The following is a 55715-nucleotide window of genomic DNA, read 5'->3' on the forward strand; positions in this document are numbered from 1 at the left end:
GCCGCCAGGCCCTCCACAGCTGGCAGCACCACTACAACTGGCACCGCCCCCACCGCGGCATCGGCCGCGTCGCTCCAGCCTCTCGACTACCGGGGCCTCGACACAACGTCTTGACAGCTCACATCTAGGCGTCTGCCGCCGCAGATTCCTAGGGCGGCATCCGCTCGAACGCCGGCAGCGCGGCGTCCATGGCGTCCCATGGCAGCGCCCGCACGCCGTAGGTGAGCGCCTGAGGCACAAAGCGGCCCGGCTCGTCCAGGCTGGCCGCCGGCACCGCGATCAGCTCCGGCATCGCGGCAAAGCGCAGGTAGACCGGCGTCCCGCAGACCGGGCAGAAGGCGTGGATCTTCAGGTTGCCGCTGTCGGCGGCCACCTCCCAGTGGGTGGCCTCGCCGCGGATCGCCATCTCGGCGCGCGCGGGAAACGTCAGCCAGGAGCCGTGCCCGGTGCCGCTTCGGCGCTGGCAGTCGCGGCACTGGCAATGGTTCTGGAACACGGGCGCGTGGCGCGTTGCGTAGCGGACCGCGCCGCAGGCGCATCCGCCGGTGTAGGTGCCGGTGTCGGTCTCGGTCATCGAGGACTCCTCGTTTCGGTCCGCTGCTTCAGGAAGCCGTCTTCGGCTTGGCGAAGACGTCCATGCCCTGCCCCGTTTCGAGCAGCGACTTCAGGCTCGACAGGACGATCGGCCAGCCTTGCCGGATGCCCTTGTCCATGCCGCTGCCGGCCTCGAGTTCGTCGTGCGTGACGGTCAGCCTCACCATGCCGTCGTACTCGGCGATGTCGAAGCTCACGCGGCTGTAGGCGCTGACGTCGGCGGCCTGCGAGGCGTTCGCCCACGTGATGACCAGGCGCGTCGGCGGCATGACCTCGACCACCTTGCCGACCAGCTGGACCGTGCGCTGCGCGTCGTCGCGCACGTGCTGCCAGGCCGATCCGGGCCGCCAGTCGGAGACGTTCTCGTGGCCCCAGTAGCGCCGCGCGATTTCGGGCCTGGTGATGGCCTCGAACACCTTCTCGGGCGTCGAGCGGATGTAGGTCACGTAGACGAAGCGGGTCTTGTCTTGGCTCACGGTCACTCTCCTTCGAGTTCTCTCTTCAGCTCGTGCAACAGGCTCAGGCGCCGGCGTTCGAACTTGCGCACCCAGCGCTCGTAGACCTCGTGCAGCGGCACCGGATTGATGAAGTGCAGCTTTTCCCGGCCGCGCCAGACCGTGCTCACCAGATGGGCCTCCTCGAGGATCCCGATGTGCTGCGTGGCCGATTGGCGCGCCATGTCCAGGTGCTCGCAGAGCTGGCCCAGCGTCTGTCCGTTGCGCTCGACCAGCAGGTCGAGCAGCTTTCTGCGTGTCGGGTCGCCCAGCGCCTTGAAAACCTTGTCAGCGTCCATCCGTTGCGTTCGTGCGTGAGCGGATGATATGCAGGCAAATACCTGCATGTCAAACGGCATGACGATCCGCACCGCGCGCGGCGCGCGGACGTCGGCTTCAGTCGGATCCGACGCTGCCCGTCACCGGCAAGACGATGCCGGTGATGTAGCCGGCGCACACCGGCGCGGCGAGGAACACGTAGGCCGGCGAGAGCTCCTCGGGCTGCGCGGCGCGCTTCATGTCGGTGCTGCGGCCGAACTGCGCAACCTTCTCGGCGCTCGCGTCGGCCGGGTTGAGCGGCGTCCACACCGGTCCCGGCGCGACCGCATTGACGCGGATGCCGCGTTCGATCAGGTTGCTGGCGAGCGACTTCGTGAACGCGTGGATCGCGCCCTTGGTCGCCGCGTAGTCGAGCAGGTGCTTGCTGCCGCGCAGGCCGGTGACCGAGCCGGTGTTGATGATCGAGGCGCCCGGATTCATATGCTTGACCGCGGCGCGCGCCATGCGGAAGTAGCCGCCGAGGTTGGTGTTCACGGTCTCCATCAGGCGCTCGTCGTCGATCTCCTCGATCTCCTCGGCGTGCTCCTGGAACGCCGCGTTGTTGACCAGGATGTCGAGCCGCCCGAAGCGCTCGAGCGTGCGCGCCACCGCCTCGCGGCACCAGGCGTCGTCCTTGACGTCGCCCTTGAGCAGCAGGCACTGCCGGCCCTCGGCCTCGATGCAGCGCTGCGTCTCGGCCGCGTCTTCGTCGGCGCTCAGGTAGGCGACCGCGACATCGGCGCCCTCGCGCGCGAACAGCACCGCAACCGCGCGACCGATGCCCGAATCGGCGCCGGTGATCAGCGCGGCCATGCCCTCGAGCTTGCCGCTGCCGCGGTAGTCCGGCGCGAGGTACTGCGGCTTGAGCTGTAGCTCGGCCTCGCTGCCTGGCTTGAGCTGGTGCTGCGCCGGCAGGCGCTGCGGATGTTCCCGCGCGCCGGCCTGCACCGCCGGCGCGTCGCCCGATGACTTCTTGTCGACCTTCGCCTTGTCGTCGCCAGCGGCCTTGCGCGCATCGCGCTGGTCCTGCTTGGCCTGGATGCGGCGCTGCGTGCGCAGCGTCTCGTTGACGTCGTGTGCCATGGAGGGAGTCTCCTCAGCCGCGCGGCGCCGGCCGCAGCGCCGCGCGTTCGGTTTCGTGGCCCGAAGGCGTCTTCGCGTCGAGACCACGGTCGGGCGACTCGCCGACCTGCGGCAAGTCGGTGGCATGGCGGATCAGTTCCTCGACGATCAGATGGCCGTAGAACTGCGCGCGCTCGGCGCCGTGCTCGCGCGCCTCGTCGGCGATCGCCTGCGCGTCGTCGCGGTCCTCGGCGCGCACGACCAGCCAGTGGTAGCCCAGCTCGGCGAGCTCCTGCTGCGCCTTCACGAGGTTGAGCTCCTGGCCGATCGCCGCCAGCGGACTCGCGCGCTCGAGGTCGGCGCGGATGCGCGCGAGCATCTGCCGGTCGCTGAGCTGGCGCAGCTGGTCGCCGTGCGTGCGCTCGAGCGCGCGGCGCGCGGCCTCGGCCTGCTCGGCGCTCGGAAACGAGACCACGACGTGGCCCACCGGCTTGAAGACGCCGAAGCTGTGCTGATCGTTCATCGGGGACGCTCCTCGCATTCGTGCTTTGCCATTGGCGGAAACACCCCCAGCAATCGGGGTACCCGAAGGCCGTTTCGCCGCGAGCGGCCGCCCACGGGCACACACGTTGCCCGGTGCCGTGGCGGCGCTTGCCGGTCAATCCTCTTTATTCCTTGCACAGGAGATCTCAATGAGCAAACGGATCAGCCCCATCACCGCGGCCATCGGGACGGCATGCGTCATCGCCCTTGGCGGCGTGGTGCTCGCGCAGTCGGGTGGCGACACCGGCGGCTCGTCGACGCAGCAACCGCAGCCGACCTACCAGCCACCGCCGTCAACCGACAGCACGACGACACCGCCTTCGACCACCACCATGCCGGCCAGCCCGAGCACCGACATGCCGAGCAGCACCGCTCCGGCACCGACCTACCCGTCCACGACATCGCCCAGCACGACCACCGATCCGTCCACCAGCGGTCCGGCGAGCGGCACGCCGGGCACCATGAGCGACGACCCCTCGGCCGCGCCCGCCACGCGCCCTGCGCGCAGCGACCGCAACTGAAGCAAGCCGAGGTTCACGCGCAGGCCGGCATCCGCCGCCTGCGCGTTTTCATGCGCGACTTTCCAGGGGAAACGGGCACGCTCGGTGCGCGCCGCGTATCAGTGCAGGTTCTGCGCCTCGACGCGCAGGTCGTTGTAGACGAGCCGCACGCCGTCGATGCTGCCGGCCACCCGCGCCGCGCGCTCGCGCGCCCAGGGCGTCGGAACCTCGCCGCGCAGCACGACGCGGCCGTTCACCGAGTCGGCTTCCACCGCCTGCAGCTCGCGGTCGCGCCCCAGCGCGGTCTTCACGTCGACCGTGACCGAGGCGTCGGCGACCTCGTTGCGCAAGTCGGCATTCGGCGGCAGCACCGCGGGTGCCGGCAGCGCGACGCTCGACGCCGGCCGCTCGGCACCGAGCGCAGCGGCGCTTTGGTGCTGGGCCTGATTCTGTGGAGTGGTCGGCGAGAGCTCGTACGCCCGCAGCGCACCGGGGCGCTCGGCCGGCCCGCAGGCGGCCAGCGTGCACAAGGCTCCCAGGGTCAGGAGGTAACGCATGCCAAGACGCGGCAAGGTACGTTCCTGCCGCTCCTCAGGCGACGTAGCTCACCACCGCCGGCAACGCGAAATCGTGGCCGACGAGCGCGCGAGCGAAGAAGTAGTTGCGGCGCTCCTGGGGCTTGAGTTCGTCGATGCAGACCTGGCCGCGCTGGTCGCAAGGAAAGCTCAGTCCGCGGTGTTCGTCGAACAGCGAGCAGAAACGCAGCTCATAGCGGCAAGGCCGCGTACAGCCGGCTTCGTCCTGGGGCGGGCGTTCGATGCAGATGTCGTTCATGGTGTTCTCCCGCGGGCCGCGATGAAACGGCGCTGCCCTTGCCTGAAAGCTAGGGCGCGCGCCGCGGGCGCAGGACCAGACAAGTCCGGCGCGTGCTGTAGGACGGCGCCGATAGCCCGCACGCAGGGCAACCACTTCGCGCCGCAGCGGCCTCGCGTGCGCAAGAATGAGGCTCGCGCGCGGCGGCGTGCCGGCGCCGGGAGCCCGGCTTGCCATGTCGTGTGGGCAGCACGCCTGAAGGGAGGTGGCGGCAGGTGGCGTTGCATTCCGGTACTCCTTCTGCCGGCCGCGATTCCGATGACCGGGACGACGCGATCCGGCGCCGCGCCGAGGCGCGCGTGGCCGCGATGCGCTCGCAGGTGCGCGCGGGCGACGAGCGCGCGCGCCTGGACGAGCTGATGCGGGAGCTGGCCGCGCACCAGATCGAACTCGAGATCCAGAACGAGCGGCTGCGGGAGACGCAGATCGCGCTGGAGGCCTCGCGCGACCGCTACGTCGACCTGTACGAGCAGGCGCCCGTCGGCTACGTGACGACCGATACCCACGCCGTCATCGTCGAATGCAACCGGCTGGCCGATGCGATGCTGGGCGACCGCTCGGGCGCCGGTCTGGTGAACCGCCCCCTGGCCGACTTCCTCGAACCCGACGAGCATGGTCACTTCCTGCAGGCGCTCAGCACACTGCTGCATGACGGGGGCCAGCAGTCGATCGAAGTGCAGGTGCGGCGGCATCCGCCCGAGTCGACGCGCTGGCTGACGCTGCGCATGTCGCTGGCCGACGGCCACGCCGGTTCGCCGCCGCAGTGCCACATCGCCATGCTCGACATCACGCGCCGCGTGGAGATGCAGGAAAGCGCCGCGCGGCTGGCAGCGATCGTCGCATCGTCGGAGGACGCGATCATCAGCCGCGACCTTGCCGGGCGCATCACCTCGTGGAACGCCGCGGCGACGCGGCTGTTCGGCTACCTCGCCGACGAGATGATCGGCAAGACCATGGACGCGATGGTGCCGCTCGAGCGGCGCGGCGAGGAAGCCGAGCTGCTGCGCCGGCTGCGCAACGGCGAGAGCGTCAGCCACCTCGAGTCCGAGCGCCTGGGGCGCGACGGCATGCCGGCGCCGATCTCGATCAGCCTGTCGCCGATCCGCGAGCAGCGCGGCGTGACCGGCTCGGCGCTGATCGCACGCGACATCAGCGAGCGACGCCGCGCCGACCGCGCGCTGCACAAACGCTTGCGCCAGCTCGACGCGTTGTCGTATGCCGGGCAGGCGCTGATCATGGGCGAGCGAGACATCGGCCGGCTGCGCAATGCCCTGTTCGAACGCGTGCGCCTGGCGATCGGCTGCGAGATCCGCCTCGACTACGCCTTCGGCGAGGACGACCGGCTCGCCTTGCTGTCCTCGCACGGCCTGAGCGGCGAGCAGGAGGCGGCCATGGCCAACGCCCGCCTCGACGACTCGCTGTGCGGCAGCGTCGCCACGCAGCGCAGCCAGCTGGTCGTCCAACGGCTGCAAAGCAGCGAGATGCCGCAGGCGCGCCGGCTCAAGGCGATGGGCGTGTGCAGCTACGCGGGCTTTCCGCTGATCGCGCAGGACCGCTGCTTCGGCGTCGCGGCGTTCGCCTCGACGACGCGCGAGCACCTGCACGAGGACGACATCCAGGTGGTGCAGGCGGTGTGCGATCAGGTCTCGGCGATGCTCGAGCGCGAGCGCCTGATGGACGAGCTGCACGCGAGCGAGCTCTCGCTCAAGCGCGCCGACCGCGCCAAGGACGACTTCATCGCGACGCTGGCGCACGAGCTGCGCAATCCGCTGGCGCCGATCCGCAACGCGGCCAGCATCATGCGCCACAGCGACGGCGGCAACCTGCAGCAGCTCGCCTGGTGCCGCGACGTGATCGACCGCCAGCTCGCGCAGATGACGCAGCTGCTCGAGGACCTGCTCGACGTGAGCCGGCTGACGCGCAACATGATCGAGCTGCGGCGCGACCGCATGCCGCTGATGTCGGCGATCGAGCAGGCGCTGGAGACCGCCCAGCCGCTGCTCGACGAGCGCGGGCACCGCCTCGCGCTCGACCTTCCCGAGGAGCCCGTGTTCATCTACGGCGACCTGACGCGCCTGACCCAGGTGTTCGCCAACCTGCTCAACAACGCGGCCAAGTACACCGACCCGGGCGGCGTCATCACGCTGTCGGTGCGGCGGCACGAGGAGCAGGTGCGCATCAGCGTGCAGGACAGCGGCATCGGCATCGAGCCGCACCAGCTTCCCAAGGTGTTCGACATGTTCGCGCAGCTCGCACCGGCGCGCGCGCGTTCGGGCGGCGGACTGGGCATCGGCCTGGCGCTGGCGCGCGGCCTGGTGGAGATGCACGGCGGCAGCATGGAGGCCTACAGCGACGGCATCGGGCGCGGCAGCGAGTTCGTCGTGCGCCTGCCGATCGCGGCCGTCGCGCGGCCGCGTGCGGCCCAGGCACCGCAGCCGGACACCGGCGCCGACGCGCCGCCGCGCCGGCTGGTGGTGGCCGACGACAACATCGACGCGGCACAGACCCTGTCGATGGTGCTGAGCCTGTACGGCCACGAGGTGCGCACCGTGTTCGGCGGCAACGAGGCGTTCGAGCTGATCCGCGACTGGCAGCCCGACATCGCGGTGGTCGACATCGGCATGAAGGACCTCGACGGCTACGCGCTGTGCCGCAAGGTGCGCCAGCTCGGCACCGGGCGCCAGCCGGTGATGATCGCCTGCACCGGCTGGGGCCAGGAGGAAGACCTGCGCCGCGGCCGCGAGGCCGGCTTCGACTTCCACCTCGTCAAGCCGCTCGAACCCGAGACGCTGGTGCGGCTGGTCGCCAGCGCGCGCAGGCCGCCGCGCGGCGCCCCCGATTCCAGCGGTACGGGAACGGCGCTTGCCGCGCCCGAGGGTGACTGACACAGACTCCTTGTCGCCCGAGAGCAGAACGCGCCGACGATGCGTCGTCGCGACCGCCGCGAGCGCCCTGCTGCTGCTGCCGATGCACCCGGCCGCCGCGCGCGACCGGTCCGACACCCCCGGCTGGCTCGAGATGGTCAAGGGCCATCACGAGGCGATCTCGCGCAGCTTCGATGCGCTGCTCGACGACAGCGACGTCTCGCGCCTGCGCCGCGACTCGCTGCTGCGCACGCTGGCCTTCCAGATGACGGCCCACGCGGTCGCCGAGGAGAACGCGCTCTACCCCGCGCTGGCGGTCCACGGGCTGCTGCCCGAGGCCGACCGGCTCTACATGGACCACGCGCACTTCAAGGTGCAGCTCGCGATGATGCAGGCCGCCGAGGCCGGGCAGCGCAGCACCGCCGAGTGGCTGGTCGCGGTGCGCAAGCTGCGCGACGTCGCGCTGACGCACGCGCGCAAGGACGAGGAGGAAACGCTGTTCCCGCGCCTGGCGCTGCTGCTCGACGACCGCGACAACCAGTCGCTCGCGCTGACCTACGAGCGCGAGTACGGCCAGGTCAGGGGTGTCGCGAGCCAGATTTCCTGACCTGCGCGGCAGCCAGCAGCAGCGGCCGCGACCCCGTCGGCGCCGGCTCGCCCGCGCGCGCTGCGAGCGACGCGAACATGCCTTGCAGGCTGCCCTGCTCCGGCAGGATGTAGACCACGCCGCGAGCCCGTCCGAACTGCGGCTGGATCACGCGCTCGAAGAACGCCACCGGCACGTTGATGCAGCCGTACGAGATGCGGTTGTCGGCCACGCTGCGCGTGGCCAGGCGCTGCAGCCGGCGCTCGGCCGGGTTGGTGGCGCGCACGCGGTGCATCGAGATCGCGGCGTCGTAGTCGACCCAGAAGATGTCTTCGCCGCGCGCGTTGCGGCCCGGCTCGATCGCAAAGCGGCCGGCCGGCGTCGTGCGCTCCCAGCGCCTGATCTGGTTGATCGGGCGGGTGCCGATGCCAGGCACGGAACGGTCACCGCGCGCGGCGCCGAGCAGGATCGGTGTGCTGCCGCGCAGCGTGCCGCGGCCGTCGAACACCCACAGCCGCGCCTGGCGCTTGTCGATCACGGCGAAGGGCGCGCCGGCGCTGTCGTCGACCGCGCGCACCCAGCTCACCAGGCGCTGCGCCTCGCTGCTCAGCGCAGCGGTCTGGGCCAAGGCTGCGGCCGGCATCGCCGTGCGCAGGCGCATCGGTCCGCGCGCCGCGGCCACCGAGGCCAGCGCGAGCGCGAGGATCAGCAGCAGGCAGCTCTGGCCGGCGAGGCGGCGCAGCGAGAGCATGGCGAACAGGCGGCGCGAGGACACGCCAGCCTTCGGCAAACGCCGCGCCCGCACACAACCGCGCCGCGGCGACACCGGGCACCCGGATTGCCGCGCGCCGCGGCCATGCTTCACAGCCGTTTCGTCGATGTCGCGGTCGCCACCCGGGCCGTCGACCTCGCGCTGCCCGCCATCGAACGCGCACTGCAGGACCCCAGCATCAGCGGCATGGGCGTCTTGCACCTGGTGGTGCTCGATCCGGCGGTGCGGCCGGCGCCCGAACGCGACGTGCGCATGCCGGTGATCTACGAGCGATCGATCGGCGATCGCGAGCGCTGGGACGTCGACTACGCCGCGTTCGCGCGCGACAAGGCCGCCCTGAGCTGGCGCCACGGCATGGACAGCCGCCGGCTGCAGATGCTCGAGCCGCACCGCCTCGCGCAAGGCGAGTCGCGGCTGTGGGGCGGCGTGTGCCTGGACGGCATCGTCGTGGCGGCCAGCGGCGCGCTGCCGATCTGGGACGAGGCCTTCGCGCTGCAGGTGGCGGGCTACGTGCGCTCGCTCGCCTACATCCGCGCGCAGCCGCCGGCGGGTTGATGCCGCCCGCGACCGCCAGCCGACGCGAGCCGGCGATGTTTCGCATCGACGATCTTCCTGCGCGTCCGCCGCGGCCGTCGGCGCCGCAGGTCAGCGTCGTCGTGCCGACCTGCCGCCGCGTCGACTTGCTGCACCGCTGCCTGGAAGCGCTGCGGCGGCAGCTGCTGCCCGCCGCCGAGTTCGAAGTGCTGGTCGTCGACGACGGCCGCGACGACGCGACGCGCGCCGCCGTCGCGGCCTTCGCGCGGCGCTGTCCCGAGCTGACCCTGCGCTACCTGCGACCCGCCCGGCGCCGCGGCCCGGCCGCCGCGCGCAACCTCGGCTGGCAGCAGGCGCGCGCGCCGCTCATCGCCTTCACCGACGACGACACCATCCCCGCGCCCGACTGGCTGCTCAGCGGCGTCGCGGCGATGCGCACGCTCGCGCTGCCGGCGCTCGGCGGGCGCGTCGTCGTGCCCTTGTCCGCCGATCGGCGCATGAGCGACCACGAGCGCATGACCTGGGGGCTGCAGCACACCGAGTTCGTGACCGCCAACGCCTTCGTGCGGCGCGACGCGCTGCAGGCGGTGGGCGGCTTCGACGAACGCTTCGAGCGGCCCTGGCGCGAGGACAGCGACCTGCAGTTCCGCATCGAGCGCGAGCTCGGGCCGGTGGGCCGCTGCGAGCAGGCGATCGTCTCGCATCCGGTGCGGCCCGAGCGATTTGGCGTCTCGCTGCGCCAGCAGAAGAACGCGCTGTACGACGCGCTGCTCTACAGCAAGCATCCGCTCGAGTACCGCCGGCGCATCCGCCGCACGCCGCCGTGGGCCTACTACGTGGTCGTCGGCGCGACCCTGCTGGGCATCACCTGCGCGCTCGCGGGCCTCGGCGGCCCGGCCTGGGGCCTGGGCGGCATGGCGCTCGCGCTGGTCGGGCGCTTCGCGGCGCAACGCTTGCGGCAAGGCCTGCTGACGCTTCGGCACGTGGCCGAGATGCTGTGGACCTCGGCGCTGATCCCGTTCCTCTCGGTCTACTGGCGCCTGCGCGGCGCGTGGCGGTTTCGCGTCTGGTTCTTCTGACCCGCGCGCTCAGTGGAGCACGGTGCGCGACGGCGCCTGCTCGCCTTCCTGCTTGGGGATGTCGGGTTCGCGCACCGGCACGTCGGCACCGGGCTCGGTCGGGTCTTGCACCTCGGGCGGCACGTTGGGCGGCGGCGGGACCGGATGGGTCGGCGGCATCGGCACGGTGGTCGGTTGCGGTGGCGGGATCTCGGGACCGGTGGGCGTGGGCGGGATCGAGGCCCGAAGGGGATAGGCGGGGTTCGGCGTCATGGCGTGCTCCATCGACCGGTCGGGCAAGGCATGTTCCTGCGCCGCCGGCAGGCCTGCGGGCGCGCCGTTTGCCGTGGTCAAAGTTGCCACCCTTTTGACAAATCGGCCGCAAGCCTTGCGCGGGCGGCCGGGGTGCGCCCCGGCTTTCCCCGGCGAGGCGACAGGCACGTGATATGCGTCGCCGCTCGGCTGACGCGTGGCCGACGCCCGGGGGGATTTCATGAAGGTCTATGAAGAGCAGCTGCTGGCGCCTTCGGAGGAACTGGCGGCGCTGCTGGCCGCGCTGACCGCGCTGCGGCGCGGCGACGCGACGGCGCGCCTGCCGGTCCACTGGCAGGGGCTGTCGGGCAAGGTGGCCGAAGTCTTCAACGACGTCGTCGAGATGAATGCCGCGATGGCGGCCGAACTCACGCGGCTGCGCCAGGTGGTCGGCAAGCAGGGCGAACTCAAGCAGCGCGCGGCCATCCGACATGCGCGCGGCTTCTGGGGCGAGTCGGTCGAGTGCATCAACTCGCTGATCGACGATCTCGTCCACCCGACCTGGGAAGTCGCACGCGTGATCGGCGCCGTGGCCCAAGGCGACCTGTCCAAGAGCATGGCGCTCGAGGTCGACGGCCGCGAGCTGCAAGGCGAGTTCCTGCGCACCGCGAAGACCATCAACCGCATGGTCGAGCAGCTCGGCGATTTCTCGGCCGAGGTCACGCGCGTCGCGCGCGAGGTGGGCAGCGAAGGCAAGCTCGGCGGCCAGGCCAAGGTCAAGGGCGTGGCCGGCACCTGGAAGGACCTGACCGACTCGGTGAACTCGATGGCCGGCAACCTGACCGACCAGGTGCGCAACATCGCCGACGTGACCAAGGCCGTCGCGGCCGGCGACTTGTCCAAGAAGATCACCGTCGACGGCAAGGGCGAGATCCTCGAGCTCAAGAGCACCGTCAACACCCTGGTCGACCAGCTGCGTTCGTTCGCGGCCGAGGTCACGCGCGTCGCGCGCGAGGTGGGCACCGAGGGCATCCTCGGCGGCCAGGCGCGCGTCGAAGGCGTGTCCGGCACCTGGAAGGACCTGACCGAGTCGGTCAACTTCATGGCCGGCAACCTGACCTCGCAGGTGCGCAACATCGCCGACGTGACCAAGGCCGTGGCCGCCGGCGACCTCTCCAAGAAGATCACCGTCGACGTGAAGGGCGAGGTCGCCGAGCTGAAGGACACGATCAACACCATGGTCGACCAGCTGCGCTCGTTCGCGGCCGAGGTCACGCGCGTGGCGCGCGAGGTGGGCACCGAGGGCAAGCTCGGCGGCCAGGCCGAGGTGGAGGGCGTGGCCGGCACCTGGAAGGACCTGACCGAGTCGGTCAACTTCATGGCCGGCAACCTCACCTCTCAGATGCGCAACATCGCCGACGTGACCAAGGCCGTGGCCGCCGGCGACCTCTCCAAGAAGATCACCGTCGACGTGAAGGGCGAGATCTCCGAGCTGAAGAACACGATCAACACCATGGTCGACCAGCTGCGCTCGTTCGCGGCCGAGGTCACGCGCGTGGCGCGCGAGGTGGGCACCGAAGGCAAGCTCGGCGGCCAGGCCGAGGTGCAGGGCGTGGCCGGCACCTGGAAGGACTTGACCGACTCGGTCAACTCGATGGCCGGCAACCTGACCTCGCAGGTGCGCAACATCGCCGACGTGACCAAGGCCGTGGCCGCCGGCGACCTCTCGAAGAAGATCACGGTCGACGTGAAGGGCGAGATCCTCGAGCTCAAGGCCACGATCAACACGATGGTCGACCAGCTCTCGTCGTTCGCGGCCGAGGTCACGCGCGTCGCGCGCGAGGTGGGCACCGAGGGCAAGCTCGGCGGCCAGGCCGAGGTGCGCGGCGTCGCCGGCACCTGGAAGGACCTGACCGACTCGGTCAACTCGATGGCCGGCAACCTGACCGACCAGGTGCGCAACATCGCCGACGTGACCACCGCGGTCGCCAAGGGCGACCTGTCGAAGAAGATCGACGTCGACGTGAAGGGCGAGTTCCTCACGCTGAAGAACACGATCAACACGATGGTCGACCAGCTGCGCTCGTTCGCGTCGGAGGTGACGCGCGTGGCGCGCGAGGTGGGCACCGAGGGCATCCTCGGCGGCCAGGCCGACGTGCAAGGCGTCTCGGGCACCTGGAAGGACCTCACCGAGTCGGTCAACTCGATGGCCGGCAACCTGACCTCGCAGGTGCGCAACATCGCCGACGTCACCAAGGCCGTGGCCGCCGGCGACCTCTCGCGCAAGATCTCGGTCGACACCAAGGGCGAGATCCTCGAGCTGACCAACACGATCAACACCATGGTCGACCAGCTCTCGTCGTTCGCGGCCGAGGTCACGCGCGTGGCGCGCGAGGTGGGCACCGAAGGCAAGCTCGGCGGCCAGGCCGACGTGCAGGGCGTGGCCGGCACCTGGAAGGACCTCACCGAGTCGGTCAACTCGATGGCCGGCAACCTGACCTCGCAGGTGCGCAACATCGCCGACGTGACCAAGGCCGTCGCCGCCGGCGACCTCTCCAAGAAGATCACGGTCGACGTGAAGGGCGAGCTGTCGGAGCTGAAGAACACGATCAACACCATGGTCGACCAGCTGCGCTCGTTCGCCGCCGAGGTCACGCGCGTCGCGCGCGAAGTGGGCACCGAGGGCATCCTCGGCGGCCAGGCCGACGTGAAGGGCGTCGCCGGCACCTGGAAGGACCTGACCGAGTCGGTCAACTTCATGGCCGGCAACCTGACCTCGCAGGTGCGCAACATCGCCGACGTGACCAAGGCGGTCGCGGCCGGCGACCTCTCGAAGAAGATCACCGTCGACGTGAAGGGCGAGGTCGCCGAGCTGAAGAACACCATCAACACGATGGTCGACCAGCTGCGTTCCTTCGCCGCCGAGGTCACGCGCGTGGCGCGCGAGGTGGGCACCGAGGGCAAGCTCGGCGGCCAGGCCGACGTGCAAGGCGTCTCGGGCACCTGGAAGGACCTGACCGACAACGTGAACTTCATGGCCGGCAACCTGACCTCGCAGGTGCGCAACATCGCCGACGTGACCAAGGCCGTGGCCGCCGGCGACCTCTCCAAGAAGATCACCGTCGACGTGAAGGGCGAGATCCTCGAGCTGAAGAACACCATCAACACGATGGTCGACCAGCTCTCGTCGTTCGCGGCCGAGGTCACGCGCGTTGCGCGCGAGGTGGGCACCGAGGGCCGGCTCGGCGGCCAGGCTCAGGTGCGCGGCGTCTCCGGCACCTGGAAGGACCTGACCGACAACGTGAACTCGATGGCCGGCAACCTGACCGGCCAGGTGCGCGGCATCGCCAAGGTGGTGACCGCGGTGGCCACCGGCGACCTGAAGCGCAAGCTGACCGTGGAAGCCAAGGGCGAGATCGCCGCGCTGGCCGAGACCATCAACTCGATGACCGAAACGTTGGCCACCTTTGCCGAGCAGGTCACCACGGTGGCGCGCGAGGTCGGCGTCGAAGGCAAGCTCGGCGGCCAGGCCAAGGTGCCGGGCGCGGCCGGCACCTGGAAGGGCCTGACCGAGAACGTGAACCAGCTCGCGGCCAACCTCACGACGCAGGTGCGCGCGATCGCCGAGGTGGCGACCGCGGTGACGCAAGGCGACCTGACGCGCTCGATCACCGTCGAGGCCAAGGGCGAGGTCGCGGCCCTGAAGGACACGATCAACGAGATGATCCGCAACCTGAAGGACACGACCGAGAAGAACACCGAGCAGGACTGGCTGAAGACCAACCTCGCGAAGTTCAGCCGCATGCTGCAGGGCCAGAAGGACCTGGTCACGGTGGGCCAGCTGATCCTGTCCGAGCTGGCGCCGGTGGTGGGCGTCCAGCAGGCCGAGTTCTACGTGCTCGAGACCGGCGCCCCCGGCTCGCGGCTGCGCCTGTTCGCGAGCTACGCCTCCGGCGGCCTGCAGGCGCACGGCAAGGAGGTCGAGCTGGGCCAGGGCCTGGTCGGCCAGTGCGCGATCGAGAAGCGCAAGATCCTGCTGACCAACGTGCCGAGCACGGCGTTTCGCGTCGCGACCGGCCTGGCAGAGAACGCCGCGCTCGACGTGCTGGTGCTGCCGGTGGTCTTCGAGGGCGAGGTGCGCGGCGTGCTGGAGCTGGCCTCGCTGACGCGCTTCTCGCCGTCGCACCAGGCCTTCCTCGACCAGCTGACGGAGTCGATCGGCATCGTGTTCAACACGATCGCCGCCAACATGCGCACCGAGGACCTGCTCAAGCAGTCGCAGTCGCTGGCCGAGGAGCTGCAAAGCCGCCAGCTCGAACTGCAGCAGACCAACCAGGAGCTGCAGGAGAAGGCGCGGCTGCTGGCGCACCAGAACCAGGAGGTCGAGCGCAAGAACGCCGAGGTCGAGCAGGCGCGCCAGGCGCTGGAGGAAAAGGCCGAGCAGCTCGCGCTCACCTCGAAGTACAAGTCCGAATTCCTCGCCAACATGTCGCACGAGCTGCGCACGCCGCTCAACAGCCTGCTGATCCTGTCCGACCAGCTGTGCAAGAACACCGAGGGCAACCTGCTGCCCAAGCAGGTGGAGTTCGCCAAGACCATCCACCTCTCCGGCAACGACCTGCTGGCGCTGATCAACGACATCCTCGACCTGTCGAAGATCGAGTCGGGCACCGTCGCGGTCGACGTCAGCGAGCTGCGCTTCGACGACCTGCTGCGCTCCGTGGAGCGCAGCTTCCGCCACGTGGCCGAGTCCAAGCACGTCGACTTCCTCATCGAGGCGGCGACGCCGCTGCCCAAGACCATCGTCACCGACGTCAAGCGGCTGCAGCAGATCATCAAGAACCTGCTGTCCAATGCCTTCAAGTTCACGCACCAGGGCCGCGTGAGCCTGAGCGTCTCGGTCGCCGAAAGCGGCTGGTCGCGCGACCTCGAGGACCTCAACCGCGCGCCGCAGGTGATCGCCTTCGCGGTCAGCGACACCGGCATCGGCATCTCCAGCGACAAGCAGCAGATCATCTTCGAGGCCTTCCAGCAGGCCGACGGCTCGACCTCGCGCAAGTACGGCGGCACCGGCCTGGGCCTGGCGATCAGCCGCGAGCTCTCGCGCCTGCTGGGCGGCGAGATCAGGTTGGTCAGCGCGCCGCAGCTCGGCAGCACCTTCACGCTGTACCTGCCGCAAAGCTACGGGCCCACGCGCGCGGCGCGCGCACTGCGCGCTCAGCCCGACAGCGAGCCGGCGCCGCTGGTCGAGCTGCCGGCGCCGCCGTCGGGCGGCAGGCCCATCGCGCCGGCACTGGCCGCGCCCATCGTCGTCGACGACGCGGCGCTCTCGGCGTCCGAGCCGGCCGAGGGCGCCTCCAGCGGTGGCGTCGCGTTCGCCAACGTGGCCGACGACGACCGCGAGGACATCGGGCCGGGCGACACGACGCTGCTGATCGTCGAGAACGACCTCGGCTTCGCGAAGGCGCTGCTCGAGGCCGCGCGCCGCTGCGGCTTCAAGGGCCTGGTCAGCACCAGCGGCGCGGGCGCCCTGTCGATGACGCGCGAGTACCACCCTTCGCTGATCACGCTCGACATCTTCCTGCCCGACATGACCGGCTGGCGCATCCTGGAGCGGCTCAAGTCCGACCTCGGCACGCGCCACATCCCGATCTGCGTGGTCTCGACCGACGACTCCCGCCTGCGCGCGCTGCAGTCGGGGGCGATCGGCTTCCTCGCCAAGCCGCTGCAGTCGATCGACGTCGTCGACGACGCGCTCGGCACCCTGCTGCGCTTCGTCGAGCGCGGCAGCAAGCGCCTGCTGCTGTCGATGCCGGCGACGCCGCTGCGACGCGACTACATCGCCTACCTCGAGGCCGATACCGAGATCGTGACCGCCGAATCGGCCGAAGCCGCGCTGGCCGAGCTGGCCTCGGGGTGCATCGACTGCCTGGTGGTCGACGTCGCGTCCTCGCCGCTCGGCCCGGACGACGTGCTCGAGGCGATCGAGAACCGGCCCCCGGCGCAGCAGCTGCCGGTGCTGCTCTATGTCGGCGAGGGTGAAGGCGGCAACGAGGCGCTGCACCGCTGGCACGCCGCGCAGGGCGCGTTCGCGATGCGCGAGGCGCGCTCGCTGGCGCGGCTGCTCGACTGGAGCGCGCTGTTCCTGCACCGCAGCACCGCGGCCATGTCGGCCGCCGAGCGCGAGTCGGTGGAGTCGGTGCACGACACCGACCCGGTGCTGCGCGGCAAGAAGGTGCTGATCGTCGACGACGACATGCGCAACATCTTTGCGCTCGCCACGGTGCTCGACGAACGGGGCATGATCATCGTCTCGGCCGACAACGGCCCGGCGGCGATCCGCCTGGTCGAGTCCGACCCGAGCATCGACATTGTCCTGATGGACATCATGATGCCGGAGATGGATGGCATGCAGACCACGCGCGAGATGCGCAAGCTGGTGCGCGGCAAGCAGCTGCCGATCATCGCCGTGACCGCCAAGGCGATGAAGGGCGACCGCGAGAAGTGCATCGAGGCCGGCGCCTGGGACTACCTGTCCAAGCCGGTCGACACCGGCTATCTGCTCGCGGTGCTGCGCGGCTGGCTGTCGCGATGAACGGCACGTTCGACGACGACACCGGCGCGGCGCAACGCGAGCCGCCGCGCGCGGACGCGGACGCCGCCAACGCGCCGGCGGAAGACGAGCGCAGCAGCATCCTGATCGTCGACGACCTGCCGGAGAAGCTGCTGGTCTTCGAGACCATCCTCGAGGACCTGGGCCAGAACCTGGTGTTCGCGCGCTCGGGCGCCGACGCGCTGCGCGAGGTGCTGCGGCGCGAGTTCGCGGTGATCCTGCTCGACGTCAACATGCCCGACATCGACGGCTTCGAGACCGCCTCGCTGCTGCGCCGCTACAAGAAATCGGCCCACACGCCGATCATCTTCATCACCTCGTACGCCGACGAGGTGCAGACCATCCGCGGCTACTCGCTCGGCGCGGTCGACTTCATCCTCTCGCCGGTGATCCCCGCGGTGCTGCGCTCCAAGGTCAAGGTCTTCGTCGAGCTGCACACCATGCGCCAGCGCGCGATGCGCCAGGGCGACGAGCGCGCGGCGCGCATGGCCGCCGAGGCGAGGCGCCTGGTCGCCGAGCAGAACGACAAGCGCTCGCACTTCCTCGCCGAGGCCAGCCGCATGCTCAGCGAGTCGCTCGACATCGGGCTGAGCGAGCAGCGCCTGGTCGAGCTGCTGCTCACCGGCACGGCCGATCGCGTGTTCCTCGTGCGCACCGACGACGGCGCGACGATCGAGCGGGGCCTCGCAGGCTGCGCCGGCCAGGCGCTGGTGCGTCCGCTGGAGCCATCGGCCTTCGGCGCCGCGCTGCAGGCGGTGGTGGTGGATGTCTTGCAGCGCAAGAGGCGCGTCGAACTGGGCAGCTCCGCGCGCGCGGAGCTCGACCGCCTGCTGCCCGGGGAGACGCCGGGCGCCGCCGCGGCGGTGGCGGTGCCGCTGCGCAGCGCGCGCCATGCGATCGGCGCGCTGGTCGTTGCCTCGCTCGCCGGCGAGCCCGACACGCGCGGGCAGGACTGGTCCATCCTCGAGGAGCTCGCGGCGCGCGCGGCGATCGCGTTCGAGAACGCGCAGCTCTACCACAGCCTGCAGCGTGAGAACGCCGAGCGCGTGCAGGCAGAGGCGCAGCTGCACATCGCGAACCGGCGCAAGGACGAGTTCCTTGCAATGCTGGGCCACGAGCTGCGCAACCCGCTGGCGCCGCTGCGCAATGCGCTCGAGTACATCCGCCGCGTGATGCCGGTCGACGACAAGACCGCGTGGGCCGGCGAGGTGATGGACCGCCAGCTCGAGCACATGACCCACCTGATCGAGGAGCTGCTGGACGTGGCTCGCATCAGCGAGGGCAAGATCACGCTGAGCAAGGAGTCGGTCGAGCTGCGCGAGGTGGTGCACGCCAGCGTCGAGACCGCGCAGCCCTTCATCGACCAGCACGGCCACCGCCTGACGGTGCAGGTGCCGGACACGCCGATCTGGATGCAAGGCGACTTCGGGCGCCTGGCGCAGGTGATCGGCAACCTGCTGAACAACGCCGCGAAGAACAGCGCCGACGGCAGCCCGATCGAGCTGGCGCTGTCGATCGACGGCGGCCAGGCGGTGCTGACGGTCAGCGACCACGGCGTCGGCATCGACCCGGCGCTGCTGCCGACCATCTTCGAGCTGTTCGTGCAGGGCCAGCGCTCGCTCGACCGTGCCCAGGGCGGGCTTGGCGTCGGCCTGACGCTGGTGCGCCGCATCGTCGAGCTGCACGGCGGCAGCGTCGAGGCCCACAGCGAGGGCAGCAACCGCGGCGCCGTGTTCACGGTGCGGCTGCCGGCCGTCAGCGTGGTGCAGCGCGCCGAAACCGAGGTGTCCGAGCAGGCGGCGCCGTGCCACATCGGCCAGCGCATCCTGATCGTCGACGACAACCGCGACGCCGCCGCGAGCATCGCGCAGTTCCTGCAGCTCGAAGGCCACGAGGTCAAGTTCGTCGGCGACGGCCAGCAGGCCTTGTCCTGCGTGCCGGTCTTCGCGCCGCAGGTCGTCGTGCTCGACATCGGCCTGCCCGGCCTGTCGGGCTACGACCTCGCGCGCCGCCTGCGTTCGCAGCCCCCGACAGAGCGCGCACTGCTGATCGCGCTGACCGGCTACGGCCAGCGCGAGGACCGGCTGCTGGCGATCGAGGCCGGCTTCGACCAGCACTTCGTCAAGCCGACCGACCCTTACGAACTGGCCGGCTACATCGCGCGCTGGTCGCAGGCGCGCGACGCGGCCGACGCGCGTTCGCCGCGGCCGGTGTCGCTGCGCGGCGATCTCTGAGGCACGCGCTCGGCTACAGCCAGCGCTCCGCCGCCCGGCCCACCAGCTCCATCACCCGCGGCCACAGGCCGCGCGCGCGCCAGTCCTCGGGCGTGATGCGCCTGGAGGCCTTCAGGTCGCGCTCGAACAGCGCCTCCATCTCGCTGCCGAAGTCCTTGCCGAGCACCACGACGTTGATCTCGTTGTTGGCCACGAAGCTGCGCCAGTCCATGTTGCTCGAGCCGACCGTGCCGACCACGCCGTCGACCACCGCGGTCTTGGAGTGCAGCACCGAGTTCTCCATCTCGTAGACCTCCACGCCGGCGTCGAGCAGCTGGTTGTAGTAGGAGCGTCCGGCGTGCAGGATCAGCCGGAAGTCGCTCTTGGCCGGCAGGATCAGCTGCACCTTGACGCCGCGCCGCGCGGCCTGGCACAGCGCCTCGACCATCTCCTGCCCGGGCGCGAAGTAGGCCATCGTCACCTTGATCGATTCGCGCGCGCCCTCGAACACCGCGAGCAGGCTGGCGTAGATCGCGTTGTAGCGGTCGTCGGGGCTGCTGATGATGACCTTGACGATGCGCGTGCCGGGCTGCGCCACCGCCGCCGGCGCGGCGTCGCCGATCGCGCCCTCGCAACCCTGCGAGCGCCAGGTATCGATGAACTGCTGCGCGAACGCGGCCACCGCCGGGCCGTGCAGCTCGATCTGGGTGTCGCGCCAGCCTTCCTGCAAGGCGTCGCCGGTCCTCTGGGCGCGCGGCGCCGAGCTGAACGAGCCCTTGGCATAGACCTGGCTGATGTTGATGCCGCCGGCGAACGCCGCCTCGCTGTCGACGACCAGCACCTTGCGGTGGTTGCGGTGCTCGATGCTGAAGTAGCCGGGACGCTCGGTCGGGTTGATCGGGTTGAAGGCGCAGACCTTGACGCCCTGCGCGCGCAGGCGGTCGAAGAAGGCCGTGTCGCTGCCGCGCGAACCGACGCTGTCGTAGAGCACGTGCACCGCGACGCCGGCGCGCGCCTTGTCGGCCAGCAGCGAGGCCATCTCGACCGCGATGCCGTCGTCCTCGAAGATGTAGCTCTCGAGCAGGATGCGGCGCTTGGCCGAGCGCATCTCCCGCTTCATCGCCTTGAACGTCGCCGGGCCGTCGACCAGCAGCCGGGCGGTGTTGCCGCGGTAGAGGTCGATCTCGCCGACGCGCGCCAGGGCCGCCAGGTGATGCATCAGCAGCTCGGGCTCGCCTTCGGCGGCGAGCGTGCGCAGCACGCGGCGCTCCTCGCCGGGCGCCACCGGACCGGCGGCGCCCCTGACGTTCAGCCGCGCGCCGAGGTTCGCCACCGGTGCGTCCTTCGGCGGAACCTGGACCTCCTTCAAGGCACCACAGGCCGAGAGCGAAACCAGCAGCGCCAGGCCCAGCAGCGCGGCCCTGGCCTGCCGGTACGAGGATGACACGCACATCACGCCCTTCATGCACCAACTTTGGACGCTTCGCAGCGGCAACGGTGTCAGAAGAGGCGAAGTTCGCATGTCGGAGCGACGGAAGCTCGTCTGACTGAACGATGGGCAGCTCGACGAGGCGCCGATAGCATCGATGCATGCTCGTGCGCATCGACCTGACCCATCGCCCCGATGCGGGCTTCGCCTACCGCGTGTCCGTGCCGGACCAGGAGGGCTACGAGGACGAGGGCCTGGCATCGATCGACCTCGCCATCGTCGGCGCGCTGGCCGGCCTCGAGCCCGGCACGCGCGCGGTCCAGCTCTCGTTCGACGGCGTGGTCTCGGGCACCTATCCGCTCAAGGTGCTGAGCGCCAATGTCGAGCAGCTCGCGCGCCATGCGGTGCTGACGGCGCAGGCGGTGCGGCAGGCGATGAGCTGAGTCGTCGCGGGCGGCACGATGCGTGCATGCCGGTCCGCATCCGGACTTCGGCCTGCCCCATGGGTTTCACGACGCCTCTTCGCCTCGTTCCCGCGCCGCTGACGCCGGCCGCCTTCGCGGCCTACGGCACCGTCTTGCAGGCGCCCGGCGGGGCGGGCCGCTCGATCAACGGCGGCACGGCGCGGCGCTTCGATCTGGTGGCCGACCTGCAGTTGCATTCGCACGGCGGCCACGCGACGCTGGCGATCTTCAGCGCGCAGGCGCGGCGTTTTCCGCACACGGTCGACGAGCTGGAGCGGCACGCGCTCGCAAGCCAGAGCTTCGTGCCGCTGGGGCGGCGGCGCTTCGTGCTCGTGGTGGCGCCACCCGGCCCAGCACCCGAGGCGCACCAGCTCGCGGCCTTCGTCACCAACGGCGAACAAGGCGTGACGCTGGCGCCGGGCACCTGGCATCACGCCTTGCTGGCCGTCGATGCCGGCGACTTCGTGGTGGTCGAACGCGTCGCACCGAAGGCCGATTGCGACGAGCACCGCCTGGCCCGTCCGGGCCTGGTGGAGTTCGGCTGAGGCGTCAGTCGGCCAGCCGCTCGGCCAGCGCGATCAGGCGGCGGTCGCTGCCCGCGGGCCCCAGCAGCGACAGACCCAGCGGCGCGCCTTCGCGACGCGCCAGCGGCATCGACAGCTGCGCAAAGCCGCTCAGGCCCGCCACGCACAGCAGCCGGATCGCGCGATTTCGATAGTCCTCCAGCCCGGCCTCGCCGACGGCGCGCAGCGGCGCGATGTCGGGCATGGTCGGCATCAGCAGCACGCCGTCGCTGCCCAGCAGCTCGGCGAGCCGATGCCGGAAGCGCTCCCGGAACGCGTGCGCGTCGCGCACCTGCTCGTCGCTCACGCCGCGCGACCAGGCGAAGCGCTCGGCCACGCCGGGGCCCAGCGGCGGCGCGTAGCGCTCGATCAGCGGCCCGTCGGTGAGCCAGGCCTCGCGGCCCTGCAGGTGGCGAAAGTGCCAGTACATCGCGTCGAAGGAGTCGAGCGCCACCTCGACTGGCGCGGCCGCGCCCAACAGCGCCTGCACCCGCTCGGCCGCCGGCCGCAGCGCCTGCGCCGCCGCCGGCTCGGCCAGCGCCCAGAGATCCTCGGGCCACAACAGGCGCACGCCGCGCTGCGGCGCCTCGGCCTCGCGGCCAAGCAGAACGTCGGCCACGCGCGCGAAAGTCTGCACATCGCGCGCGAACCAGCCGCAGGTGTCGAAGCTGGGCGCGAGATCGAGCGCGCCTTGCAGGCTCACGCGGCCGTGCGTGGGTCGCAGGCCGACCAGGCCGCAATGGCTGGCCGGCGCGCGCACCGAGCCGCCGGTGTCGGTGCCGAGCGCGAAGTCGCACAGGCCCGCGGCGACCGCCGAGGCCGAGCCCGACGACGAGCCGCCCGTGATGCGCAGCGGCGCGGCCGGATTGACGGGCGCGCCGAAGTGCGCGTTGTCACCGTTCATCGAGAACGCGAGTTCGTCGGTCACCGTCTTGCCGACGAAGCGCGCACCGGCGTCGAGCAGGCGCTGCACGGTGGGCGCCGTGTGCTGCTTGATGCCCGACATCGCGAGCACGATCGGGTTGCCGCCGCCGGTGGGGTAGCCGGCCACGTCGAACAAGTCCTTGACGGCGAAGCTCAGGCCCGACAGCGGGCCGCTCGGCGCACGAGGCACCGGCGCGTCCGGGTAGGGAACGAAGGCGTGGACGGGGTCGTGGGGGCCGTACAAGGAGAGCATGCTGGACTCGCGGGTTCGTCAGGACGGCATCGCGGCGGCCGCTGCGGCCGCGATATCGAGGCGCAGGCAGCGCGCCCGATGGCCGGGCGAAAGCTCGACCGGCTCGGGCTGCACGCTGCGGCACTCGGCCGCGGCGCGGCTGCAGCGCTCGGCGAAAGCACAGCCCGCGGGCAGCGCCGACAGGTCGGGGGGCGCGCCGCCGATGGTCTCGAGCCGCTGGCCGCGCACCAGCGAGCCGTGGGCGCGGCCGGCCAGCAGCGCGATCGTGTACGGATGGCGCGGCGCGCGGATCAGCTCGCGCGCGCTGCCCTCCTCGACGATGCGCCCGGCATACATCACCGCGATGCGGTCGGCCACCTCGACCGCGGCGCCGATGTCGTGGGTGACGAAGATCACCGACAGGCCGAGGTCGCGCTGCAGTTCGCGCAGCAGCAGCAGGATCTGGATCTGCACCGTGGCGTCGAGCGCGGTGGTGGGCTCGTCGGCCAGCAGCAGCTGCGGTCGGCAGGCCAGCGCCAACGCGATCATCGCGCGCTGGCGCATGCCACCCGACATCTCGTGCGGGTAGGCGGCCAGCCGGCGCTGCGCACTGGGAATGCGCACGCGCTCGAACAACTCCAGCGCGCGCTGCCGCGCATCGGCCACCGAGACCTTCTCGTGGCGACGGATCGCCTCGACGATCTGCGCGCCGACCGAGTACACCGGATCGAGCGCGAGCAGCGGCTCCTGGAAGATCATCGAGGCGAGCTTGCCGCGATAGTCGGCCAGTTGCGCGGGGGACATTGCGAGCACGTCGTGCCCGGCCACCCGCACGGTGCCCTCGATGCGCGTGCGGCGCTCGGGATGCAGGCGCAGCAGCGTGCGCAGCGTGACGCTCTTGCCCGAGCCCGACTCGCCGATCAGCGCCAGCACCTGGCCGCGCTGCACCTGCAAGCTGACGCCGTTGACGGCCTGCACCGGGCGGCGCGCGCCGGTGAACGTGACATGGAGGTCGCGCAGTTCGACGATCGGTGAAGCGTCCATCGGCGTTCTTTTCTCTACATCGCCGCGGCCGGGTGGCCGCTGCCGGGTTCGTGCATCAGGCAGGCCACCGCGTGAGCCGCACGCGGTTCGATGCCCTCGTGCATCGCACGCGGCGCCGCGAGCGCAGGCGCGCGCTGCGCGCACACCGGCGCGGCCTGCGCGCAACGCGGATGGAAGCGGCAGCCCGGCGGCGGATCGATCGGGTTCGGTGGGTCGCCCGCCAGCAGCGCCAGCTCGGTGCGATGGTCCGGGTCCATCGACGGCATCGACGACAGCAGCGCGCGCGTGTAGGGATGCAGCGGCTCGGCGTAGAGCGATTCCGACGGCCCGAGCTCGGCCACGCGGCCCAGGTACATCACCATCACGCGGTCGCTCAGATAGCGAACCACCTGCAGGTCGTGGCTGATGAAGACGTAGGTCAGTCCGAACTCCGCCTTGAGGTCGAGCAGCAGGTTGATGACCTGCGCCTCGACCGACTTGTCGAGCGCCGACACCGCCTCGTCGAGGATCACCAGCCGCGGCTGCAGCGCCAGGGCGCGCGCGATGTTGACGCGCTGGCGCTGGCCGCCCGACAGCTCGTGCGGATAGCGCTCGGCAAAGCGCTGCGGCTCGAGCCCGACGCGCGCCAGCAGCTCGCGCGCGCGCTGCACCGCCTCGCGCCGGCCCAGGCCGTGCACCTGCGGACCGAAGGCGATCGAGTCGCCGATGGTCAGGCGCGGGTTGAGCGAGGCATAGCTGTCCTGGAACACCATCTGCACCTGGCGGTGGAACTCCTTCAGCGGCAGCTCGCGGCCGCCGACGGTGCGGCCGTCGAAGACCACCTCGCCGGCGCTCGGGCGGATCAGGTGCATCAGCAGCCGCGCGGTGGTCGACTTGCCGCAGCCCGACTCGCCGACCACGCCCAGCGTCTCGCCCTTGCGCACCTCGAAGTCGACGCCGTCGACGGCGCGCACGCTGGCGCCACCGCGGCCCGCGCGGCCGAACAGGCCGCCGCCAAGCGGGTAGTGCTTGGCCAAGCCGCGGATGGTCAAGAGCGGCTGGGCCGGGCCGCCGACGTCGGCCTCGTGCAAGGCGGGAATGTTCTTCATCCCTTGTTGTCCATGGCCGAGCGCAGGCCGTCCGAGAGCACGTTGAAGGCGATCGAGGTGATGAAGATCATCGCCCCCGGCAAGGCCGCCACCCAGGGCTGCGCGTAGATCGCGGTGCGCAGCGTGTTGAGCATCAGGCCCCACTCGGGTTCGGGCGGGTTCACGCCCAGACCGAGGAACGACAGGCCTGAAGCGAGGATCATCGACACCGCGATCAGGCCGGTCGCGTAGACGAAGATCGGCCCGAGCACGTTGCCCAGCACGTGCACGCGCACGATCGTGAACGGCCCGGCGCCCGAGGCCCGCGCCGCCTCGACGTAGTCGCGCGAGCGCACCTGGGTCGTGACGCTTTCGGCCACGCGCGCGATCTGCGGGATGAACACGATGGTCAGCGACACGAGCGAGTTGACGACGCCCGCTCCGAGCGCGCCCGACAGCGCGATCGCCAGCAGCACCGACGGGAAGGCGTAGAACACGTCGATCGTGCGCATGACGGCGGTGTTGACGAGCCCACCCGCATAGCCGGCGGCGATGCCGATGGCCGAGCCGGCCAGGAACGCGCACAGCACCGGCGTGATGCCCATGTACAGCGACAGCCGCGCGCCGACGATCAGGCGCGAGAGCATGTCGCGGCCGAGTTCGTCGCTGCCCAGCGGCAGCCCCGGCGTGCCGATCGGCTTGAGCCGCTTGAGCATCGAGGCCTGGTAGGGATCGGCCGGCGCGAGCCACGGGCCGAACAGCGCCAGGCCGACCAGCAGCGCGACGACGAGGGCCGCGCCGACGGCCACCGGGTCGCTCAAGAAGCGCCGACCGACCGAGGACCAGTAGCCGCGCGAGCGCTGCACCTCCAATGGCTGGGCCGCGACAGCGGCGGCGGATGCGGCGAGGGAACTCATTCGATGCGCCTTTCAGGACCGGGCGATGCGCGGGTCGAGCAGCGTCTGCAGCACGTCGACCAGCAGGTTCAGCAGCACGAAGAACATCGCCAGCACCAGGATCGTTCCCTGCAGCAGCGGCAGGTCGCGCTGGAAGATCGCGGAGTTCAGCAGGAAGCCGGTGCCGGGCCACGAGAACACGGTTTCGATCAGGATCGAGCCGCCGAGCAGGTAGCCCAGCTGCAGGCCCATCACGGCCAGCGCGGTCGGCGCGGCGTTCTTGGCGACGTGGCGCAGGATGCCGAAGGTGGCGAGGCCGCGCGCGCGCAGCCCGACGACGAACTCCTGGTCGAGCAGCTCGGACACCAGCGCGCGCACCGTGCGCGCGATGATGCCCATCGGGATCACCGACATCGTGAGCGCCGGCAGGAGCATGTATTGCACGTGCGCCCAGTCCCAGGTCCATTCGTCGGAGCCGCCGGGCCCGGCGCCGGTCGCGGGCAGCCACATCAGCTGCGACGAGAACACGATCACCATCACCATGCCCAGCCAGTAGTGCGGCACGCTCACGCCCAGCACCGACAGCGTCGACGCGAGCCGGTCGAGCGCGGAGCGGCGCCAGTAGCCGGCCACGAAGCCGAACAGGCTGCCCAGCGCGAAGCCGATCGCGGTGGCCACCAGCGCCAGACGCAGCGTGTTGACCACCGCCTTGAACACCTCGCCGGTGACCGCGCGGCCGGTGGCGATCGACACGCCGAGGTCGCCGTGCAGCGCGCGCCACAGCCAGCTGAAGAACTGCTCGGGGTAGCTGCGGTCGAAGCCGTAGAGCTGGCGCAGCTGCGCCTGCAGCTGCGCCGAGGCATCGGGCGGCAGCACCGCCACCAGCGGATCGCCGGGCGCCAGGTGCACGAGCGCAAAGCACACGAGCGCGACCCCGAGCATGGTGGGCAGCGCATACGCGATGCGCCGGATGAGGTAGGCGAACACGGCAGCAGCGAGGTGGTGGGTTGCGCGAGGCTCAGTCGCCGCAGGGCCGCCCCAAGGCGACTGGGCCCCCTCGGGGGGCAGCGAACGAAGTGAGCGTGGGGGTCGACATCTCAGTCCATCGTCATCGTCGCGATGTCGATGAACCAGCTCCTGGGCTGCACGACGTTCTTCACCTTGGCCGACATCGCGCGCGGGCCGACGTCGTGCGCGATCCAGACGAACGGCGCGTCCTCGACGATGTGGGCATGCAGCTTGGCGAGTGCCGCGTCGCGCGTCTTGTCGTCGAAGGCGTTGCGCGCGTCGGCGACCAGCTTGTCGACCTCGGCGTTGCCGTAGTAGCCCCAGTTGTTGGACACCGGCGGGTAGGCCTTGGTGCTGACGAAGCGCACCATCGCGAAGAACGGGTCCATCGCCGCGAAGCTCACGTTCACCGCGTTGGCGCCATTGGCCGAGGGGTCCTTCGCGCCCTTGCGCCAGTTGGTGAACAGCGTGTTCCACTCGATCACGTCGAACTGCACGTCGAAGTAGCACTGCTTGAGCGACTGCTGCACGAACTCGTTCATCGGCAGCGGCTGCATCTGGCCCGAGCCCGAGGCCGAGATCTGCACCTTGACCTTGACCGGCTTGGCGGCGGAGAAGCCGGCCTGCGTCATCAGCGCCTGGGCAGCCTTGACGTCGTACTTGATGTCGAACTTGGGGTTGCCCCACCACGGATGGCCCGGCGGCACCGTGCCCTTGGGCTCGGCCATCATGCCGCCCAGCAGCTCCTTGAGGCTGCCGCGGTCGACGCACAGGTTGGCGGCCTGGCGCACGCGCTTGTCCAGCCAAGGCGAGCCTTCGGCGAACGACAGCTGCCACGGCCACACGTGCGGCTGCGCGTTCGAGTAGATCTTGAAGCCGCGCTGCTGGATCTGCGCGATCGCGTCGGGCGACGGCGCCTCGATCCAGTCGACCTGGCCGCCGAGCAGCGCGGCGGTGCGGGCGTTGGCCTCCGGCATCGGGATCATCACGACCTTGTCGATCTTGGGCGTGCGCTTGGCATCCCAGTAGGCCTTGTTGGCGGCCAGCTCCAGCCGCTCGCGCGCGACGAAGCGCGTGACCTTGAACGGGCCCGATCCCGACGGGTCGGCGGCGAAGGCGGCCCAGGCCTGCTTGGCGCGCTCGGCGGGGTCGGTCACCGCCGCCGGCACGGCCTTGAGCTTGGCCTCCCACTGCAGCGGCGACGCCATGAACAGGTTGGTCAGGTTGATCGGCAGGAATGCGTCGGGCTCGCTGGTGACGAGCTCGACCGTGAGCTCGTCGATCTTGCGGGCGCTGCGCAGCGTGGGCATGCGCGAGGCGGTCACGCCGACCTGGCTGGCGTCGAACTGGGGCGCCGCCTTGTCGAGCACCTTGTTGACGTTCCACACCACGGCGTCGGCGTTGAACGGCGAACCGTCGTGGAACTTCACGCCCGGGCGCAGCTTGAAGACCCACTTGGTCTTGTCCTTGGCATCGACCGCCCACGACGTAGCGAGACCGGGGATCAGCACGCTCGGCGCGTCGGCCTTGGAGAGGTCCCACTGCGTCAGCGCGTCGTAGATGGGGATGCCGGTGAATCGGTTGCCTTCGAAGCCCTGGTCGGGCTGGCCCAGGGTGCGCGGGATGTCGGCCGCCGTCATCGCGATGCGAAGCATCTTCTCCTGCGCAACGGCGGCGGTGCCGCCGAGCAGCGACAAGGCCATCGCAGGGACGAGCAGGCGGTTGCGCAGGCGCGAAGGCAACAACGGGTTCAGGCTCATCGGTTCACCATCCGGACAGGGGTTGAGGGTTGCGAGGGACACGGGACCCGTCATGCAAGCGCTGTGCCAGATCTCTTCTTTCGTATCGATAATCGATACTTACCGGCTCTTGTTCGATATTTATCCAGCGATAACCGCAACCGGTGGCCTGTAAATTGCTCCCAGGCCACCACCCGCCAACCCTGAACCCTCCGCCGTGAACGACCGCTCCCCTGCCCCTTCCACGCCGCAGATCGACGCACAACGCCTGTGGCAGTCGCTGATGGATCTGGCGCGCATCGGCGCCACGCCCAAGGGCGGCGTGCGCCGCATCGCATTGACTGACGAGGACCGCGCCGGCCGCGACCTGGTGGCGCGCTGGTTCCGCGACGCCGGCATGGACGTGCGCGTCGACGAGGTCGGCAACGTGTTCGCGCGCCGCGCGGGCACCGATCCCGCCGCGCGCGCAGTGGCCACCGGCAGCCACATCGACACGCAGCCCTCGGGCGGCAAGTTCGATGGCAACTTCGGCGTGCTCGCAGGCCTCGAAGTGGTGCGCACCCTGAACGATCACGGCATCCGCACGCGCGCACCGATCGAGGTCGCGTTCTGGACCAACGAGGAAGGCACGCGCTTCACGCCGGTGATGATGGGCTCGGGCGCCTTCGCCGGCGTGTTCGACGCCGAGCGCATCCGCGCCGAGCGGGATCTGGCGGGGCTGACCGTCGGCGCCGAGCTCGAGCGCATCGGCTACCGCGGCGCGCAGCGCTGCGGCGAGGTGCCCGGCGGCATGTTCGCGGCCTATTTCGAGGCCCACATCGAACAGGGGCCCGTTCTCGAGGCGCGCGGCCTGCCGATCGGCGTGGTGCGCGGCGCGCTCGGCCAGCAGTGGTACGACGTGACGGTGACCGGGATGGACGCGCATGCCGGCCCCACGCCGATGGAGCTGCGGCGCGACGCGATGCTCGGCTGCGCGCGCATGGTCGAGGCGGTCAACCGCATCGCGCTCGCCGAGGCGCCCGACGGCCGCGGCACGGTCGGCTTCGTGCAGGTCTTGCCCAATTCACGCAACGTGGTGCCGGGCGAGGTGCGCTTCTCGGTCGACCTGCGCCACCCGGCGCAGGCCGGCCTGGACCGCATGGACGCCGCGATGCGCGGCGAGTTCGCGGCGCTCGCCGCGGCGCTCGGCCTGCAGCTCGCGATCGAGCCGGTGGTCAAGTTCGACCCCTGCGCATTCGATGGGGACTGCGTCGACGCGGTGCGACGCGCGGCCGAGTCGCTCGGCCTGGCATGCATGGACATCGTCAGCGGCGCCGGGCACGACGCCGTCTACGTCGCGCGCGTCGCGCCCACCGGCATGATCTTCGTGCCCTGCAAGGACGGCATCAGCCACAACGAGATCGAGGACGCGCTGCCGGAGCACATCGCCGCCGGCGCCAACGTGCTGCTGCGCGCGATGCTCGAGATGGCTCGCTGAGTCAGTGCGCCATCGCGAGCGAGATCGCGCGCGCGCACTCGATCACCATCGGCGCGAGCCGCTTCTGCGCCTCGTCGATCGTCCAGCGGCTGGTCGGCGGCGACACGTGGACCGCGCCCACCGGCCGGCCGGCGCTGTCGACCACCGCCGCGGCCACGCCCATGTCGCCGAGGAACAGCTCCTCGCAGTTGGTCGCGTAGCCGACCTTGCGGCATTGGGCGATGCGCTTGAGGATCGCGTCCACGTCGGTCAGCGTGGCGGGCGTGCGGCGCTCGCGCGGCGCGGCCTCGAGCAAGGCGCGCGCCTGCGCGGTCGGCAGCCGGCTCAGGTAGGCGCGCCCGGAGCTCGTGCAGTACATCGGGATGCGCATGCCCACCGGCGTGAGCACCGGAATGAACTTGGTCGTCAGCAGCTGCGCGACGTAGACCATCTCGGGGCCGACCGGCTCGGTCAGGCTGACCGTCTCGCCGCTGGCATTGGCGAGCTGCGACAGGTAGGGATGCGCCGCGCGGATCAGCGGATGCGCGGCCAGGTAGTTGAAGCCGATCTCCACCACCTTGGGCAGCAGCTGGAAGCGCCGCGTCTGCGGGTGCTTGCCGATGTAGCCCAGCACCTGCAGCGTGTGCACGGTGCGCTGCACCGAACCCTTGCTCATGCCCGTGAGCGCCGCCAGCTCGACCAGCGTCATCGTGCGATGCGCGGCGTCGAAGGCACGCAGCACCTGCAGGCCCTTTTCGAGCGAAAGGTTGTACAGCGCGTCGGCCGGCACGGGCTCCGCGTCGCGGGCCCGCGCCTTCGCGGAGGTCTTGTGGTTCGCCGCCATGCTGGGCCCGCTCAGTATCGATAGCCGATTCTAGGCAATCGAATAGCGCGCCGAGACGTCGTGCAGGTTGATTCAGCCGCCCGGACGCACCGCCTGCTGCCGCAGCCACTGGGCAAAGGCCTGCAGGCTTGGGTCGGCCGCCTTGTGCTCGGGGTAGATCAGGAAGTAGCTGCGCCCGCTGGGCAGCGGCTGGCGCGCCACCGCGACGAGCAGGCCGCGCGCCAGCTCGTCTTGCACCAGAAACGGCGGCACCAGCGCGATGCCCATGCCGTGGATGGCCGCCTCGGCGAGCATCGAGAACAGCTCGAGCCGCGGACCGGCCATGTCGGCGTCGACCCGCAGTCCGCGCGCGGCGAACCACTCGCGCCAGGCATAGGGCCGCGTGCTTTGCTGCAGCAGGGTGTGGCGATGGAAATCGGCCTGCGTGAAGCTGCGGCGCGCGCCCGCCAGGCGCGGACTGCACACCGGCACGAGGCTTTCTTCCATCAGGCGCAGGCCGGTCGTGCCGGGCCAGGCCGCGACGCCGGCGTGGATGGCGGCATCGAACGGCGTCTCGTCGAACAGGAAGGGCCGCGTGCGCGCCGTGAGGTTGACCTGGATGCCGGGATGGCCGGCGTGGAACGCCGGCAGGCGCGGCAGCAGCCACTTGGTCGCGAACGTGGGCACGACGCCCAGCTCGAGCGTGCCGCTCGGGCCGCCGCGCGCCATCAGCGAGAGCGCGTCGCGCTCGACCTCGTCGAGCCGCGCGCGCACCTGGCGCGCATAGCCGACGCCGGCATCGGTGAGCGCGACGCCGCGCCGGTTGCGCTGGAAGAGCCGCACGCCGAGGTAGTCCTCCAGCGAGGCGATCTGCCGGCACACCGCGCTTTGCGTGACGGCCAGTTCCTCGGCGGCCTTGGTGTAGCTCTGGTGCCGCGCGGCCGCCTCGAAGACGACCAGGCCGGCGGTGCTGGGAATCTTGCGGCGCATGCCGTCAATTGTGCGCAATCGGCACAGGTCTGTGCGAACAAATCGTTTGTGAGGCGGACTCTGTCTCCTTAGAGTGCCGACCATCCTTTCCCTCGTTCGCCGCGCAAAGATGACTTCCGCTCACAAGAACGCCACCTTCCACTGGGACGACCCGCTGCTGCTCGACGCGCAGCTCTCGGCCGACGAACGCGCCGTGCGCGACGCCGCGCGCGCCTACTGCCAGGACCGGCTCGCGCCGCGCGTGCTGCAGGCCTTTCGCGACGAAACCACCGATGCGGCCATCTTTCGCGAGATGGGCGAGCTCGGCCTGCTGGGCCCCACCATCCCCGAGGCCTACGGCGGCGCCGGCCTCAACTACGTCAGCTACGGCCTGGTCGCGCGCGAAGTCGAGCGCATCGACTCCGGCTATCGCTCGATGATGAGCGTGCAAAGCTCGCTGGTCATGGTGCCCATCCACGAGTTCGGCACCGAGGCGCAGAAGCAGAAATACCTGCCCAAGCTCGCCCGCGGCGAATGGATCGGCTGCTTCGGCCTGACCGAGCCCAACCACGGCTCGGACCCCGGCAGCATGGCCACGCGCGCGCGCAGCGTCGCCGGCGGCTACGAGCTCACCGGCTCAAAGATGTGGATCACCAACAGCCCGATCGCCGACGTCTTCGTCGTCTGGGCCAAGGACGACGGCGGCCAGATCCGCGGCTTCATCCTCGACAAGGGCGCCAAGGGTCTTTCCGCACCGGCGATCAAGGGCAAGGTGGGCCTGCGCGCCAGCATCACCGGCGAGATCGTGATGGACCGCGTCTTCGTGCCCGAGGAGAACGCCTTCCCCGAGGTGCGCGGGCTCAAGGGCCCGTTCACGTGCCTGAACAGCGCGCGCTACGGCATCGCCTGGGGCGCTTTGGGCGCGGCCGAGGACTGCTTCCACCGCGCGCGCCAGTACGTGCTGGATCGCAACCAGTTCGGCCGCCCGCTGGCGGCCAACCAGCTGGTGCAGAAGAAGCTGGCCGACATGCTGACCGACATCACGCTGGGGCTGCAGGGCTGCCTGCGCCTGGGGCGCATGAAGGACGAGGGCACGGCGGCGGTGGAGATCACCTCGATCATGAAGCGCAACTCCTGCGGCAAGGCGCTGGAGATCGCGCGCACGGCGCGCGACATGCTGGGCGGCAACGGCATCTCCGACGAGTTCGGCGTGATCCGCCACGTGGTGAACCTGGAGGTGGTCAACACCTACGAGGGCACGCACGACATCCACGCGCTGATCCTCGGGCGCGCGATCACGGGGATCCAGGCGTTCAGTTGAGGGGCGCAACGGCCCCGCCTGCTCCCTCTCCCGCGTGCGGGAGAGGGTTGGGGTGAGGGTCAGGCCGGCACGGACCCCAGAGGCAGCACCACATGCGCGAGCGGATGCGCAATGCCTTGGTCGCCATAGCTGCCGAGCACCTGCGCGATGACGACCTGGTAACCCTTGAGCCAGCGCGCCTGCCGCTGCTTGGCGGCGAGGTGGTCGGGGTGCTTCATCAGCGCCTCGAGCGCCTCCAGGCTCTGCCAGTAGTACACGTTCGAGACGAGGCCGGTCGCCGGGTTCTCCCACGCCTCTTCGCCCAGGTAGCCCGGGATGGACTTCGCGAGCCGGGCGATGGCGGCGTCCAGCGCGTGGAACTCGTCGTCGAACTCGCGCTTGGCGAAGGTGAAGGTCGAGGTGTACATCGGTTCAGCCCGCTTCGCGCATCTGCTGCGCCACTTCGCCGTGCCCGCGCGCCGCGAGCGCGTCGGCAGCGCCGAGGCGGTCGCGCGCGTCCTTGTTCTGGCCGAGCTTGCGCTTGCCGACCAGCGAGGTCACGGCGATCTCGATGCCGACGATCTGGCCCAGCAGGCCGTCGATGTAGTCGGACGGCGCGTCCGACATCCTCCAGGGCTGCGGCTCGCCCGCCTCGTGCCGGCGCGTGAGCCGCGCGACCAGGCCGCGCACGAAGCGCTCGTCGTCACGCACGGTGAGCGTGCCGTGCGCGTGCACGACCTCGTAGTTCCATGTCGGCACCTGGCGGTGCGCCTCGTGCTTGCTGGGGTACCAGCTGGGCGAGATGTAGGCCTCGGCGCCGCGAAACACCACCATCACCTGCGTGCCCGTCGGGCAGCGCTGCCACAGCGGATTCGCGCGCGCCACATGCGCCGTCAGCACGCCGTGCGTGCCCGCGGCCGGATCGAACTCGAACGGAATGTGATCGGCGTCCAGCCCGGCGGGCCCGTTCGTGACCAGCATGCCCAGCGCGTGCGCGCGGACGATGCGCTCGAGTTCCTCGGGACGGCTTTCGGCGTACTGCGCAGGGATGTACATCGCTTTGGAAGAAGTGGGGGTTCGAAGAGGATGCGAAGGCCGCCCACTGTGGCGCCTGACCGGCACAATCGCAAGATCCAGTTTTTGAACATTTGCATGGGCCAGTCGAAAGCGCCATCCGGCGTCGGGCGCCGCATCTACGAGCTGCTGCGCGGCCAGATCGCCGACGGCACGCTGGCGCCGGGCGCGCGGGCGCCTTCCACGCGCGCGCTGGCGGCCGACCTGGGCGTCTCGCGCACCACCGTCACCGCCGCCTACGAACAGCTCGCGGCCGAGGGCTATCTCGTCACGTCGGCCGGGCGTGTCGCGCGGATCGCGAGCCCGCCGGCCGTGCCCGCACCGAGCCTCGGACCGCGCGCGGCACGGCGCGCCCGGCGCGCGCCGACGTTGTCCGGCTTCGGCCGTCGCGTCGGGCGCATGGCGCTGCCGGTGCCGGCATCGGCCGAGCCGGCGCGCATCGACTTCCTCTACGGCGCGCTGGCCTCGCGCGACTTCCCCACGCTGGCGTGGCGCCGCGCCTACCAGGCCGAGCTGCTGCGCCAGCAGCCCCGCCTGATCTACGCCGCGCCCGAAGGAGAGGCCTCGCTGCGGCGTGCCCTTCAGGGCTATCTGCGGCGCGCGCGCGGCCTGGCCTGCGATGCCGGGCAGATCCTCGTGGTGCACGGCTCTCAGCAGGCCATCGACCTGTGCGCGCGGCTGCTGCTCGATGCGCACGACGCCTTCGTGTTCGAGGACCCCGGCTACCTGATGGCGCGCCGCTGCTTCGAGGCCACCGGCGCCACGCCGCTGCCGGTGCCGGTCGACGCGCATGGGCTCGACACCGCGCGCCTGCCGCAAGACGAGCGCGCCCGCCTGGCCTACGTGACGCCCTCGCACCAGTTCCCGCTCGGCGGCGTGCTGCCGATCGGCCGGCGGCTCGAGCTGCTGCAGTGGGCGCAACGGCAGCGCGCCTGGATCCTCGAGGACGACTACGACGGCGAGTTCCGCTACGGCCAGCGCCCGATCGACGCGCTGCAGTCGATCGACGCCGACGGCCGCGTGATCTACATCGGCACCTTCTCCAAGGCGTTGTCGCCGCAGCTGCGGCTGGGCTACCTGGTGCTGCCCGAGGCGCTGGTGCCGGTGTTCCGCCACGCCAAGCGGTTGACCGACCGCCATGCGCCCGCGCTCGACCAGCGCGTGCTGGCCTCGCTGATCGACAGCGGCGCGTACGAGCGCCACGTGCGCCGCATGCGCCGCGAGCACGAGCGCCGCCGCGCGGCGCTGCTCGAGGCCGTGTCGCGCCACCTGCCGGGCGAGGCCAGCGTCATCGGCGCGGCCGCGGGGCTGCATGTCGTGCTGTGGCTGCCCTCGCTGCGCCCGCGCGACGAGGCCGCGCTGGCGGCGGCCGCGCGCGAGCGGGGCGTGGGCGTCTATCCGGTGTCGCCGCTGTTTGCCGCGCCGACGTCGCGCTCGCCGTCGTCCGCGCCGTCGTCCGCACCACCGCGGCCGGCCGGGCTGGTGCTGGGCTATGCGAGCCTGAGCGTCGAACAGATCCGCGAGGGCGTGCGGATCCTCGCCGCGCTGGTCAGCGGGCCTGCTCGCGGCTGAGCGACTCGGCCTCGAGCATCTCCACGAATCCCGCCGCCGCGGCCGACAGGCCGGCGCGTTGCCGCATCGCCAGCAGCAGCTGCCGCTGCACCTCGGCGCCCGACAGCCTCACGAGCGCCAGGCCGAGGGCCTGCACGTAGAGCTCGGCGGCCGCGCGCGGCAGCACCGCGACGCCCAGCCCGCAGGCGACCATGCGGCACATCGAGTCGAAGCTGCGCACCTGCACGCGAATGCGCAGCGTGAGCCCGACCGCCTCGGCCGCGGCGATCAGCTTGCGCGTGAGCGACGCGCTGCGCGCCAGCGCGACCTGGTCGCAGGCCAGGGCCTGCTCGACCGGCGCCGTCGCCAGCCCGGCCAGCGCATGCGCGCGCGGCACCAGCAGCACCAGCTCGTCGACGTTGCAGGCAAAGGTCTCGAGGTCTTCGCAGGGCACGTTGTCGCCGATCACCGCGAGCTCGGCCGCGCCCTTCTGCACCGCGCGCACCGCGTCCTCGCTGAGCATGTCCTCCAGCTCGATGCGCACCTTCGGAAAGCGCTCGGCATAGCGCGCGAGCAGCGCCGGCAGGAAGCCGCCCGATGCCGACGGGTTGGCGCACAGGCGCAGGTGCTCGGTCGCGCCGGCACGGAAGTCGTCGACCGACTGCGCCAGCTGCTCGAGGCGGGCAATGACCTCGACCGCCAGCCGGTGCACCGTCTGGCCCTCGGCGGTGGCCGAAACGCCGCGCTGGCCGCGCTTGAGCAGCGGCACGCCGCAGTGCTGCTCGAGCTCGGCGATGCGCTTGCTGGCGGCGGCCAGCGAGATGCCGAAGCGATCGGCACCAGCGGTCAGGCTGCCGGCGTCGGCCACGGCGACGAAGAGCCTCAGCGTGACGAGATCGAAGCGGTTCAGGTTGATCAAGGCGGGCCCGGCTCAATGCGCGCGAAAGGACTCCTCAACCGATCGCGAATGGCGGCCCGGCCGAGTTCCGCCAAACATTGGAGCACCGGTGCAAAGACACCGCAAGGCGGCCGAACCGAGCCGCAACAGACGGAGACAACGCAGCATGAACAGCCATTGGATTGCGATCTCGGCACTGGGCGCGATGTTCGTCGTCGCCACCGCCTTGCCGATCAACATGGGCGTGCTCGCCTTCAGCGGCGCCTTCCTCGTCGGCACACTGGTGGCCGGCATGACGGCCAAGGCCATCATGGCCGGCTTTCCGGCCGACCTGTTCCTCACGCTCGCCGGCATCACCTATCTCTTCGCGCTGGCGCAGAACAACGGCACGATCGACTGGCTCGTCGGCCTCGCGGTGCGCGCGGTCGGCGGGCGCATCGCCGCGATCCCGTGGATCATGTTCCTCGTCGCGGCGGCGCTCACCTCGGTGGGCGCGGTCAGCCCGGCGGCCGTCGCGATCCTCGCGCCGATCGCGCTGGGCTTTGCCGCCAAGCACGGCATCAGCCCCTTGATGATGGGCCTGATGATCATCCACGGCGCGCAAGGCGGCGGCTTCTCGCCGATCAGCATCTACGGCGGCATCACCAACAAGATCGTCGCCAAGGCCGGGCTGCCGCTGTCGGAGACGACGACGATGCTGGCGAGCTTCGGCGTCAACTTCGTCGTCGCGCTGGGCCTGTTCGTGCTGATGGGCGGGCTGGGACTGATGCGCAAGAAGCCGGCCGCGATCGGCGACTTGCCGCCGCTGCCGGCCGTGGCGCGCGCGCAAGGCGGCCCGCAGGTGTTCGGCGATGCGGAGGCCGAGTCGTATGGCGAGGGCCAGCGCGCCGCCGAGAGCCGCTCGTCCATGCTCGGTCAGGCCACGTCGATGAGCTTTCGCGGCCCGCGCGTCTACCAGGTGCTCACGGCCCTGGGCCTGGTGACGCTGGCCGTGCTGACGCTGGCCTACAAGATGGACATCGGCTTCGTCTCGCTGACGATCGGCCTGTTCCTCAGCCTCTTGCAGTCGCGCCAGCAAAAGAGTGCGCTCGGCCAGGTCTCGTGGCCCGAGATCATGCTGATCGTCGGCGTCAGCACCTACGTCGCCGTGATGGACAAGATGGGCACCATCACCTATATCGGCGACAGCGTCGCGCAGCTGACCTCTCCGATGATGGCCGCGCTGCTGCTGTGCTTCGTCGGTGCGGTGATCTCGGCGTTCGCGTCGTCGACCGCGGTGCTCGGCTCGCTGATCCCGCTGGGCGTGCCCTTCCTGACCGGTGACAACAGCGGCATGGCGATCGGCTTCATCGCGGCGATGGCGGTCTCTTCGACGATCGTGGACGTGAGCCCCTTCTCGACCAACGGCGCGCTCGTGCTCGCCAACGCCAAGGGCGTCGACCGCGACCACTTCTTCCGGCAGCTGATGCTCTACGGCGCGGCAGTGACGCTGATCGCACCGGTGGTCGTGTGGCTGCTCTTCGTCGTGCTCTGACGGCGCCCCAAGCAAAGGCCTTTTCCGATGAACGCCAGGACCTGGACGACCCGCGCCGACAACCGTGCCGCGCGGCTTGCGCGCGTCGCTCAAGCGCTGGGCCCGCGCCTGAAGGGCAAGGTCGCCGCCACGCAGGCGGTGACCGAGCTGCTCGAGTCCGCCATCGAGCCGCACGACCGCGTCTGCCTCGAGGGCAACAACCAGAAGCAGGCTGACTTTCTCGCCCAGGCCCTGGTGCAGCTTGATCCGCAGCGGGTGCACGGCCTGCACATGGTGCAGTCGGTGCTCGCGCTGCCCGAGCACCTGGACCTGTTCGACAACGGCATCGCCTCGCGGCTGGACTTCAGCTTCTCCGGTCCGCAGGGCGCGCGGCTGGCCAAGCTGGTGTCCGAGGGCCGCATCGAGATCGGCGCGATCCACACCTACCTCGAGCTGTTCGCGCGCTACTTCGTCGACCTCACGCCCAACGTCGCGCTGGTCGCCGCGCAGGCCGCCGACGCGCACGGCAATCTCTACACCGGCCCCAACACCGAGGACACGCCGGCCATCGTCGAGGCGACCGCGTTCTCCGGCGGCATCGTGATCGCGCAGGTCAACGAGCTGGTCGAGCCCGGCACGTCGCTGCCGCGCGTGGACATTCCGGCCGACTGGGTGCACTTCGTCGTGAAGGCGCCGCGGCCGAACTTCATCGAGCCGCTGTTCACGCGCGACCCGGCGCAGATCAGCGAGATCCAGGTGCTGATGGCCATGATGGCGATCAAGGGCATCTACGCCGAGTACGGCGTGCAGCGGCTCAACCACGGCATCGGCTTCGACACCGCGGCGATCGAGCTGCTGCTGCCCACCTACGCCGAGTCGCTGGGCCTGAAAGGCAAGATCTGCCGGCACTGGGCGCTGAACCCGCATCCGGCGCTGATCCCGGCCATCGAGGCCGGCTGGGTGGAGTCGATCCACTCGTTCGGCTCCGAGCTCGGCATGGAGGACTACATCCGCGAGCGCTCCGACGTCTTCTTCACCGGGCCCGACGGCTCGCTGAGAAGCAACCGCGCCTTCTGCCAGGCCGCGGGCCACTACGCCTGCGATCTCTTCATCGGCTCGACGCTGCAGATCGACCTCGACGGCAACAGCTCCACCGCGACGCTCGGGCGCATCGCCGGCTTCGGCGGCGCGCCCAACATGGGCGCCGACGCGCGCGGTCGGCGCCACGCGAGCCCGGCCTGGCTGCGCGCCGGGCAGGAGGCGCGCGAACAGCGCCGCGGCGCGGCCGGCACGCCGCGTGGCCAGAAGCTGGTGGTGCAGATGGTCGAGACCTTTCGCGAGCACATGCAGCCGGCCTTCGTCGAGCGGCTCGACGCCTGGCAGCTCGCCGAGCAGTCGGGCATGCAGCTGCCGCCGATCATGATCTACGGCGAGGACGTGACCCACATCCTCACCGAGGAAGGCATCGCCAACCTGTTGCTGTGCCGCAGCGACGAGGAGCGCGAGCAGGCGATCCGCGGCGTGGCAGGCTACACCGCGGTCGGGCTCGGCCGCGACAAGCGCATGGTCGAGAACCTGCGCGACCGCGGCGTGATCCGCCGCGCGCAGGATCTCGGCATCGACGCGCGCGACGCCACCCGCAACCTGCTGGCCGCGCGCAGCATGCGCGACCTGGTGCGCGCGTCGGGCGGGCTCTATCAGCCGCCCAAGCGGTTCCGCAACTGGTGACGGGCGCGCAAAGGAGCATCGCGATGAGTTTTCATGCAGGCATCGAAACCCTGGACTTCGTCTTTTCCGGGCATCGGCCGCTCGGCCGCTTCGCGCCGGTGCTGGTCGGCGTGGTCGGCTCGGGCAACCTGGAGGTGCTGCTCGAGCCGGGCAGCGCGCCGCACTGCCGCGTCCACGTCGAGACCTCGGCGCGCGGCTTCGGGCCGATCTGGCAGGCCGTGCTCGACGACTTTCAGGCCCGGCACGACCTGGCCGGCGTGCAGGTCTCGATCAACGACATGGGCGCGACGCCGGCGGTTGTGAGCCTTCGGCTCGACCAGGCCGTGGCAGAACTCGCGACGGGAGCGCAGCCGTGATCAGCTATGCCGAATGCTCCGCGCGCGAGCGCATCGCGCAGCTGCTCGATGCCGACAGCTTTCACGAGTGGCTGCCGCCCGCCGAGCGCGTCACCAGCCCGCACCTCGCGCAGCTGGGCGTGCCCTGCGCCTTCGACGACGGCGTCGCGATCGGGCGCGCGCGGCTCGACGGCCGCACGGTCTTCGTCGCGGCGCAGGAAGGTGCCTTCATGGGCGGCGGCGTCGGCGAGGTGCACGGCGCCAAGCTGGTCGGGCTGCTCAAGCGCGCGCTGCGCGAGCGGCCCGAGGCGGTGCTGCTGCTGGCCGACTCCGGCGGCGTGCGCCTGCACGAAGCCAATGCCGGGCTGATCGCCGTTTCGGAGGTGATGCGCGCGGTGCTCGACGCGCGTGCCGCCGGCATCCCGGTGATCGCGCTGATCGGCAGCGCCAACGGCTGCTTCGGCGGCATGGGCATCGTCGCGCGCTGTTGCGACCACGTGGTGATGAGCGACGTCGGGCGGCTGGCGATGTCGGGGCCGGAGGTGATCGAGGCCTCGCACGGCGTCGAGGAGTTCGACGCGCGCGACCGCGCCCTCGTCTGGCGCACCACCGGCGGCAAGCACCGCTGGCTCAGCGGCGACTGCGACGCGCTGGTCGACGACGACGTCCAGGCCTTCCGTGCCGCGGCGATCGCCGCGCTGGGCCAGCACCGCCCTGTCACGCCGACGGCGCTGGAGCAGGAGCACCAGCTGCTGGCGCAGCGCCTGGCGCTGCTGCCCGAGGGCCTGGAGGGCGAGGTCGAAGCGCTCACGCTGTGGCAGCGCCTGGGCGTCGCGCAGGCGCCGCAGGTGCCGGCGCTGGAGGTCGATGCGGTGCGCGCGCTGCGACCCGCCTGACGGAGACACGCATGGACTGGCCCACTCTCGCATCGCAGCTCTTCGGCGCCGGCCACGGGCTTCGCGCCGACGGCGACTTCCTCAGCGGCACGGTCTCGTTCGAAGGCGAGCCGTTGACCGTCGTCGGCACCACGAACCACGCGCCGATCGGCGTGCGCCTCGCGCTGGCGCAGGCGCGCGTGGTGCTCGACACGATCGCCCATCATCCCGGCCGGCCGATCCTGCTGCTGATCGACACGCAGGGCCAGCAGCTGCGCCGCCGCGACGAGCTGCTGGGCATCAACCGCGCGATGGCCCATCTCGGCATGTGCATCGACCTCGCGCGCCGGCGCGGCCACCGCGTCATCGGCCTCGTGTACGACCAGGCGCTGTCGGGCGGCTTCATCACCTCCGGCCTGATCGCCGATGCCTGCTATGCGCTGCCCGAGGCCGAGATTCGCGTGATGCGCCTGCCGGCGATGGCGCGCATCACCAAGCTCGCGCCCGAGATGCTGGAAAGCCTGTCGCGCACGAACCCGGTCTTTGCACCGGGCGTGGAGAACTACGTCGCGATGGGCGGCGTGCGGGCGCTGTGGCAGGGCGACCTGGCCGGCGCGCTGCGCGACGCGCTCGCGAACACGCCCACCGACGACCAGCGCGCGTCGGACGGCGCGCAGCGCGGCGGCCGGCGGCTGGCCGCCAGCGTCGTGCAGCGCGTGCTGGATGCCGCCTGAACGCGGCATGAGGGCCACGACCATGCCGCCGCTGCGCCGCCACCAGCTCGCCCACCTCTCGGCCGCCGGCTGGCAGGAGGTGCTCGAGCAGGACTGGGACGAGGAGCTGCGCTCCTGCCTGATGGTCTGGGCGCAGCACAACCTGCCGCTCGTGGTCACGCGCCAGCGCGTGCCGCGCGAGGGCCAGGACGCGCCCGTCTCGCTCGGCCTGTGCGCGCCGGCGCTGTGGCACCGGCGCCTGCTCGCGTTGCAGGTGCGGCCGTCGCGGATCTCGTGGTTCCGCGAGTTCCCGCTGCTGGCCGAGGCCTTGCACGAGCTGCCGCGGCGCGCGCGGCCGAGCCTCGAAGCGCTGGGCCGCGCGCTGGCGGCGCTGGGCGTGAAGGCCCATGCCTACGGCAGCGCGGGATGGCAGGCGCTGACGGGCATGAAGTACCTGCATCCGCACAGCGACATCGACCTCTGGCTGGCGGTCGACGACGCCGACCAGGCGGACGCGACGGCCCGCGCGCTGCTGCGCCACGCGCCGTGCGAGCCGCGGCTGGACGGCGAGCTGCTGTTCACCGATGGCAGCGCAGTCGCCTGGCGCGAATGGCTGGCGTGGCGCGACGGCGCCTGTCGTTCGCTGCTGGTCAAGCGCCTGGACGGTGTGGCGATCGAAGGCGCGGCGCAGGGCTTTGCGCGCTGCGCCGCGGCGGTGAGCGCGGCATGAGCTCCGTGCTGTTTGCGGCCCGCGAGGCCGGCACCGAATGGGCGCCCGCGGCGATCGGCCGCGCGGCGACGCTCGCGCTGCACGACGAGCTGGCGCTGGCGCCGAAGCCGGGCCTGGTGTCCTTGGTCGACAGCGGCAGCCACGACGACATGGACGCGCACACCTTCATGCGCAGCCTGTTCGCGTTGCGCCGCTACTTCGTGCGCATCGCGGAGCTCGGCGCGGCGCGCGCACCGTTTGCCGAGCTGGAGCGCTGCGGCCTCGCGGCCGAGGCGCGCATGCTCGCGGCCACCGGCGGCATCAACACGCACCGCGGCGCGGTCTTCACGCTCGGTCTGCTGTGCGCGGCCGTCGGGGCGGCGCAGGGCGATGGCCCGGCGCAGGGCGCGAACGCCGTGCGCGAAGCGCTGCTGCGCCACTGGGGCGATGCGCTGGCCGCGCGCTGCGAACGCACGCCGCGGCTGCCCGGCGGACTCGCGGCTCGGCGCTTCGGGCTGCGCAGCGCGTCGATGGAAGCCGCGCTGGGCATGCCGGTGCTGTTCGAGACCGCGCTGCCGGCCTGGCGCCGCGCGCTGCGGCAGGGCCTGGCCGGCACGCGGCTGCGCGTGCAGGTGTTCTTCGAGATCCTCGCGGTGCTGGACGACGCGAACCTCGCGCACCGCGGCGGCCTCGAAGGGCTTCACTTCGCGCGCGACACCGGACGCGACTTCCTCGCCGCCGGCGGCGCCGCGCGCGCGAGCGCGCTCGACGAAGCCTGGGCGATCCATCGCGCCTTCGTGGCGCGACGCCTCTCGCCCGGCGGTTGCGCCGACCTGCTGTCGGCCGCGTGCTTCCTCGACCGGCTCGGCCTCATCGACTGAACGGCCGAACCATGGGCTACGCGCTCGTCTTCTCGGGGCAGGGAGCGCAGCATCCGGCCATGCTGCCCTGGCTCGAACGCGACGAGACGCTCATCGAGCTCGAGCGACAGCTCGGGCGCGACTGGCGCGAGCGGATGGCCGATCCCGCCTGGGCCGGCAACAACCGCCATGCGCAGCTGCTGCTGACCGGCGTGGCCGTGGCGGCGTGGTCGCAGCTGGCGAGACACCTGCCGCCGCCGGCGATCGTCGCGGGCTACAGCGTCGGCGAGCTCGGCGCCTTTGCGGCGGCGGGCGTGTTCGATCCCGACACGGCCTTGTCGCTCGCCGCGTCGCGCGCGCAGGCGATGGACCGCGCCGCCGCGGCCGAGCCCACGGGCCTGCTCGGCGTGAGCGGTGCGGCGCCGGAGGCGCTCGCGCGCTGGTGCGAGCGCTTCGGCCTGGAAGTGGCGATCCGCATCGGGCCCGGCAGCGCCGTGGTGGGCGGGCCTCGGCCGGCGCTGGCCGAGGCGGCGGCCGACGCGTCGGCCATCGGCATGCGCTGCACCGCGCTCAACGTCGCGATGGCCTCCCATACGCACTGGATGCGCGGCGCCACCGACGAGTTCGCCCGCGTGCTGGCCGACGTGCCGATGCGTCGCCCCTCAGGCGTGCTGCTCAGCGGCGCGCTCGGCCGCGTTCGAAATGCGGCGCAGGCGAAGGAGGCGCTGGCGGCCCAACTCTCGCAGACGGTGGAGTGGGACGCCTGCCTGGACGCGATCGCGGCGCAGCGCGTCGATGCGGTGCTGGAGATCGGCCCCGGCCGCGCGCTCGCCGGCATGTGGATGGAGCGCTGTCCCGAGATCCCGGCGCGATCGGTTGACGAATTCAGGAGCGGGACCGCCGTGGCGAAATGGCTGCTGGAGCGCGCCTGAGATTCGCGCTCGAACCGGGATCAGCGACAGGCGCTCTCGCCACAGGCCTGTGGCACGGTGACTGCTTCCGGGCGGATCGATCGCCCCCGATCGGCGCCCGGAGGCGACCCACAGCTGCCGCTCGCGGCTCTCCGAAACCGCCAGTCGTTCTATCGTCGCCTAACAGCGTTTCGCGCCCTGGAGGCAGCCGCTCGTGGCATCCAGGACTCGGCCATGCGCTGCCGATCGCGAGGCACTCGAGATCTCGCCTTGACACGCGCGCCCGATGGATCTCCCGACCACCGCGACCACTGCCTTCTGGATGCGGAGACAGCAGGCAATGACGGGATGCCGCTCTGCTGCTCAGGCGCCTTGACGCCGCTGCTTGAACTGAACCGTTAAGGCAATTCTGAACATCGTAGGCGCACAGCCGGCCCAGTCGCTTCAGTCGAGATCCATATGGGGAACCGGGGCCGCGACGATCAGCCGCGTACCAGTCGCGCGTTGAACGGCCTCGGCGTCCACCCCTGGTGCGAGTTCCTTCAAGATAAGACCGGCAGGCGTCGGCACCAACACCGCAAGTTCGGTCACGATCAGATCGGCACGCCGCGCAGACGTCAGCGGCAGCGTGCAGGTCTCGACGATCTTCGGCCGCCCCTTGGCGGTATGCGTCATCGCGACGATCACGCGCCGCGCCGACGTGACCAGGTCCATTGCGCCGCCCATGCCGGGCACCATGCTTCCGGGCACCATCCAGTTGGCCAGACGCCCCTTGCGATCGACCTGCAGGCCACCGAGGACAGTCACATCCAGATGTCCCCCACGGATCAGTCCAAAGGAGGTGGCGCTGTCGAAGGTCGCTGCTCCGGGTAGCGCACTGATGGGCTGCCCTGCTGCATCGGTCAGGTCGTCGGCTTCGAGGCCCTCCTCCTGGACTGCCTGCATGCCGACGATGCCGTTCTCGGACTGGAAGAAGATGTTCGCGTCCCTGGGAACCCACGCGGCAACCAGCGTGGGCAGACCGATCCCAAGGTTGACCAGGTATCCGGGCCGAAGCTCGCGTGCCACGCGCCGGGCGATCAGCGTCTTGTCATCCATGGAGCGGGTCACTCGCGAGCAACTGATCCACCAGCAGAGCAGGCGTCATCACGTCGTCCGGCGCGATGACGCCGACAGGGACGATCTCCCTGGCTTCGGCAATCACGACGTCGGCAGCCATCGCCATCAGCGGGTTGAAGTTGCGTGCCGTCAGCGCGTACGTCAGATTGCCGATGTGGTCGGCCCGGCGCGCGTTGACGAGGGCGAAGTCCGCACGCAGCGAAAGTTCGAGCAGGTACCGCCGGCCCTCGACCTCGATCGACGTCTTGCCTTGCTCGACCACCGTGCCGACGCCTGTCGCAGTCAGCACGCCACCCAGCCCATGGCCTCCGGCACGAATCCGCTCTGCAAGCGTGCCTTGCGGCACAAGTTCGACATCGATCCGGCCCGAAAGCATCTGCTGCTGGGTCTCCGGGTTCGTGCCGATGTGGCTGGTGACGAGACGTCGGACCAGACCTGCGGAGATCAGCAGTCCGATCCCGCAATCCGGGCGCGCCGTGTCGTTCGCAATGACGGTCAGCCCGGTCTTACGCTGGCGGACGAGTTCGGCGATCAGACGCCGCGGCGTTCCGACACCCATGAACCCCCCGATCATGAGCGTGGCGCCTGCCGGGATCGCTGCAATGGCGTCAGCCGCCGTGACGGTCTTCCCCACGTTCTCAAGCCGCGACGGCGTCGGCGCCCTTGAGGCCGAGCATCTCTCGTGCCTCTGCGGGCGTTGCCACTTCGAGCGATAACTCGGACAGGATGCGGCGGATCTTCCGCACCTGCTCCGCGCAGGAACGTGCCAGTTCGCCCTTGCCGATGTACAGGCTGTCCTCGAGTCCGACGCGCACGTTGCCGCCCATCACGGCGGCCATCGTCAGAAGCGGCATCTGATGGCGGCCGGCGCCGAGGACGGAGAACCGATAACCGTCGCGACCGAACAGGCGATCCGCAGTCGTACGCATCGTCACCAGGTTCTCGGGGTCCGGCCCCATGCCACCCAGGATGCCGTAGATCGACTGGATGAAAAGCGGTCCTTTGATCAGGCCTTCATCGACGAAGTGCGCGAGGTTGTAGAGGTGTCCAAGGTCATAGCACTCGAACTCGAATCGGGTTCCGCACCCGTCGCCCAGCACCTGGAGGATGTGCTTGATGTCCTTGAACGTGTTGCGGAAGATCAGGTCCTCCATGCCTTCGACGTACGGTTGCTCCCACCCGTAATTCCACTGCTTGATCCGGCGCGCCGCGGTATGGATCGAGAAGTTCATCGACCCCATGTTGAGCGAGCACATTTCCGGCTTGAGCTGCAGCGGATAGGCCAGGCGCTCCTCAAGCGTCATGCGGGTACTGCCGCCCGTCGTGATGTTGATGACCGCATCGGTGGCTGCCCGGATCACCGGCACGAACTGATCGAAGATCATGGGGTCCGGCGAAGGGCTGCCGTCGGCCGGGTTGCGGGCATGCAGGTGAAGAATCGCAGCGCCTGCCTCGGCCGCCTCAATGGCTTGCCGTGCGATCTCATCGGGCGTGAGCGGCAGGTAGGGGGACATGGTCGGCGTATGCACCGAGCCCGTCACTGCGCAGGTGATGATGACTTTCTCTTGATTCCGTGCCATGGGTTGTGCCTGCAGGAGGAATTGACGATTCGAGGCGCCGAAGGATCAGACGGCCAGCCATTCGGAGAGCAGTTGCTCATCGGACGCCAGCTGCTCCGGCGTACCCTGGAACACGATCTGACCGTGGCCCATCACGCAGACACGCGTCGACACCTTGAGCGCGATGGCCAGCTTCTGCTCGACGAGAACGACAGAGACGCCTTTACTGTGCATGTCCTTGATGCATTCGCCGACTTGCGCAACGATCTTCGGCGCCAGACCTTCCGTCGGCTCGTCGATCAGGATGACCAGCGGATTGCCGAGCAAAGACCGGCAGATCGTGAGCATCTGCTGCTCGCCGCCGGATATGCTGCCGGCCTTGGTGTTGCGTCGCTCCTTCAGCCTCGGGAAGTAGTCGAACATCTGCTCCACCGTCCAGTGGTAGGCGCCCGGAACCGGCGGCTGTTCGCCCATACGCAGGTTCTCGTCAACCGTGAGGTTGGCGAACACCTCGCGCTCTTCGGGAACGAAGGCAATCCCGGCGCGGCAGATGGCATAGGAACGAGCGCCAGCGAGATCACGGCCGTTGAGCATCACCCGGCCGGATGTCGGGGGAACGAGGCCCATGATGGACTTCATGGTCGTCGAACGCCCCGAACCGTTGCGACCGAGCAGGCTGACCACTTCCCGGTGTCCGACTTGGAATTCGACACCCCTGAGAATGTGGCTCTTCCCATAGTGCGCGTGCAGGCCGTCGACGCGCAGGAGTGCTCCCGTTGTTGCGGCGGTCACGCTGCGATCTCCTCGCCGAGATACGCTTCCTTGACATTGGCGTTGCTGCGGATCTCATCAGGCGTACCCGTCGCGATGACCTGCCCGTACACGAGCACACTGATGCGGTCGCTCAACGAGAAGACGACGTCCATGTCGTGCTCGACGATGGCCAGCGCACGCCCCTTCGTGACCTCGCGGATGAGCTCCGAGGTGTACTCCGTTTCCTCGTGCGACATGCCCGCCATCGGTTCGTCGAGCAGAATGACCTGCGGATCGGACGCCAGGGTCATCGCGATCTCGAGGGAGCGTTGCTCCGAGTACGACATCTCGCCGGCGATCGTGGACGCACGTGGGGCCAAGCGAACCAGTTGGAGCAGTCTTTCCGTTTCCCGCCGGATGCCGGCGTCGCGGTCGATAAACTTCCAGAACACGGCCCCAAGGCCCCGAGGCCGCATCACCGCCAGCCGGATGTTCTCTAAGACAGTGAGCTTCGGAAAGATGTTGGTGATCTGGAACGAGCGGGCCAGACCCAGCCGATTGATCGCCTGTGGGTTCATCCCGTCGATGCGACGGCCGTTGAAGACGATCTCGCCCGAGGTCGGACTGAGGTTCCCGGAGATCAGATTGAACAGCGTCGACTTGCCGGCACCGTTGGGCCCGATGAGCGCACGACGCTCGCCGGGTGCCAGTTCCAGGTCGACGCCGCGGATGATGTCGGTCTCACCGAAAGACTTGCGCAGGCTGCGCAGTTTCAAGATCGGCTCGCTCATGCCGTTCTCCTGTGGGGAGCGAGGGAATCGGCCTGCGTCTTGGAACCTGCTTCCTCTCGCAGCGTCAGCGCGCTCGTCCGTCTCCTTGCAAGCCAGACGAGCAGGCAGCCCACTGCGATGGCCAACAGGGGTGGCAGCCAGGTCGTGATCGAACCGGGCAACCACGGGCGCCCCAGAAAGACGAGCGCAGGCAAGTGTCCGCCGGCGCTGGCGACCGCCAAAGCGCGATAGTCCTGTGAGAATAGTCTCTGCAGCATCTCGACGACGAACGCTCCGCCCGCGCTGAGGCAAAGCCCCGCCGCGACGTACATGCAGACCAAGGCAAGAAACGCGGCCGTGCCGAACCGGCGATGCAGTTGCATGAGCGAGGCAGCCAGGCCCGCAAGTCCGCTGGGTGCGAACATCATCACCAGCACGAAGAGGATGCCTTGGTACAGCAGCCACGATTGCGAGGCGTCGGACAGGCCATAGCCGAAGAAGGTCATCAGCGCCGCACCGAGTGCCGGGCCCAGGAAGCTCTTGACACCGCCGATGTAGGCATTCAGGACCACGGCCGAGGAGAGGCCCGGATCGAACACGATGTAGTTCGCCGCCTCGTTGCACAACACCTGCAAGCCGCCGGCGATGCCGCTGAACATCGCCGAAATGGCGAACACGAGCATGCTCAGCCGGTGAACGTCGTAGCCCAGAAAGCGCAGACGATGCGAGTTCTCGCGCAAGCCGAGGGTCAGGCGCCCGAGCGGCGTGCGTGTGAACAGGTACAGCAGAGCAAGACAAGTGACGACCCAGGCCAGCGTCAGGTAGTACACCTCGTTCGTCGTGCCGAACGAAATGCCCCACGCCGGCATGCGCGTCGTCGACATGCCGGCTTCACCACCGAAGATTCCTTTCAGGTGGGGTGCGAGCGAGTGCACGAGCTCGGCGATGGCAAGCGTGATCATCGCGAAGTAGGTGCCGGTGCGCTTGGTCGCAAAGTAGCCTGCGATCACGCCGAAGATCAGCCCGCCGATGGCGCCGGCCAGCGGCATTAGCGGCGTCGGCAGCAAGCCAGCACCACCGATTGCATTCATTGCATGAACGGTGGCAAATGCGCCCATGCCGAAGTACGCCGCATGGCCGAAGGAGAGCATGCCGCCCTGCCCGCACAGCACGTTGTACGCCGAGGCGAACAAGGCCGCGATCAACATCTGGATCGCCGCGTTGACCAGGCCTTGGGACAGGAACGCGGGGAGCGCGACGAGCAGGATGACGGCGGCCAGGATGGGTGCCGAGCGGAGCTTCATGGTCGTCACGCCCTTTCACCGAGCAGGCCGCTGGGCTTGACGAGAAGGACGAGCAGCATCAAGGCGAAGGGAATAGTCGCCGCGAGGCTCGAAATCTTCAGCGTCATGAGCCCCCCGACCCGTTCCGACCAGACGCCGCCGCCCACCTTCGCGAGCAAGTCGGCCAGGCTCAGGTCGACACCGATGGCCAGCGACGTGATGACGCCGATGAGGATTGATGCCACCATGGCACCGGCCAGCGAACCGAGGCCGCCGACCACCACGACCACGAACACCATGACGCCCAGTTCCAGCGCCATGTTCGGATTGGTCGTGTAGAACGCTCCGGCCACGGCTCCGGCCAACCCGGCGAGCGCCGCACCCACGCCGAACACGGCCATGAAGACAAGCGGTACGTTGTGACCGAGCGCCTCTGCCATGCGCGGCTTGTAGATCGCCGAGCGCACGACGATGCCGACTCGTGTTCGCGTCAACAGGAGGTAGATGACGACGAACATCGCGATCGCGACGCCGCCCATAAGGACCCGGTAGACCGGATAGTCCGAGCCGCCGAGCGAGAAGGCGGCAAAGTCCAGCGCCTTCGGAATGCGGTAGTTGACCGGAAAGTTGCCGAAGAAGAGCTTGATCAGCTCCGCGATGATGAACGACAGCCCGAACGTCACCAGCAACTCGTGGGCATGACCGTGGTGATGCACCCGGCGCAGGAACAAGCGTTCGACGACAACGCCGATCACCCCGACGAGCAAGGGCGCCAGAAGCACCGCGCCGGCGAAGCCGACGACGCCCTGGAGCGCAAATGCAAAGTACGCTCCGAGCATGTAGAACGACGCGTGAGCGAAGTTCAAGACGCCCATCATTCCGAAGATGAGCGTCAGGCCGGCGGAGACCATGAACAGCAGCAGGCCGTAGATGGTCCCGTTCATCAGGGACACGAGCAGATAGTCCATGAGACCTCAGCCCGGTCGTTGCATCTTGCAGGTCGCCTGCGGCGGCGTCGCCGCCTCGTCCGCCGTGAACAGCTTGACCGGCTTGAAGCCCATGTCGGTCTCGTCGACCTTGACCCTGGCGTCCTGGGTCACGGTGGACACCACGATGGGAATGAGCGCCTGGTGATCGGCCGCGCGGATGCTCAGGTCGCCCATGGGGGTCTTGACCTTCGCGTTCTCCAGTGCCTTGGCGAAGGCCGCGACGTTCAAGGCACCGGACTCCGGCTTCACCCGCTTCAGGGCATCGCCGACCGCGGCCATGGCGTTGACGGTGTGTGCCTCGACGAACACCGGGTTGTGCCCGGTCGCGGCCTTGTAGTCGGCCATGAAGCGGACCGCGTCGGCGCCTCCGGCGTCGGCGTTGAAGGTCTGGGCGACGAAGTGGCCCAGGGCGAGATCGCCCGCGTTCGCGAGATTGCCGGGTTGGTCGAGGTAGGTCGTTCCGAAGCGGGTCTTGAGGCCTGCGGCCTTGCTGGCCTTCATCAGCAGCAGAAGGTCATTCGACCAGTTGCCCGTCAGCGCGGTGTCTGCCTTGGACGCAGCAATCTTGGCAACGTAGGGAGAGAAGTCCTGGATCTTGTTGACGTCGTGGAGGGTCTTCTCGACGACCTGGTAGCCGCCGGTGGCGGCGTTCTCGACGATGGCCTTCTCCATGTCCTGCCCCCAGGCGTAGTTCTGGTTGATGGAATAGACCTTGGTGCCAAGCACGCCCGCCTGCTTCATGGCCAGCACGAGCGCTCGCGTGCGAACCGCCGAATTGCCTGCAAATCGAAAGTGGTAGAAGTGGCACTTCTCGCCGGTCAGTTCCAACGCCTCGGCACCGACGTTGAGGAAGACGATCTCCTTGCCCGGGTTGCGCAGGTTGTGCTTGCGAACGTCTTCCGTGATCTGCCCGGCGACCGCAGACGAGGCACCTTGGACAATGATCTGCACCCCGTCGGCAATGGCCGCCTTCAGCTTGTCCGCCGCGCCCGTGGGGCCGCCTTGGTTGTCGTACTCGGCAAGCACCAGCTTTTCGCCGTTCCAACCGCCGGCAGCGTTGATCTTCTCGATGCCGTAGCGCACGGCGTTGCGATAGATCTGCCCGGTCGCCGCCTGCGGCCCCGAGAGGGATTCGATGACCGCGACCTTCACGGGCGCAGCGGTCGCGGGTGCCGATGCCAGCAAGAGTGTGGGCGAGGCGATCCAGGCGAAGAGATGGGTTCGATTCACTGGGTTGTCTCCTGGTCAGGATGGTGTACTTGAGGGGTCGGGGCCAACGGCGCAGAAGTGGCCGGTCCCCGATGGGGGGCGTTCGCCGTTCGTCAGAGGTACTCGATGTTTCCGTCGACGCTGATGGCCTGGCCGGTGACGTTGCGGGCGCCGGGCGAGCACAGGAAGAGCGTCATGGCGGCGACGTCGTCGCTGGTCACCATCCGGCGCAGCGAGATCTTGTCCAGATACTGCTTGCGCATCTCCTCGAACCCCACGCCTGCTGCAGCAGCGCGCGCGGCCATGACCTTGTTCATCCGCTCACCCTCGACCGTTCCAGGAAGGATGGCGTTGACACGTACGCCCAGAGGCCCGAGTTCGATGGCCAGTGACTTCACCAGCCCGACGATCGCCCACTTGGTCGACGCGTAGGGCGTTCGAAGGCCATAGCCCAGGCGGCCGGCGACGGAACTCATCGCCACCACGCACGGATTTGCCTTCGACTTCCTGAGCAGCGGCACTGCGCGGCGAACGAAGTAGTACTGGCTGTTCAGGTTGACCGTGACCGTGCGCTCCCAATCGTGCGGCTCGATCTGATCGACCGGACCGGTCGGACCGGCGACTCCGGCGTTGTTCACGAGGACGTCAAGCCCACCCAAAGTGGCTGTGACATCGTTGAAGACCAGGTCGACATCGCCGGCCACGGCGGCATCCGCGACGCTGGCCGTCACTCCAGGCAGTTCTTGCGTCAGGCGCGCGATTGCGCGTGGGTCGATGTCGCAGACATGAACGCGCGCTCCGGCTTCGCGAAATGCCCGCGCGATCGCCGCCCCGATGCCGCTGGCGCCCGCGGTGACGAGCACTCGCAGATCGCTCGGAGGACGCAGTGAGTTAAGGACATTCATCGAGGTGCCTTGGTTCGTGATGTGGCGCGGCATTCCGCCTTGATCTCCGGGGTCGAAATGCGATTGCCGCTGGCGATGAAGTCTCGTGGGCACGCGATGGAATGCCCATGTACGCGGGCTACATGTCCTGGCCACCACGCTGTGTGTCCGTCATCCGCCGTGGAAACCCTGAGGACGCACTGCATGTGGGGTGACCACATCGAATGCGGCGGATCGCATGTGTGCCCTGCACATGGGCCGGATCGCCTGGTCACAAGAGACTGCGCTACCCGATCGGCGGGTGCCCTGTGAACCACAACGAAGGAGACTGTGTGAACCCCTACGCACTCAAAGCAAGAACACCGCGGACACGTGAAACGCTCACCCGTCGCGCCTCCATCGCACGCATGCTTCAGGCCGCTACCGCGGTGGCGGGAGGCTCCATGCTCGCGGCGTGCGGCGGCGGCTCCGATGCCGCGGCGCCGGCCGACGCCCTGGTCTACACCGCTGGGCTTGACACTCCGTTCCCGATTCCGGCGAGCGAACGTGGCCTGCAGACGGTGGTGGCTGAACCCTACTTCCAGGTGTCGCCCAACGGCCTGCAACTCGAAGGCGCGTCATTCGACCGGCAGGGCAATCTGCTCTTCGTCGATGTGTTCGGCGGCACGATCTTCAAGCTAACGCCGGGCAAGCAACTGAGCACGATCTACCCTGCCAACGCACTTGGATCGGCTGGCATCGCCATCCACAAGGACGGACGCATCTTCGTCGCCGGCCTGGGCAACTTCAAGGACACCGGCAGCATCTTCTTCATGAACCCCGACGGAACGGGGTTGACCACCGTCGTTCCGGCAAGCGCGGGCTACCTGCCGGACGACCTCGTCTTCGACAAGAACGGCGGCTTCTACTTCACGGACTTCCGCGGCGACACCAACGACCGCATCGGGGGAGTCCACTACGTGGCGCCGGACATGCAGACGATCACGCCAATCCTGACGGACATGGCCATCGCCAACGGCGTCTGCCTCAGTCCCGACGGCAGCGTTCTGTGGGCGACCGAGCTGGCTGCCGGGCAGCTGCGGAAGGTCGAACTCAGCGGACCGACCACGATCGCCCCGTTCGGGACCGCCACGCCGTACTACTTCAACGGCTTCGCACCGGACTCCATGCGCTCCGACCGGGACGGCAACGTCTACGTGGCGATGTACTCGCAAGGCCGGGTACTCGTCTTCAACGAGAACGGCATCGCGATCGGCCAGATCCTGCTGCCCAAGCGGGACAGCGGCCACAACATGCGATCGACCAGCGTGGGCTTCTTCCCCGACAGCAACGAGTTCGTGATCCTCACCAACGACGGCCCCAACGGCGAGGGTTCGTGGATCTTCAAGTCCCAGGGATTCGCCAAGGGAACGGTTCTGTACTCGCACCAATGACCGCTGGTGCCGGTGAAGACATCCTCGCCATCGTGACGATCGCGACGTGCTCACCGGCACGCAATGGGCCGACAGGAGAGGCGCCGCTCAGACCTTCGAAGTGGCCTTGTCGATTTCGAGCTTGTACTGATCCCAGCCGGCGCCAGGAACGACCTCGCCGACGCGAGACTTCACCTCGTCCAGGCAGCCGATCAGCTGCTCGGCCGAGGTGGCGAGTTCCTCAATGAACACGCCCCGCGTCATCGTGATGTTCGCGCACTCGAAGCTGCCAGCGCCCGCGAGCAGGATCATGCGCGTGGGTGCATCGCTGTGAACGAGGGCGACCACGCCGGGGCTGACATGCTCCGGCGTCAGGCGCGCCAGGACCTCGGCAGGCAGCAGGTCCTTCGTCATGGCCGTCGCGGCGCTTGGGGCGAGGCAGTTGACGCGGATGTCGTACTTGGCACCTTCGAGTGCCAAGGTCTGCATCAATCCCACCAGGGCCATCTTGGCTGCCCCGTAGTTGGACTGTCCGAAGTTGCCGTATAGCCCGGACGACGACGTCGTCATCACGATGCGCCCGAACTTCTGCGCCTGCATATGAGGCCACACCGCTTTCGTGCAGTGAACGGCACCCATCACGTGCACGTCCATCACCCAGCGAAAGTCGTCGAGCGTCAACTTGGCGAATGTGCGGTCGCGAAGCACACCGGCGTTGTTGACCAGGATGTCGATTCGCCCCCACTTGGCGATGGCGCGATCCGCCATGGCCTGCATGTCGTCGAACCGCGTCACGTCGCCGGTGCAGGCCATCGCCTGCCCTCCCGTTCGCTGGATCTCCGCGGCCACGGCGCGTGCGGCCGCGCCGTCCTCGCTGCCCGCGATGTCGTTCACCACGACATGGGCGCCGTGGCGAGCCAGTTCGATCGCGTGCGCTCGCCCCAGCCCCGCCCCCGCGCCCGTCACGATGGCGACCTTGCCTTGAAGTAGTTTGGCCATTCTCGATTCTCCGTTTGTCGATGATCCGATCGCCGTGCACCCGCGGCGTGTTCGGCACATGGCAGTCTCGATCGAGGGAGTCGGGTCCACAATGTGGGTTGTGCACACAGCCAGACCGCTTCGGATGTGAAGAGCCTTCCCTGCTGATGCGATGTTCAGCTGGAAGCAATAGCAGCCATGCCCAAGACTCACGACACGCCTTCCATGCAGCTCGCGGTCGAATTGATCGAACTGCTCTACAGAGGCGCTGGCGCAGAGGAGTTCGCACAATGGCAGACCGACGCAGAGGCCCGAATTGGAGCCGATGCGGACCGGCCTGCGTTCCTGGAGGCCATGCGCCTGGCGACGGCCATGCGGACTCGCGTGGATCTTCTGGAACAA

The 55715-nt window shown here is 69.7% G+C and carries 54 protein-coding genes (1 of these 54 running past the window's edge); 23 read left to right on the forward strand and 31 right to left on the reverse strand.

Annotation, left to right across the window (positions count from 1 at the left end):
- Positions 1–128: integrase core domain-containing protein (locus tag ACO2TI_RS21120; RefSeq protein ID WP_423287492.1), on the forward strand; the 128-nt coding region annotated here is incomplete at its 5' end.
- 20 nt (positions 129–148) lie between these two features.
- Here ACO2TI_RS21120 and ACO2TI_RS21125 read toward each other — a convergent pair.
- From ACO2TI_RS21125 to ACO2TI_RS21145, 5 genes are all read right to left on the reverse strand, one after another.
- Positions 149–574 (reverse strand): GFA family protein, encoded by a 426-nt coding sequence (locus tag ACO2TI_RS21125; RefSeq protein ID WP_423287158.1) that lies wholly within the window; start codon positions 572–574, stop codon positions 149–151.
- Between the two features lie 28 nt (positions 575–602).
- Positions 603–1070, reverse strand: a complete 468-nt coding sequence (locus tag ACO2TI_RS21130; protein ID WP_423287159.1) for an SRPBCC family protein — start codon at positions 1068–1070, stop codon at positions 603–605.
- Positions 1071–1072: 2 nt separating this feature from the next.
- Positions 1073–1387: an ArsR/SmtB family transcription factor gene (locus ACO2TI_RS21135; protein WP_423287160.1), complete on the reverse strand. Its 315-nt coding sequence runs from the start codon at positions 1385–1387 to the stop codon at positions 1073–1075.
- A gap of 97 nt (positions 1388–1484) precedes the next feature.
- Positions 1485–2489 carry an SDR family oxidoreductase gene (locus ACO2TI_RS21140; RefSeq protein WP_423287161.1) on the reverse strand — a complete coding sequence of 335 codons (1005 nt, stop codon included), beginning with the start codon at positions 2487–2489 and terminating at the stop codon, positions 1485–1487.
- Between the two features lie 13 nt (positions 2490–2502).
- The gene (locus tag ACO2TI_RS21145; RefSeq protein ID WP_423287162.1) at positions 2503–2991 is read right to left on the reverse strand and encodes a hypothetical protein; all 489 of its coding nucleotides are present in this window, start codon (positions 2989–2991) and stop codon (positions 2503–2505) included.
- A gap of 169 nt (positions 2992–3160) precedes the next feature.
- Between ACO2TI_RS21145 and ACO2TI_RS21150 the strand changes: the two genes are divergently transcribed.
- A complete protein-coding gene (locus ACO2TI_RS21150) occupies positions 3161–3532 on the forward strand; it encodes a hypothetical protein (protein WP_423287163.1) in 372 nt (123 codons plus the stop codon).
- Between the two features lie 98 nt (positions 3533–3630).
- On the opposite strand, the gene ACO2TI_RS21155 is transcribed toward ACO2TI_RS21150, so the two are convergent.
- Both ACO2TI_RS21155 and ACO2TI_RS21160 read right to left on the reverse strand, forming a co-directional pair.
- Positions 3631–4068: a BON domain-containing protein gene (locus ACO2TI_RS21155; protein ID WP_423287164.1), complete on the reverse strand. Its 438-nt coding sequence runs from the start codon at positions 4066–4068 to the stop codon at positions 3631–3633.
- A gap of 34 nt (positions 4069–4102) precedes the next feature.
- Positions 4103–4345 carry a hypothetical protein gene (locus ACO2TI_RS21160; protein WP_423287165.1) on the reverse strand — a complete coding sequence of 81 codons (243 nt, stop codon included), beginning with the start codon at positions 4343–4345 and terminating at the stop codon, positions 4103–4105.
- A gap of 254 nt (positions 4346–4599) precedes the next feature.
- On the opposite strand from ACO2TI_RS21160, the gene ACO2TI_RS21165 reads away from it, so the two are divergent.
- Both ACO2TI_RS21165 and ACO2TI_RS21170 read left to right on the forward strand, forming a co-directional pair.
- Positions 4600–7269 carry a PAS domain S-box protein gene (locus tag ACO2TI_RS21165; protein WP_423287166.1) on the forward strand — a complete coding sequence of 890 codons (2670 nt, stop codon included), beginning with the start codon at positions 4600–4602 and terminating at the stop codon, positions 7267–7269.
- 82 nt (positions 7270–7351) lie between these two features.
- Positions 7352–7855, forward strand: a complete 504-nt coding sequence (locus tag ACO2TI_RS21170; RefSeq protein ID WP_423287167.1) for a hemerythrin domain-containing protein — start codon at positions 7352–7354, stop codon at positions 7853–7855.
- Here the strand turns inward: ACO2TI_RS21170 and ACO2TI_RS21175 are convergent.
- The gene (locus ACO2TI_RS21175) at positions 7827–8609 is read right to left on the reverse strand and encodes a L,D-transpeptidase (RefSeq protein ID WP_423287168.1); all 783 of its coding nucleotides are present in this window, start codon (positions 8607–8609) and stop codon (positions 7827–7829) included. The genes ACO2TI_RS21170 and ACO2TI_RS21175 overlap by 29 nt on opposite strands.
- Before the next feature lie 81 nt (positions 8610–8690).
- On the opposite strand from ACO2TI_RS21175, the gene ACO2TI_RS21180 reads away from it, so the two are divergent.
- Positions 8691–9161: a hypothetical protein gene (locus ACO2TI_RS21180; RefSeq protein WP_423287169.1), complete on the forward strand. Its 471-nt coding sequence runs from the start codon at positions 8691–8693 to the stop codon at positions 9159–9161.
- A 35-nt stretch (positions 9162–9196) separates the two neighbouring features.
- Entirely contained in the window at positions 9197–10219 is a 1023-nt protein-coding gene (locus ACO2TI_RS21185; RefSeq protein WP_423287170.1) for a glycosyltransferase family 2 protein, read from the forward strand.
- A gap of 9 nt (positions 10220–10228) precedes the next feature.
- Here the strand turns inward: ACO2TI_RS21185 and ACO2TI_RS21190 are convergent, their stop codons facing one another.
- Entirely contained in the window at positions 10229–10471 is a 243-nt protein-coding gene (locus ACO2TI_RS21190) for a hypothetical protein (protein WP_423287171.1), read from the reverse strand.
- 220 nt (positions 10472–10691) lie between these two features.
- Here ACO2TI_RS21190 and ACO2TI_RS21195 point away from each other — a divergent pair, with 220 nt between their 5' ends.
- Positions 10692–17045 carry a HAMP domain-containing protein gene (locus ACO2TI_RS21195; protein WP_423287172.1) on the forward strand — a complete coding sequence of 2118 codons (6354 nt, stop codon included), beginning with the start codon at positions 10692–10694 and terminating at the stop codon, positions 17043–17045.
- Entirely contained in the window at positions 17042–19297 is a 2256-nt protein-coding gene (locus ACO2TI_RS21200) for a response regulator (protein ID WP_423287173.1), read from the forward strand. The genes ACO2TI_RS21195 and ACO2TI_RS21200 overlap by 4 nt, the downstream gene beginning before the upstream one ends.
- 13 nt (positions 19298–19310) lie before the next feature.
- Here ACO2TI_RS21200 and ACO2TI_RS21205 read toward each other — a convergent pair whose 3' ends face one another.
- Positions 19311–20729 carry a phospholipase D-like domain-containing protein gene (locus tag ACO2TI_RS21205; RefSeq protein ID WP_423287174.1) on the reverse strand — a complete coding sequence of 473 codons (1419 nt, stop codon included), beginning with the start codon at positions 20727–20729 and terminating at the stop codon, positions 19311–19313.
- A gap of 137 nt (positions 20730–20866) precedes the next feature.
- Between ACO2TI_RS21205 and ACO2TI_RS21210 the strand changes: the two genes are divergently transcribed.
- Both ACO2TI_RS21210 and ACO2TI_RS21215 read left to right on the forward strand, forming a co-directional pair.
- The gene (locus ACO2TI_RS21210; RefSeq protein ID WP_423287175.1) at positions 20867–21148 is read left to right on the forward strand and encodes a hypothetical protein; all 282 of its coding nucleotides are present in this window, start codon (positions 20867–20869) and stop codon (positions 21146–21148) included.
- 26 nt (positions 21149–21174) lie between these two features.
- Positions 21175–21714, forward strand: coding sequence for an ureidoglycolate lyase (locus ACO2TI_RS21215; RefSeq protein ID WP_423287176.1), 540 nt, complete (start codon positions 21175–21177; stop codon positions 21712–21714).
- Between the two features lie 4 nt (positions 21715–21718).
- Here the strand turns inward: ACO2TI_RS21215 and ACO2TI_RS21220 are convergent, their stop codons facing one another.
- From ACO2TI_RS21220 to ACO2TI_RS21245, 6 genes are all read right to left on the reverse strand, one after another.
- Positions 21719–22909, reverse strand: coding sequence for an amidase (locus ACO2TI_RS21220; protein WP_423287177.1), 1191 nt, complete (start codon positions 22907–22909; stop codon positions 21719–21721).
- Between the two features lie 18 nt (positions 22910–22927).
- Positions 22928–23932, reverse strand: coding sequence for an ABC transporter ATP-binding protein (locus ACO2TI_RS21225; protein ID WP_423287178.1), 1005 nt, complete (start codon positions 23930–23932; stop codon positions 22928–22930).
- 14 nt (positions 23933–23946) lie between these two features.
- Positions 23947–25020: an ABC transporter ATP-binding protein gene (locus tag ACO2TI_RS21230; RefSeq protein WP_423287179.1), complete on the reverse strand. Its 1074-nt coding sequence runs from the start codon at positions 25018–25020 to the stop codon at positions 23947–23949.
- Positions 25017–25916, reverse strand: a complete 900-nt coding sequence (locus ACO2TI_RS21235) for an ABC transporter permease (protein ID WP_423287180.1) — start codon at positions 25914–25916, stop codon at positions 25017–25019. The genes ACO2TI_RS21230 and ACO2TI_RS21235 overlap by 4 nt, the downstream gene beginning before the upstream one ends.
- Positions 25917–25928: 12 nt before the next feature.
- Entirely contained in the window at positions 25929–26882 is a 954-nt protein-coding gene (locus ACO2TI_RS21240) for an ABC transporter permease (RefSeq protein ID WP_423287181.1), read from the reverse strand.
- 110 nt (positions 26883–26992) lie between these two features.
- Positions 26993–28606: an ABC transporter substrate-binding protein gene (locus ACO2TI_RS21245; RefSeq protein ID WP_423287494.1), complete on the reverse strand. Its 1614-nt coding sequence runs from the start codon at positions 28604–28606 to the stop codon at positions 26993–26995.
- Positions 28607–28859: 253 nt separating this feature from the next.
- Between ACO2TI_RS21245 and ACO2TI_RS21250 the strand changes: the two genes are divergently transcribed.
- A complete protein-coding gene (locus tag ACO2TI_RS21250) occupies positions 28860–30119 on the forward strand; it encodes a Zn-dependent hydrolase (protein ID WP_423287182.1) in 1260 nt (419 codons plus the stop codon).
- Position 30120: 1 nt separating this feature from the next.
- Here the strand turns inward: ACO2TI_RS21250 and ACO2TI_RS21255 are convergent, their stop codons facing one another.
- Together ACO2TI_RS21255 and ACO2TI_RS21260 are read right to left on the reverse strand one after the other, a co-directional pair.
- Complete coding sequence (locus tag ACO2TI_RS21255; RefSeq protein WP_423287183.1) at positions 30121–30942, reverse strand: IclR family transcriptional regulator; 822 nt, start codon at positions 30940–30942, stop codon at positions 30121–30123.
- A gap of 72 nt (positions 30943–31014) precedes the next feature.
- A complete protein-coding gene (locus tag ACO2TI_RS21260; RefSeq protein WP_423287185.1) occupies positions 31015–31911 on the reverse strand; it encodes a LysR substrate-binding domain-containing protein in 897 nt (298 codons plus the stop codon).
- A gap of 109 nt (positions 31912–32020) precedes the next feature.
- Between ACO2TI_RS21260 and ACO2TI_RS21265 the strand changes: the two genes are divergently transcribed.
- Positions 32021–33211 (forward strand): acyl-CoA dehydrogenase, encoded by a 1191-nt coding sequence (locus ACO2TI_RS21265; protein ID WP_423287187.1) that lies wholly within the window; start codon positions 32021–32023, stop codon positions 33209–33211.
- Positions 33212–33270: 59 nt separating this feature from the next.
- Here ACO2TI_RS21265 and ACO2TI_RS21270 read toward each other — a convergent pair whose 3' ends face one another.
- Together ACO2TI_RS21270 and ACO2TI_RS21275 are read right to left on the reverse strand one after the other, a co-directional pair.
- Positions 33271–33618 (reverse strand): antibiotic biosynthesis monooxygenase family protein, encoded by a 348-nt coding sequence (locus ACO2TI_RS21270; protein ID WP_423287189.1) that lies wholly within the window; start codon positions 33616–33618, stop codon positions 33271–33273.
- Between the two features lie 4 nt (positions 33619–33622).
- The gene (locus ACO2TI_RS21275; RefSeq protein ID WP_423287191.1) at positions 33623–34246 is read right to left on the reverse strand and encodes an FMN-binding negative transcriptional regulator; all 624 of its coding nucleotides are present in this window, start codon (positions 34244–34246) and stop codon (positions 33623–33625) included.
- A gap of 96 nt (positions 34247–34342) precedes the next feature.
- Between ACO2TI_RS21275 and ACO2TI_RS21280 the strand changes: the two genes are divergently transcribed.
- Positions 34343–35836 carry a PLP-dependent aminotransferase family protein gene (locus ACO2TI_RS21280; protein ID WP_423287193.1) on the forward strand — a complete coding sequence of 498 codons (1494 nt, stop codon included), beginning with the start codon at positions 34343–34345 and terminating at the stop codon, positions 35834–35836.
- On the opposite strand, the gene ACO2TI_RS21285 is transcribed toward ACO2TI_RS21280, so the two are convergent.
- Positions 35814–36734, reverse strand: a complete 921-nt coding sequence (locus ACO2TI_RS21285) for a LysR family transcriptional regulator (RefSeq protein WP_423287195.1) — start codon at positions 36732–36734, stop codon at positions 35814–35816. The genes ACO2TI_RS21280 and ACO2TI_RS21285 overlap by 23 nt on opposite strands.
- Before the next feature lie 145 nt (positions 36735–36879).
- Between ACO2TI_RS21285 and ACO2TI_RS21290 the strand changes: the two genes are divergently transcribed.
- From ACO2TI_RS21290 to ACO2TI_RS21325, 8 genes are read left to right on the forward strand one after another with little or no spacing between them, the layout of a single operon-like run.
- A complete protein-coding gene (locus tag ACO2TI_RS21290; protein ID WP_423287197.1) occupies positions 36880–38247 on the forward strand; it encodes an SLC13 family permease in 1368 nt (455 codons plus the stop codon).
- A 27-nt stretch (positions 38248–38274) separates the two neighbouring features.
- On the forward strand, positions 38275–39954 hold the full coding sequence (mdcA, locus tag ACO2TI_RS21295) for a malonate decarboxylase subunit alpha (protein WP_423287199.1): 1680 nt from the start codon (positions 38275–38277) through the stop codon (positions 39952–39954).
- 23 nt (positions 39955–39977) lie between these two features.
- The gene (gene mdcC, locus ACO2TI_RS21300; RefSeq protein WP_423287201.1) at positions 39978–40310 is read left to right on the forward strand and encodes a malonate decarboxylase acyl carrier protein; all 333 of its coding nucleotides are present in this window, start codon (positions 39978–39980) and stop codon (positions 40308–40310) included.
- Positions 40307–41185, forward strand: coding sequence for a biotin-independent malonate decarboxylase subunit beta (locus ACO2TI_RS21305; protein ID WP_423287203.1), 879 nt, complete (start codon positions 40307–40309; stop codon positions 41183–41185). Before mdcC ends, ACO2TI_RS21305 begins: the two co-directional genes overlap by 4 nt.
- Positions 41186–41196: 11 nt before the next feature.
- Positions 41197–41898, forward strand: a complete 702-nt coding sequence (mdcE, locus tag ACO2TI_RS21310; protein WP_423287205.1) for a biotin-independent malonate decarboxylase subunit gamma — start codon at positions 41197–41199, stop codon at positions 41896–41898.
- Between the two features lie 7 nt (positions 41899–41905).
- A complete protein-coding gene (mdcG, locus tag ACO2TI_RS21315) occupies positions 41906–42607 on the forward strand; it encodes a malonate decarboxylase holo-[acyl-carrier-protein] synthase (RefSeq protein ID WP_423287207.1) in 702 nt (233 codons plus the stop codon).
- Positions 42604–43467, forward strand: coding sequence for a triphosphoribosyl-dephospho-CoA synthase (locus tag ACO2TI_RS21320; protein ID WP_423287209.1), 864 nt, complete (start codon positions 42604–42606; stop codon positions 43465–43467). The genes mdcG and ACO2TI_RS21320 overlap by 4 nt, the downstream gene beginning before the upstream one ends.
- A gap of 11 nt (positions 43468–43478) precedes the next feature.
- Positions 43479–44378, forward strand: coding sequence for an acyltransferase domain-containing protein (locus ACO2TI_RS21325; protein WP_423287211.1), 900 nt, complete (start codon positions 43479–43481; stop codon positions 44376–44378).
- Positions 44379–44801: 423 nt separating this feature from the next.
- On the opposite strand, the gene ACO2TI_RS21330 is transcribed toward ACO2TI_RS21325, so the two are convergent.
- The 9 genes from ACO2TI_RS21330 to ACO2TI_RS21370 all read right to left on the reverse strand — a co-directional run bounded on the left by ACO2TI_RS21330 (position 44802) and on the right by ACO2TI_RS21370 (position 52944).
- Positions 44802–45455 carry a 3-oxoacid CoA-transferase subunit B gene (locus ACO2TI_RS21330; protein WP_423287213.1) on the reverse strand — a complete coding sequence of 218 codons (654 nt, stop codon included), beginning with the start codon at positions 45453–45455 and terminating at the stop codon, positions 44802–44804.
- Complete coding sequence (locus ACO2TI_RS21335; RefSeq protein WP_423287215.1) at positions 45448–46110, reverse strand: CoA transferase subunit A; 663 nt, start codon at positions 46108–46110, stop codon at positions 45448–45450. The genes ACO2TI_RS21330 and ACO2TI_RS21335 overlap by 8 nt, the downstream gene beginning before the upstream one ends.
- Positions 46111–46114: 4 nt before the next feature.
- A complete protein-coding gene (locus tag ACO2TI_RS21340; protein ID WP_423287217.1) occupies positions 46115–47056 on the reverse strand; it encodes a 3-keto-5-aminohexanoate cleavage protein in 942 nt (313 codons plus the stop codon).
- A gap of 45 nt (positions 47057–47101) precedes the next feature.
- Positions 47102–47827: an ABC transporter ATP-binding protein gene (locus tag ACO2TI_RS21345; RefSeq protein WP_423287219.1), complete on the reverse strand. Its 726-nt coding sequence runs from the start codon at positions 47825–47827 to the stop codon at positions 47102–47104.
- Positions 47824–48579, reverse strand: coding sequence for an ABC transporter ATP-binding protein (locus ACO2TI_RS21350; RefSeq protein WP_423287221.1), 756 nt, complete (start codon positions 48577–48579; stop codon positions 47824–47826). The genes ACO2TI_RS21345 and ACO2TI_RS21350 overlap by 4 nt, the downstream gene beginning before the upstream one ends.
- On the reverse strand, positions 48576–49862 hold the full coding sequence (locus ACO2TI_RS21355; protein WP_423287223.1) for a branched-chain amino acid ABC transporter permease: 1287 nt from the start codon (positions 49860–49862) through the stop codon (positions 48576–48578). Before ACO2TI_RS21355 ends, ACO2TI_RS21350 begins: the two co-directional genes overlap by 4 nt.
- A gap of 5 nt (positions 49863–49867) precedes the next feature.
- Positions 49868–50809, reverse strand: coding sequence for a branched-chain amino acid ABC transporter permease (locus ACO2TI_RS21360; protein ID WP_423287225.1), 942 nt, complete (start codon positions 50807–50809; stop codon positions 49868–49870).
- Between the two features lie 6 nt (positions 50810–50815).
- Complete coding sequence (locus tag ACO2TI_RS21365) at positions 50816–52060, reverse strand: branched-chain amino acid ABC transporter substrate-binding protein (protein ID WP_423287227.1); 1245 nt, start codon at positions 52058–52060, stop codon at positions 50816–50818.
- Positions 52061–52152: 92 nt separating this feature from the next.
- Positions 52153–52944, reverse strand: a complete 792-nt coding sequence (locus tag ACO2TI_RS21370) for an SDR family oxidoreductase (RefSeq protein ID WP_423287496.1) — start codon at positions 52942–52944, stop codon at positions 52153–52155.
- 311 nt (positions 52945–53255) lie between these two features.
- Between ACO2TI_RS21370 and ACO2TI_RS21375 the strand changes: the two genes are divergently transcribed.
- Positions 53256–54356, forward strand: coding sequence for an SMP-30/gluconolactonase/LRE family protein (locus tag ACO2TI_RS21375; RefSeq protein WP_423287229.1), 1101 nt, complete (start codon positions 53256–53258; stop codon positions 54354–54356).
- 87 nt (positions 54357–54443) lie between these two features.
- Here ACO2TI_RS21375 and ACO2TI_RS21380 read toward each other — a convergent pair whose 3' ends face one another.
- Positions 54444–55334, reverse strand: a complete 891-nt coding sequence (locus tag ACO2TI_RS21380; protein WP_423287231.1) for an SDR family NAD(P)-dependent oxidoreductase — start codon at positions 55332–55334, stop codon at positions 54444–54446.
- A 177-nt stretch (positions 55335–55511) separates the two neighbouring features.
- Here ACO2TI_RS21380 and ACO2TI_RS21385 point away from each other — a divergent pair, with 177 nt between their 5' ends.
- On the forward strand, positions 55512–55715 hold the 5' end (the start) of the coding sequence (locus ACO2TI_RS21385; RefSeq protein WP_423287233.1) for a helix-turn-helix domain-containing protein. Its footprint extends 1761 nt past the window's final position; 204 of the gene's 1965 nt are visible here — the first part of the coding sequence; the start codon lies at positions 55512–55514; its stop codon lies beyond the right edge, outside the window.

Origin of the sequence: Caldimonas sp. KR1-144, assembly GCF_049446155.1 — a bacterium.
Taxonomy (GTDB): Bacteria; Pseudomonadota; Gammaproteobacteria; order Burkholderiales; family Burkholderiaceae_C; genus Rivibacter.

Bases quoted from the DNA above. Each gene is read 5' to 3' on its own strand.
- ACO2TI_RS21255 (WP_423287183.1), bottom strand. From the start codon at position 30,942: ATGGCGGCGAACCACAAGACCTCCGCGAAGGCGCGGGCCCGCGACGCG.
- ACO2TI_RS21150 (WP_423287163.1), top strand. From the start codon at position 3,161: ATGAGCAAACGGATCAGCCCCATCACCGCGGCCATCGGGACGGCATGC.
- mdcE (WP_423287205.1), top strand. From the start codon at position 41,197: ATGGACTGGCCCACTCTCGCATCGCAGCTCTTCGGCGCCGGCCACGGG.
- ACO2TI_RS21160 (WP_423287165.1), bottom strand. From the start codon at position 4,345: ATGAACGACATCTGCATCGAACGCCCGCCCCAGGACGAAGCCGGCTGT.
- ACO2TI_RS21190 (WP_423287171.1), bottom strand. From the start codon at position 10,471: ATGACGCCGAACCCCGCCTATCCCCTTCGGGCCTCGATCCCGCCCACG.
- ACO2TI_RS21195 (WP_423287172.1), top strand. From the start codon at position 10,692: ATGAAGGTCTATGAAGAGCAGCTGCTGGCGCCTTCGGAGGAACTGGCG.
- ACO2TI_RS21140 (WP_423287161.1), bottom strand. From the start codon at position 2,489: ATGGCACACGACGTCAACGAGACGCTGCGCACGCAGCGCCGCATCCAG.
- mdcC (WP_423287201.1), top strand. From the start codon at position 39,978: ATGAGTTTTCATGCAGGCATCGAAACCCTGGACTTCGTCTTTTCCGGG.
- mdcA (WP_423287199.1), top strand. From the start codon at position 38,275: ATGAACGCCAGGACCTGGACGACCCGCGCCGACAACCGTGCCGCGCGG.
- ACO2TI_RS21265 (WP_423287187.1), top strand. From the start codon at position 32,021: ATGACTTCCGCTCACAAGAACGCCACCTTCCACTGGGACGACCCGCTG.
- ACO2TI_RS21145 (WP_423287162.1), bottom strand. From the start codon at position 2,991: ATGAACGATCAGCACAGCTTCGGCGTCTTCAAGCCGGTGGGCCACGTC.
- ACO2TI_RS21350 (WP_423287221.1), bottom strand. From the start codon at position 48,579: ATGAGCGAGCCGATCTTGAAACTGCGCAGCCTGCGCAAGTCTTTCGGT.
- ACO2TI_RS21290 (WP_423287197.1), top strand. From the start codon at position 36,880: ATGAACAGCCATTGGATTGCGATCTCGGCACTGGGCGCGATGTTCGTC.
- ACO2TI_RS21370 (WP_423287496.1), bottom strand. From the start codon at position 52,944: ATGAATGTCCTTAACTCACTGCGTCCTCCGAGCGATCTGCGAGTGCTC.
- ACO2TI_RS21185 (WP_423287170.1), top strand. From the start codon at position 9,197: ATGTTTCGCATCGACGATCTTCCTGCGCGTCCGCCGCGGCCGTCGGCG.
- ACO2TI_RS21380 (WP_423287231.1), bottom strand. From the start codon at position 55,334: ATGGCCAAACTACTTCAAGGCAAGGTCGCCATCGTGACGGGCGCGGGG.
- ACO2TI_RS21330 (WP_423287213.1), bottom strand. From the start codon at position 45,455: ATGGATGACAAGACGCTGATCGCCCGGCGCGTGGCACGCGAGCTTCGG.
- ACO2TI_RS21230 (WP_423287179.1), bottom strand. From the start codon at position 25,020: ATGAAGAACATTCCCGCCTTGCACGAGGCCGACGTCGGCGGCCCGGCC.
- ACO2TI_RS21340 (WP_423287217.1), bottom strand. From the start codon at position 47,056: ATGGCACGGAATCAAGAGAAAGTCATCATCACCTGCGCAGTGACGGGC.
- ACO2TI_RS21275 (WP_423287191.1), bottom strand. From the start codon at position 34,246: ATGTACATCCCTGCGCAGTACGCCGAAAGCCGTCCCGAGGAACTCGAG.
- ACO2TI_RS21270 (WP_423287189.1), bottom strand. From the start codon at position 33,618: ATGTACACCTCGACCTTCACCTTCGCCAAGCGCGAGTTCGACGACGAG.
- ACO2TI_RS21205 (WP_423287174.1), bottom strand. From the start codon at position 20,729: ATGTGCGTGTCATCCTCGTACCGGCAGGCCAGGGCCGCGCTGCTGGGC.
- ACO2TI_RS21235 (WP_423287180.1), bottom strand. From the start codon at position 25,916: ATGAGTTCCCTCGCCGCATCCGCCGCCGCTGTCGCGGCCCAGCCATTG.
- ACO2TI_RS21260 (WP_423287185.1), bottom strand. From the start codon at position 31,911: ATGCGCCGCAAGATTCCCAGCACCGCCGGCCTGGTCGTCTTCGAGGCG.
- mdcG (WP_423287207.1), top strand. From the start codon at position 41,906: ATGAGGGCCACGACCATGCCGCCGCTGCGCCGCCACCAGCTCGCCCAC.
- ACO2TI_RS21215 (WP_423287176.1), top strand. From the start codon at position 21,175: ATGCCGGTCCGCATCCGGACTTCGGCCTGCCCCATGGGTTTCACGACG.
- ACO2TI_RS21125 (WP_423287158.1), bottom strand. From the start codon at position 574: ATGACCGAGACCGACACCGGCACCTACACCGGCGGATGCGCCTGCGGC.
- ACO2TI_RS21320 (WP_423287209.1), top strand. From the start codon at position 42,604: ATGAGCTCCGTGCTGTTTGCGGCCCGCGAGGCCGGCACCGAATGGGCG.
- ACO2TI_RS21360 (WP_423287225.1), bottom strand. From the start codon at position 50,809: ATGGACTATCTGCTCGTGTCCCTGATGAACGGGACCATCTACGGCCTG.
- ACO2TI_RS21155 (WP_423287164.1), bottom strand. From the start codon at position 4,068: ATGCGTTACCTCCTGACCCTGGGAGCCTTGTGCACGCTGGCCGCCTGC.
- ACO2TI_RS21325 (WP_423287211.1), top strand. From the start codon at position 43,479: ATGGGCTACGCGCTCGTCTTCTCGGGGCAGGGAGCGCAGCATCCGGCC.
- ACO2TI_RS21180 (WP_423287169.1), top strand. From the start codon at position 8,691: ATGCTTCACAGCCGTTTCGTCGATGTCGCGGTCGCCACCCGGGCCGTC.
- ACO2TI_RS21210 (WP_423287175.1), top strand. From the start codon at position 20,867: ATGCTCGTGCGCATCGACCTGACCCATCGCCCCGATGCGGGCTTCGCC.
- ACO2TI_RS21355 (WP_423287223.1), bottom strand. From the start codon at position 49,862: ATGAAGCTCCGCTCGGCACCCATCCTGGCCGCCGTCATCCTGCTCGTC.
- ACO2TI_RS21245 (WP_423287494.1), bottom strand. From the start codon at position 28,606: ATGGCCTTGTCGCTGCTCGGCGGCACCGCCGCCGTTGCGCAGGAGAAG.
- ACO2TI_RS21225 (WP_423287178.1), bottom strand. From the start codon at position 23,932: ATGGACGCTTCACCGATCGTCGAACTGCGCGACCTCCATGTCACGTTC.
- ACO2TI_RS21200 (WP_423287173.1), top strand. From the start codon at position 17,042: ATGAACGGCACGTTCGACGACGACACCGGCGCGGCGCAACGCGAGCCG.
- ACO2TI_RS21135 (WP_423287160.1), bottom strand. From the start codon at position 1,387: ATGGACGCTGACAAGGTTTTCAAGGCGCTGGGCGACCCGACACGCAGA.
- ACO2TI_RS21220 (WP_423287177.1), bottom strand. From the start codon at position 22,909: ATGCTCTCCTTGTACGGCCCCCACGACCCCGTCCACGCCTTCGTTCCC.
- ACO2TI_RS21280 (WP_423287193.1), top strand. From the start codon at position 34,343: ATGGGCCAGTCGAAAGCGCCATCCGGCGTCGGGCGCCGCATCTACGAG.
- ACO2TI_RS21170 (WP_423287167.1), top strand. From the start codon at position 7,352: ATGCACCCGGCCGCCGCGCGCGACCGGTCCGACACCCCCGGCTGGCTC.